The organism is Hydrogenophaga sp. L310 (genome assembly GCF_055703065.1).
The window spans coordinates 333,517-389,079 of the sequence record NZ_JBVPZA010000002.1 but is presented as its reverse complement, the minus strand read 5'-3'; the positions used below and the strand labels follow the sequence as shown (position 1 = coordinate 389,079).

Annotated in this window: 50 protein-coding genes and 1 riboswitch (1 of these 51 only partly in view); of the genes, 10 read left to right on the top strand and 40 right to left on the bottom strand. The window is 67.5% G+C overall.

All coding sequences use genetic code 11. The annotated features are described in order from the left end of the window. Nucleotides 1-37, bottom strand: a riboswitch (TPP riboswitch) (it extends 72 nt beyond the left edge of the window). A 156-nt stretch (nt 38-193) separates the two neighbouring features. The 3 genes from AC0GNO_RS05560 to AC0GNO_RS05550 form a co-directional block, all read right to left on the bottom strand. Beyond that, entirely contained in the window at nt 194-781 is a 588-nt protein-coding gene (locus AC0GNO_RS05560; protein ID WP_472903250.1) for a hypothetical protein, read from the bottom strand. 128 nt (nt 782-909) lie between these two features. Further along, on the bottom strand, nt 910-2,559 hold the full coding sequence (locus tag AC0GNO_RS05555) for a Tle-like phospholipase domain-containing protein (protein WP_472903249.1): 1,650 nt from the start codon (nt 2,557-2,559) through the stop codon (nt 910-912). A gap of 9 nt (nt 2,560-2,568) precedes the next feature. After that, nucleotides 2,569-3,228, bottom strand: coding sequence for a hypothetical protein (locus AC0GNO_RS05550; RefSeq protein ID WP_472903248.1), 660 nt, complete (start codon nt 3,226-3,228; stop codon nt 2,569-2,571). 228 nt (nt 3,229-3,456) lie between these two features. Here AC0GNO_RS05550 and AC0GNO_RS05545 point away from each other — a divergent pair, with 228 nt between their 5' ends. Continuing rightward, nucleotides 3,457-4,119, top strand: a complete 663-nt coding sequence (locus tag AC0GNO_RS05545) for a class I SAM-dependent methyltransferase (protein ID WP_472903247.1) — start codon at nt 3,457-3,459, stop codon at nt 4,117-4,119. A gap of 92 nt (nt 4,120-4,211) precedes the next feature. Here AC0GNO_RS05545 and AC0GNO_RS05540 read toward each other — a convergent pair whose 3' ends face one another. Together AC0GNO_RS05540 and AC0GNO_RS05535 are read right to left on the bottom strand one after the other, a co-directional pair. Further along, nucleotides 4,212-4,382, bottom strand: coding sequence for a hypothetical protein (locus tag AC0GNO_RS05540; protein WP_472889647.1), 171 nt, complete (start codon nt 4,380-4,382; stop codon nt 4,212-4,214). Between the two features lie 114 nt (nt 4,383-4,496). After that, nucleotides 4,497-5,378, bottom strand: a complete 882-nt coding sequence (locus AC0GNO_RS05535) for a transglutaminase-like domain-containing protein (RefSeq protein ID WP_472889646.1) — start codon at nt 5,376-5,378, stop codon at nt 4,497-4,499. Nucleotides 5,379-5,581: 203 nt separating this feature from the next. Between AC0GNO_RS05535 and AC0GNO_RS05530 the strand changes: the two genes are divergently transcribed. The 3 genes from AC0GNO_RS05530 (at nt 5,582) to AC0GNO_RS05520 (ending at nt 9,721) form a co-directional block, all read left to right on the top strand. After that, complete coding sequence (locus AC0GNO_RS05530; protein WP_472903246.1) at nt 5,582-8,161, top strand: FtsX-like permease family protein; 2,580 nt, start codon at nt 5,582-5,584, stop codon at nt 8,159-8,161. Beyond that, nucleotides 8,158-9,369, top strand: a complete 1,212-nt coding sequence (locus AC0GNO_RS05525; protein ID WP_472903245.1) for a lipocalin-like domain-containing protein — start codon at nt 8,158-8,160, stop codon at nt 9,367-9,369. The genes AC0GNO_RS05530 and AC0GNO_RS05525 overlap by 4 nt, the downstream gene beginning before the upstream one ends. 136 nt (nt 9,370-9,505) lie before the next feature. Then, a complete protein-coding gene (locus tag AC0GNO_RS05520) occupies nt 9,506-9,721 on the top strand; it encodes a CsbD family protein (RefSeq protein ID WP_177136489.1) in 216 nt (71 codons plus the stop codon). Nucleotides 9,722-9,785: 64 nt separating this feature from the next. Here AC0GNO_RS05520 and AC0GNO_RS05515 read toward each other — a convergent pair whose 3' ends face one another. Then, nucleotides 9,786-10,487: a Crp/Fnr family transcriptional regulator gene (locus AC0GNO_RS05515; RefSeq protein ID WP_472903244.1), complete on the bottom strand. Its 702-nt coding sequence runs from the start codon at nt 10,485-10,487 to the stop codon at nt 9,786-9,788. 258 nt (nt 10,488-10,745) lie between these two features. On the opposite strand from AC0GNO_RS05515, the gene AC0GNO_RS05510 reads away from it, so the two are divergent. Continuing rightward, complete coding sequence (locus AC0GNO_RS05510; RefSeq protein ID WP_472903243.1) at nt 10,746-11,879, top strand: OmpA family protein; 1,134 nt, start codon at nt 10,746-10,748, stop codon at nt 11,877-11,879. A gap of 67 nt (nt 11,880-11,946) precedes the next feature. Here the strand turns inward: AC0GNO_RS05510 and AC0GNO_RS05505 are convergent, their stop codons facing one another. The 5 genes from AC0GNO_RS05505 to AC0GNO_RS05485 all read right to left on the bottom strand — a co-directional run bounded on the left by AC0GNO_RS05505 (nt 11,947) and on the right by AC0GNO_RS05485 (nt 22,563). Beyond that, entirely contained in the window at nt 11,947-12,498 is a 552-nt protein-coding gene (locus tag AC0GNO_RS05505; protein ID WP_472889641.1) for a hemerythrin domain-containing protein, read from the bottom strand. A 25-nt stretch (nt 12,499-12,523) separates the two neighbouring features. Beyond that, complete coding sequence (locus AC0GNO_RS05500) at nt 12,524-12,718, bottom strand: hypothetical protein (protein ID WP_472903242.1); 195 nt, start codon at nt 12,716-12,718, stop codon at nt 12,524-12,526. A 111-nt stretch (nt 12,719-12,829) separates the two neighbouring features. Continuing rightward, the gene (locus AC0GNO_RS05495) at nt 12,830-13,549 is read right to left on the bottom strand and encodes a Crp/Fnr family transcriptional regulator (protein ID WP_472903241.1); all 720 of its coding nucleotides are present in this window, start codon (nt 13,547-13,549) and stop codon (nt 12,830-12,832) included. Between the two features lie 185 nt (nt 13,550-13,734). After that, nucleotides 13,735-22,263, bottom strand: a complete 8,529-nt coding sequence (locus AC0GNO_RS05490) for a glycoside hydrolase family 94 protein (RefSeq protein ID WP_472903240.1) — start codon at nt 22,261-22,263, stop codon at nt 13,735-13,737. A gap of 57 nt (nt 22,264-22,320) precedes the next feature. Then, nucleotides 22,321-22,563: a hypothetical protein gene (locus AC0GNO_RS05485; protein ID WP_472903239.1), complete on the bottom strand. Its 243-nt coding sequence runs from the start codon at nt 22,561-22,563 to the stop codon at nt 22,321-22,323. Between the two features lie 210 nt (nt 22,564-22,773). Here AC0GNO_RS05485 and AC0GNO_RS05480 point away from each other — a divergent pair, with 210 nt between their 5' ends. Further along, nucleotides 22,774-23,415 carry a glycine zipper 2TM domain-containing protein gene (locus AC0GNO_RS05480; protein WP_472903238.1) on the top strand — a complete coding sequence of 214 codons (642 nt, stop codon included), beginning with the start codon at nt 22,774-22,776 and terminating at the stop codon, nt 23,413-23,415. 214 nt (nt 23,416-23,629) lie between these two features. Here AC0GNO_RS05480 and AC0GNO_RS05475 read toward each other — a convergent pair whose 3' ends face one another. From AC0GNO_RS05475 to msrB, 15 genes are all read right to left on the bottom strand, one after another. Beyond that, nucleotides 23,630-24,466 (bottom strand): response regulator, encoded by an 837-nt coding sequence (locus tag AC0GNO_RS05475; RefSeq protein WP_472903237.1) that lies wholly within the window; start codon nt 24,464-24,466, stop codon nt 23,630-23,632. Beyond that, nucleotides 24,463-26,172, bottom strand: coding sequence for a hybrid sensor histidine kinase/response regulator (locus AC0GNO_RS05470; protein WP_472903236.1), 1,710 nt, complete (start codon nt 26,170-26,172; stop codon nt 24,463-24,465). The genes AC0GNO_RS05475 and AC0GNO_RS05470 overlap by 4 nt, the downstream gene beginning before the upstream one ends. A 111-nt stretch (nt 26,173-26,283) precedes the next feature. Continuing rightward, nucleotides 26,284-26,433 carry a lmo0937 family membrane protein gene (locus AC0GNO_RS05465; RefSeq protein ID WP_226492336.1) on the bottom strand — a complete coding sequence of 50 codons (150 nt, stop codon included), beginning with the start codon at nt 26,431-26,433 and terminating at the stop codon, nt 26,284-26,286. A gap of 26 nt (nt 26,434-26,459) precedes the next feature. After that, nucleotides 26,460-26,867: a hypothetical protein gene (locus AC0GNO_RS05460; protein WP_472903235.1), complete on the bottom strand. Its 408-nt coding sequence runs from the start codon at nt 26,865-26,867 to the stop codon at nt 26,460-26,462. After that, nucleotides 26,864-27,247, bottom strand: a complete 384-nt coding sequence (locus tag AC0GNO_RS05455) for a hypothetical protein (RefSeq protein ID WP_472903234.1) — start codon at nt 27,245-27,247, stop codon at nt 26,864-26,866. The genes AC0GNO_RS05460 and AC0GNO_RS05455 overlap by 4 nt, the downstream gene beginning before the upstream one ends. A 16-nt stretch (nt 27,248-27,263) precedes the next feature. Continuing rightward, a complete protein-coding gene (locus AC0GNO_RS05450) occupies nt 27,264-27,659 on the bottom strand; it encodes a hypothetical protein (protein WP_472903233.1) in 396 nt (131 codons plus the stop codon). 41 nt (nt 27,660-27,700) lie between these two features. Next, on the bottom strand, nt 27,701-27,967 hold the full coding sequence (locus AC0GNO_RS05445) for a glycine zipper 2TM domain-containing protein (protein WP_472889628.1): 267 nt from the start codon (nt 27,965-27,967) through the stop codon (nt 27,701-27,703). Nucleotides 27,968-27,989: 22 nt separating this feature from the next. Beyond that, nucleotides 27,990-28,307, bottom strand: a complete 318-nt coding sequence (locus AC0GNO_RS05440) for a BON domain-containing protein (RefSeq protein WP_472903232.1) — start codon at nt 28,305-28,307, stop codon at nt 27,990-27,992. 258 nt (nt 28,308-28,565) lie between these two features. Then, nucleotides 28,566-29,783, bottom strand: coding sequence for an efflux RND transporter periplasmic adaptor subunit (locus AC0GNO_RS05435; protein ID WP_472903231.1), 1,218 nt, complete (start codon nt 29,781-29,783; stop codon nt 28,566-28,568). Further along, nucleotides 29,780-32,149, bottom strand: a complete 2,370-nt coding sequence (locus AC0GNO_RS05430) for an ABC transporter permease (protein ID WP_472903230.1) — start codon at nt 32,147-32,149, stop codon at nt 29,780-29,782. The genes AC0GNO_RS05435 and AC0GNO_RS05430 overlap by 4 nt, the downstream gene beginning before the upstream one ends. 7 nt (nt 32,150-32,156) lie before the next feature. Next, nucleotides 32,157-32,897, bottom strand: coding sequence for an ABC transporter ATP-binding protein (locus AC0GNO_RS05425; RefSeq protein ID WP_472889624.1), 741 nt, complete (start codon nt 32,895-32,897; stop codon nt 32,157-32,159). A gap of 95 nt (nt 32,898-32,992) precedes the next feature. Further along, entirely contained in the window at nt 32,993-34,075 is a 1,083-nt protein-coding gene (locus AC0GNO_RS05420; protein WP_472903229.1) for a M48 family metallopeptidase, read from the bottom strand. 20 nt (nt 34,076-34,095) lie between these two features. Continuing rightward, nucleotides 34,096-35,328, bottom strand: a complete 1,233-nt coding sequence (locus AC0GNO_RS05415) for a YjgN family protein (RefSeq protein ID WP_472903228.1) — start codon at nt 35,326-35,328, stop codon at nt 34,096-34,098. 85 nt (nt 35,329-35,413) lie between these two features. Further along, complete coding sequence (gene msrA, locus AC0GNO_RS05410) at nt 35,414-35,998, bottom strand: peptide-methionine (S)-S-oxide reductase MsrA (protein WP_472903227.1); 585 nt, start codon at nt 35,996-35,998, stop codon at nt 35,414-35,416. A 20-nt stretch (nt 35,999-36,018) separates the two neighbouring features. Continuing rightward, a complete protein-coding gene (gene msrB, locus AC0GNO_RS05405; RefSeq protein ID WP_472903226.1) occupies nt 36,019-36,528 on the bottom strand; it encodes a peptide-methionine (R)-S-oxide reductase MsrB in 510 nt (169 codons plus the stop codon). 68 nt (nt 36,529-36,596) lie between these two features. Here msrB and AC0GNO_RS05400 point away from each other — a divergent pair, with 68 nt between their 5' ends. The 4 genes from AC0GNO_RS05400 to AC0GNO_RS05385 all read left to right on the top strand — a co-directional run bounded on the left by AC0GNO_RS05400 (nt 36,597) and on the right by AC0GNO_RS05385 (nt 41,082). Then, a complete protein-coding gene (locus tag AC0GNO_RS05400; protein ID WP_472903225.1) occupies nt 36,597-37,070 on the top strand; it encodes a hypothetical protein in 474 nt (157 codons plus the stop codon). Between the two features lie 357 nt (nt 37,071-37,427). Next, nucleotides 37,428-37,718 carry a hypothetical protein gene (locus tag AC0GNO_RS05395; protein ID WP_472903224.1) on the top strand — a complete coding sequence of 97 codons (291 nt, stop codon included), beginning with the start codon at nt 37,428-37,430 and terminating at the stop codon, nt 37,716-37,718. Between the two features lie 77 nt (nt 37,719-37,795). Next, nucleotides 37,796-39,583 (top strand): ABC transporter transmembrane domain-containing protein, encoded by a 1,788-nt coding sequence (locus AC0GNO_RS05390; protein WP_472903223.1) that lies wholly within the window; start codon nt 37,796-37,798, stop codon nt 39,581-39,583. A 170-nt stretch (nt 39,584-39,753) separates the two neighbouring features. Further along, complete coding sequence (locus AC0GNO_RS05385) at nt 39,754-41,082, top strand: Glu/Leu/Phe/Val family dehydrogenase (protein ID WP_472889606.1); 1,329 nt, start codon at nt 39,754-39,756, stop codon at nt 41,080-41,082. Between the two features lie 49 nt (nt 41,083-41,131). Here AC0GNO_RS05385 and AC0GNO_RS05380 read toward each other — a convergent pair whose 3' ends face one another. The 14 genes from AC0GNO_RS05380 to AC0GNO_RS05315 all read right to left on the bottom strand — a co-directional run bounded on the left by AC0GNO_RS05380 (nt 41,132) and on the right by AC0GNO_RS05315 (nt 55,563). Continuing rightward, on the bottom strand, nt 41,132-41,602 hold the full coding sequence (locus AC0GNO_RS05380; RefSeq protein ID WP_472903222.1) for a DUF1178 family protein: 471 nt from the start codon (nt 41,600-41,602) through the stop codon (nt 41,132-41,134). A gap of 8 nt (nt 41,603-41,610) precedes the next feature. Continuing rightward, complete coding sequence (locus AC0GNO_RS05375) at nt 41,611-42,210, bottom strand: NUDIX domain-containing protein (protein ID WP_472903221.1); 600 nt, start codon at nt 42,208-42,210, stop codon at nt 41,611-41,613. A gap of 23 nt (nt 42,211-42,233) precedes the next feature. Beyond that, a complete protein-coding gene (locus tag AC0GNO_RS05370; RefSeq protein WP_472889603.1) occupies nt 42,234-42,536 on the bottom strand; it encodes a DUF2818 family protein in 303 nt (100 codons plus the stop codon). 63 nt (nt 42,537-42,599) lie between these two features. After that, nucleotides 42,600-44,096 (bottom strand): NADH-quinone oxidoreductase subunit NuoN, encoded by a 1,497-nt coding sequence (gene nuoN / locus AC0GNO_RS05365; RefSeq protein WP_472903220.1) that lies wholly within the window; start codon nt 44,094-44,096, stop codon nt 42,600-42,602. 28 nt (nt 44,097-44,124) lie between these two features. Beyond that, nucleotides 44,125-45,600, bottom strand: coding sequence for an NADH-quinone oxidoreductase subunit M (locus AC0GNO_RS05360; RefSeq protein WP_472903219.1), 1,476 nt, complete (start codon nt 45,598-45,600; stop codon nt 44,125-44,127). 13 nt (nt 45,601-45,613) lie between these two features. Beyond that, nucleotides 45,614-47,647 (bottom strand): NADH-quinone oxidoreductase subunit L, encoded by a 2,034-nt coding sequence (nuoL, locus tag AC0GNO_RS05355; protein ID WP_472903218.1) that lies wholly within the window; start codon nt 47,645-47,647, stop codon nt 45,614-45,616. Between the two features lie 25 nt (nt 47,648-47,672). Further along, entirely contained in the window at nt 47,673-47,981 is a 309-nt protein-coding gene (gene nuoK, locus AC0GNO_RS05350; protein WP_177135809.1) for an NADH-quinone oxidoreductase subunit NuoK, read from the bottom strand. Then, nucleotides 47,978-48,616: an NADH-quinone oxidoreductase subunit J gene (locus AC0GNO_RS05345; protein ID WP_472889599.1), complete on the bottom strand. Its 639-nt coding sequence runs from the start codon at nt 48,614-48,616 to the stop codon at nt 47,978-47,980. The genes nuoK and AC0GNO_RS05345 overlap by 4 nt, the downstream gene beginning before the upstream one ends. Nucleotides 48,617-48,637: 21 nt before the next feature. Beyond that, on the bottom strand, nt 48,638-49,174 hold the full coding sequence (nuoI, locus tag AC0GNO_RS05340) for an NADH-quinone oxidoreductase subunit NuoI (protein ID WP_472889598.1): 537 nt from the start codon (nt 49,172-49,174) through the stop codon (nt 48,638-48,640). Nucleotides 49,175-49,189: 15 nt separating this feature from the next. Continuing rightward, nucleotides 49,190-50,272 carry an NADH-quinone oxidoreductase subunit NuoH gene (gene nuoH, locus AC0GNO_RS05335; RefSeq protein ID WP_472903217.1) on the bottom strand — a complete coding sequence of 361 codons (1,083 nt, stop codon included), beginning with the start codon at nt 50,270-50,272 and terminating at the stop codon, nt 49,190-49,192. Next, complete coding sequence (gene nuoG / locus AC0GNO_RS05330) at nt 50,269-52,392, bottom strand: NADH-quinone oxidoreductase subunit NuoG (protein ID WP_472903216.1); 2,124 nt, start codon at nt 52,390-52,392, stop codon at nt 50,269-50,271. The genes nuoH and nuoG overlap by 4 nt, the downstream gene beginning before the upstream one ends. Nucleotides 52,393-52,406: 14 nt before the next feature. Continuing rightward, a complete protein-coding gene (gene nuoF / locus AC0GNO_RS05325; RefSeq protein WP_472889595.1) occupies nt 52,407-53,780 on the bottom strand; it encodes an NADH-quinone oxidoreductase subunit NuoF in 1,374 nt (457 codons plus the stop codon). Further along, nucleotides 53,777-54,313 carry an NADH-quinone oxidoreductase subunit NuoE gene (nuoE, locus tag AC0GNO_RS05320; protein WP_472889594.1) on the bottom strand — a complete coding sequence of 179 codons (537 nt, stop codon included), beginning with the start codon at nt 54,311-54,313 and terminating at the stop codon, nt 53,777-53,779. Before nuoE ends, nuoF begins: the two co-directional genes overlap by 4 nt. Next, nucleotides 54,310-55,563, bottom strand: coding sequence for an NADH-quinone oxidoreductase subunit D (locus AC0GNO_RS05315; RefSeq protein ID WP_472889593.1), 1,254 nt, complete (start codon nt 55,561-55,563; stop codon nt 54,310-54,312). The genes nuoE and AC0GNO_RS05315 overlap by 4 nt, the downstream gene beginning before the upstream one ends.

Below are 55,563 nucleotides of genomic sequence, written 5' to 3'. Positions count from 1 at the left end.
CCGCGTCGCTGCGAGCCCGGCACCCCCGGTGAAGCTGCGGATTGTAGAGCGGGGCGGTGCGTGGCGGGGACCCGCTCCTCAGACCCGCACGGGCGCCGGGGTCTGCGGCGCGGACGCCTATCGCGTGCGAGCGCCGGGGCAAAGGGCATCTCGCTCAGGAAACGCCCCTCGTAAACGACACCCAGGCGCTGCCCTACTCAACGCAGTCCATGTACTCGTTGACCGCAGACGCCCAGGACTTGTGTGCATCTGGCAGGGCAATGAGGGCATCTTTCGTGTCGGCGGAGGTGAAGGCCTGCATCCCGTGGCCGAGCATGTATTGCGGGTAGTAGCTGGGCGGTGGAAGCCCCTTCAGCCTGCGGCAAAACGCCTGCCGGGCCTGCAAGTCATCGAACTTGCTCCTCATGTGGTCAGACAACCTGGCAGATGAAGCCTCCCCGACGTGCTTCGTGAAGATCACCCCCAGGAAGTTGGCCACCTGGTGTGCGGTGGTGTCGGCCACCCGTCGGGTATCGAACCGGCCCTCGCTCCCCGCCACCCCAAAGAGGAAGGCCGCGTCGTCCAGCCTGTCCTGGTCGATACATTGCGCCGCGCTCAGATACAACTCACCGGGTGAATGGCGCGTGAGCGTGGGTGCGGCGCTCAGGCACTGTGTGGTCGGGTCGACCGCGGCGGCGGCGGCCGGCTGCCCCTGGGTGTCGGGGCTGGACTTCAAGTTGCCACAGGCGCTGAGCACCGAACCCAGCGCGACGGCCCACAGGGTGGCCTGGATTTTCAACATGTACCCTCCTTTTGTGTCAGTGATCATTGAGAAAAATTCAGTCATTCAGGCAATGTCATCCAGTGCGAGCACCGCAGTTCCCGTCCCCGCAGAACCCGCTGCGTTCAAGCCGGCCGGAAACCCGCTCCTCAGACCCGCATGGGCGCCGGGGCCTGCTCGTTCACCGCCAGGTTGGTCTCGCGCTGCTGCGCCGCTTGCGCCAGATGCGCTTCGGTGCTGCGTGCGAGCGCCGGGGCGATGGGCATCTCGCTCAGGACGCGCCCCTCGTGCACGACCCCCAGGCGCTGCCCGTCCTTGCTCACCAGGAAGCGTTCGGGCTCACCTTGGTCCACGCGCGCGCAGTGCGCCACGGCCGCGGCGCAGACCTGCCCCACCTGGGCCGGGTTCAGGCCCAGGCGTTGCAGCGCTTCGCCGGCCTGCTGGTGGGCCCGCGCGTACTGCGCCTGCTGCGCCGGGCTCAGCACGGGCGCGGCATCCGGCGCCGGCTTCCGGGGTTCGGCTTGGGCCATTCGGGTCTGCTCATGCCCGCTGGGTGGTGCGCCCTCCCGCATGGCCACGGTGTCGGTCTTGATGGGCTTGCCCTCTGCATCGAATTCGGTGACCCGGGCCGGCTGTGCGCGGCGGCCGTTCATTTCGATCAAGGTGCGCTGGCCATTCTTGTCGTAGTGGTCGATTTCGATCTCGCCCGAACGGGGGTTGACCGCGATGTGCTCCTGGCTGCCGTCTTCGTGCCGGATGTGAAACCGGTCGAACGGCGAGACGTCGTCGCGGGTCGCCACGCAACTGGCCTTGATCACCGGCGATTTGCCGAGCCGGGCAAACAGCTGGCGCGCCTCGGGCGGCACCCGGGCGAAATCGGCATGGCCTTCGGGGATGCGGTAGCGGCCCTGGGCATTCACCGCCAGCCCTTGCTGGGCGTTGAACAGGGCCTGGTTGGCGTGATCCTGGCCCATGATCGCCCCGGCCACCAGCGTGCCACTGCCGCTGAGCACGAGCGCGGTCTTGAGGAAGTTCGGCATGGACGGGCCCGGCAGGACGGTGGGCGCCTGCCCCATGCGGCGACTGAGGTACTGGCCCTGCCACACGCCTTCGTAGTTGTAGGTGGCGATGTCGTTGGGTGTGCGCACATCGTGCACCTGCCGGCCCGAAGCCTGGTAGCGCGCCAGCGCCGCGTCATAACCCCCCACGTCCTTGTAGTAGTCGCCACGGATGGTTTCGCGCGCGATGGGCAGGCTGTTGTAGACGCAGGCGTCGATGTTGTTCCGCAGCGCGAAGCTCTGCGCCATCCCGCCACCCAGGCTGTGGCCGGTGGCAGCGAAGCGGTAGTCTTTGTAGTCTGGGTGTTGGCGCAGGTATTCGTAGGCGGCCTGGGCCTTGGCTTCGATCTTGGCGAACTCGCTGGCGCCCGCGTTGCCCAGGTCGGACTTCCAGTTGCTCCAGGCATCCGAGCCTTTGAAGTCGAAACTGATTTCATGCGTGTCGCGATTGATGGAAACCTTGAACTGGTTTTCCAGCTGGCCATCGGCGTTGTGCTGGGTATTCCAGCCTTCCGGGCTGCCGGGTAACAAACGGCCTTCGGCATCCTGTCGGGCAACAGCCCAACCGGCTGGGAGGTGAATGCCTGGTTTTGCGTGCTCCCATGCGTCCGGGTAGGTGGCGACCTTTTCCGCTTTCTGAATATCTTTGTGTTCGTAGGCCCAATAGGCTAGGCGCATGCCGATGGCAGCGTCGAGGGCGTTAACGGGTTGCGCGGCTTGGTTCGACGGTCTGTTGTCCATGAGAACGCCTCATTCGTACAGCCATTCGTTTTGCGGAATGGAGCAGCTTCGGTGAATGGATTCCCAAACCTTCTGCCGTGTGGGATCTTTCGGCACATACGGCACCCATTGACCCTGCTCGTTTTGCGTGTGTCGTCCATCTCTGAACGTTGGCCACACCTTGTAGGCAATCGAGTAGTAGCGCACGCGAGGCTTGCCCATATCGAGCACCAGCCGCCGGGCGCTGCATTGCTGCTGCAACAGCGGCAGCAACTGCGCCAAACCACGCTCCCACTGCGCCAGATCCCGCCCCGGCCCCTGGCCGTCGTCCAGTTGTCCAGGGATGAGCTCGTCCATCGCCACCTGCAGTGCCAGCAGGATCTTCGCGTCCATCGACCCCTTGGCCGCCGCCTTCTCGAACAGCGCCGTGATGGCCTTCGGGTCGGTGACGTCGTGGATCCAGCCGTCCGAATTCGCCAGCGCGTAGTAGTAGTCCCCCAGCGGATCGCCTCGGGCCTGCAGCGCCTGCATGTGCTGGCGCAGGATACCGGTCTGCTTGTCGAAGTCGCGCTGCTGGCTGCTGATGTGCACCGGGTCAACGGCTTTCGCCGCCGTCGAGCAGCCGGTCTGCACCAGCCCCGCCAGCAGGCACAGGCTCAAGGTGGTGATCCATCGATGTGGTCGTGTCATGTGTGTTCGCTCCCTGCAATATGCCGGTGGAATATACATCGAAAGATTTCATTACACGGCGCATCCACCCCCTGTGTTACCGTGGTCCGGGCCCGCAGCCATTGCGCGGCCCACCCGCGAGATTGCCTCCTCGGCCCGCATGCCCCTGCCCATGGTGCCCATGGAAGCGCTGTGCCCGTTCGACCAGAACCGTTTCACACCGCACACGCACCATGAAAAGAACCGCACATGCCCGGCTACGAGGTCCGTCAACAGACCGTCAACATCGGTGGACTGGACTACGACGTCCGCTCCCTGCTCGACAACCAGCAGTACGCTGACCCGTTAGGCAGCGCCGAAGACGCGGGCATGGGCGCCTCGGGCTGGCCGCTGTTTGGCCAGGTCTGGCCCTCGGCGCGCGTGCTCGCGCTGGCCATGCACAGCCACCCCATCGAAGGCAAACGCATCCTGGAAATCGGCGCCGGCCTGGCGCTGGCCAGCCTGGTGATCCACCGCCGGGCCGGCAATGTGACCGTGACCGACTGGCATCCGCTGACCGAGGCCTTCCTGCGGGAAAACCTGCTCGCCAACGGTCTGGGCCCACTGCCCTGCAAGCCCGGCAACTGGGCGCTGGACGACGCCAGCGGCGCCAGCGGCCTGGGCCGCTTCGACCTCATCATCGGCAGCGACTTGCTCTACGAACGCCAGCAGCCCGCCCAGCTCGCGCGCTTCATCGACCAGCACGCGACCCTGCACGCTGAAATCATCATCGTGGACCCGGACCGCAGCAACCGCAGCGCCTTCTGCCGCGAGATGGCGGCGCTGGGCTACCGCCTGACCATGCGCACGGCCGACAAGACACTGGAAGGCGGCGAGGCCTACAAGGGCCGCTTCCTCACGTTCCGGCGCTGAGAGCACGGAGCCCGAAAGCACTTCCGGAAAACAAAAAAGGTCCGCAACGGACCTTTTTCAGGCGCCGGCCCGAAGGCCGGCAGGACAGGCGATCAGCCGCCCTTGCCGGAGCGCTTGCCCGGGTTCTTCTTCGAGCGGGTGGCCACGCCACGCTCCAGGCTCACGCGCTGACCACGGCCCGGGCTGACCAGCGTCATGCCGGGGACGGGAGTGGGGCGGGGGGTGGCTTTGCGGTCGGCTTCGGTGACGATTTTGTTGCCCATGTCGGTTCCAGAGAGAGAAGTTGAAAACCCCTTATTAGGCCACAGGCGCGGCCCGGGCCTGGCGCCGGCGGACGGGCGGATCGGCTTAGCCGGCCCGCCAGCCCCCGGGAACGGTCAGAAGCCGGTGTGCCAGCCGCTGTCGGTGGACAGCGCCTCGGTGCGGTGCACCGGCATCTGCCAGCCGTTCTGCGGGTTCACCTGGGCCGAAATGTCGATGACCGGCGCCTGCGCCTGCACGCCGCCAAAGATGGTGGCGAACGAGGCATCGGCGGCATCGCGGCCGGTGCCGATGCGCACGAAGCCCATGGGAATGGCGGTGCCGGACGGATCGAACAGGTACCAGCGGTGGCCGAGGTAGACCTCGACGTAGGCGTGGAAGTCGGTCGGTCCCAGAGCCGGGTCGGCGCCGAAGTCGATCGCGGTGGTGAAACGCGCCGGGATGTTGAGCGCGCGGCACATCGTGATCATGAGGTGGGCGAAATCGCGGCAGACGCCCTTGTGGTCGTTCAGGGTGTCCAGCGCCGAGGTCATGGAGTTGCTGGTGTTGGACTGGAACGTGACCTGGCTCTGCACCCACTCCTGGATCGCCTTCACGCGGCCATAACCGTGCGGCATCTGCCCGAACAGCGAGTTGGCGAGCGCGGTCACGCAGTCCGACTGGCAGTAGCGGCTGGGGTAGATGTAGAGCAGCGCGTCGGTGGGCAACTGGGCCACCGGGGTTTCGAACACGGTTTCGGGCGCCGCTTCGTGGTGCCGGATGTCCAGCGTGGCGCGGTAGCGCACCCGCAGCGGGCCCACGCCGGCGGTCAGGCGCAGGGTGCGGTTGCGTGTGGCGGCGTCGGTGTGCATGACCAGCGGCACCGGCTGGCTGACCTGCAGCTCTTCCCAGACCACGATCTGCTGCGGCGAGAGCGCCGCCTGGATGTTGAAAATGAAGTCCGCCGAGGGCGGGTTGACCGTGTAGTTGAGGTCGATGGCGAGGTGGATGCGAACCATGGGGGTCACCGTAAAAAAGGGTTGAGCTGCTGGTGCAGCACGGGCAGCGCCGCTGTGCGCTGGCTGAACGGTGAACTCTCCTGTTGACAGGGAAAAGAATCTTACGCGCACGGCGCGCAGGCTTCGGTGCGTTGGCGCACCTTGGCAGTCTGCGCTTGCCCCTGCGGGTCTGCCCGTCGCACGGATGGGCTTAAGCTCAAACCATGCGTGCGCTGCTGACCACTTTTTCGATGCAAGAACTGCGCCACCATCCGTGGCGCACCGCCTCGGCCGTGGTGGCGGTGATGCTGGGTGTGGCGCTGGCGTTTGCGGTGCAGCTGATCAACGCCTCGGCACTGGCCGAGTTCTCCAGCGCGGTGAGCGCTGTCAATGGCCAGCCCGACCTGGAGCTGCGTGCGCGCCAGGGCGCGCTGGACGACGCGCTGCTGGAGCGTGTGGCGGCGCACCCCGATGTGGCGCTGGCCAGCTCGGTGCTGGAGTGGCCCACCGCCGTGCTGCTGCCCGGCGACCGCAAGCTGCCGGTGAAGATCGTCGGTGTGGACGCGCTGGTGGTGGCCCGGATTTCGCCCGCGCTCATGCCGGTGCTGGCGCGCCAGGACGACGGCGGTGCGGCCCGGCGGCTGGACCTCTTTGCTCCCGACGCGGTGTTCCTCAACCCCGCCGCCCGCGAAGCGCTGGCCCGGGACGGCGCGGCCCTTGACCGGCTGCAGGTACAGACCGGCCTGCGCCTGCAGACCGTGCGCGTGGCCGGCACGGTGAACGCCCCGGGTGCGGCGCTGCTGGTGATGGACGTGGCCGCCGCGCAGGCGCTGACGGACCGCGTGGGCACGCTCAGCCGCATCGACCTGCGCCTGACCCCGGGCGCCCGGCCCGACGCCGTGCTCGCCGCGCTGGACCTGCCGCCCAGCGTGATCGCGCAGCGCCCCGAGCAGGCGGGTGAACGCGCCAGCAACCTGTCGCGCGCCTACCGCGTCAACCTCACCGTGCTGGCGCTGGTGGCCCTGTTCACCGGCGCCTTTCTGGTGTTCTCCATGCTCTCGTTGTCGGTGGCGCGGCGCCAGCAGCAGTTCGCACTGCTGGGCGTGCTCGGCCTCTCGGCACCGGAGCGGCTGCGACTGGTGCTGGCCGAGTCGGCGCTGCTGGGCCTGATCGGCAGCGCACTCGGCATCGCGCTGGGCACGGCGCTGGCCGCGCTCGCGCTGCGCGTGCTCGGCGGCGATCTGGGCGGCGGCTATTTTTCGGGCGCCGCACCGCCACTGCAGTGGAGCGCCGCGGCCGCGGGGCTGTACGGCGCGCTGGGCGTGGCCGCCGCGCTGGCGGGCGGCTGGTGGCCCGCGCGCGCCACGGCCGCCCTGGCCCCGGCGCTGGCGCTCAAGGGGCTGGGCGGCGGGCGCAGCGCAACGCGGCACCACGGCTGGGCGCTGGCGCTCATGGCGCTGGCCGCCGCGCTGGCCTGGGCGCCGCCGGTGGGCGGCATCCCGCTGGCGGCCTATGTCTCGGTCGGGCTGCTGCTGGTCGGCGGCATCGCCGCGCTGCCGCTGGCCGTCGGCGCGCTGCTGCACTTCCTGGCGCCGCTGGTGGCGCGCCACGCCCTGCCGTTGCTGGCGGTCGAGCGCTCGCGCCGCCTGCGCGAGACCGCCGCCGTGGCCACCAGCGGCGTGGTCGCGAGCCTGGCGCTGTCGGTCGCGCTCACGGTGATGGTGGCGAGCTTTCGCGACTCGGTCACGCAGTGGCTCGACGGCGTGTTGCCAGCGCAGCTCTACGTGCGCTCCGGCGGCAGCGGCCCGGGCGACGGCAACAGCCTGCCGCCCGACTTCGTCATGGCCGTGACCGCCCTGCCGGGCGTGGCGCGGGTGGACCCGTTGCGCGCCACCTCGCTGCAGCTCAAGCCCACCCTGCCCGCCGTGACCCTGCTCGCGCGTCCGCTGGCCCTGGGCAGCGACGCACCCGCCGGCCAGAAGCTGCCCCTGGTGGGCCTGCCGGTGCCGCTGCCGCCGGCCGCGGCGGGCGAACGCGTGGTGGCGGTGTACGTGAGCGAAGCCATGCTGGACCTGCACGGCGCGGTGCCCGGCGGCTGGCTGCCGGCGCTGGCGTTGGCCTTTCCGGCGGGCGACAACACGCGCTTCTTCGTCGCCGGCGTCTGGCGCGATTACGCGCGCCAGCACGGCAGCGTGGTGATGGACCGCGCCGACTACGTGCGCCTCTCCGGCGACGCGCGCGTGAACGACCTGGCCCTGCACCTCGCGCCCGGCGCCGACGAAGACGCGGTGCGCGAATCCATCCGGGCGCTGGCCGGGCGCCAGGGCGCCGCGGGCCTGATCGAGTTCGCTTCGGCCGGGCAGATCCGCGCCACCTCGCTGCGCATTTTTGACCGCAGTTTCGCCGTCACCTACTGGCTGCAGGCGGTGGCCATAGCCATCGGCCTGTTCGGTGTGGCGGCCAGCTTCAGCGCGCAGGTGCTGGCGCGGCGCAAGGAATTTGGCCTGCTGGCGCACCTGGGCCTGACGCGGCGGCAAATCCTTGGCGTGGTCGCGCTCGAAGGCCTGGCCTGGACGGTGCTCGGCGCGCTCGCCGGGCTGGCGCTCGGCCTGGGCGTGAGCCTGGTGCTGGTGCACGTGGTCAACCCGCAGAGCTTTCACTGGACCATGGACCTCGTGCTGCCCTGGGCGCGGCTGCTGGCGCTGTGTGTGGCCGTGGTGATCGCCGGCACCGCCACCGCCTGGCTGGCCGGGCGCGCCGCCGCCAGCCGCGATGCCGTGCAGGCCGTAAAGGAAGACTGGTGAAACCCGTACCCAACCCGCAACGCCGCTCGCTGCTGCTCGGCACCGCCGCCAGCCTCGCCCTGCCCCGCGTGCAGGCGCAGGCCACCGAGTCGCCTGGCGCGCTCATGCCGCGCGAGCTGGTGTTTCCGCGCGACCACGGCACGCACAACGACGCCCGCACCGAGTGGTGGTACCTCACCGGCCACGCGCAGGATGCGCAGGGCCGCGCCTTCGGTTTCCAGGTCACGTTCTTCCGCAGCCGCGTCGATGGCACGCAGACCCTCAAGAGCCGGCTGGCGGCCAGGCAGCTCGTGTTTGCCCACGCCGCCATCACCGACGTGATGGGCCAGCGGCTCTGGCACAGCGACCGCATCGCGCGCTGGAACGGCGAGCCGCCCGCCGCCACCGGGCGCGGCGTGTACGCGCTGGAAGCCGACACCCACGTGGCGCTGGGCGACTGGTTCATCCGGCGCCGGCCCGACGGCGGCTACACCACCCGTGTGCACAGCGAAGACCTGCGCATCGAGATCGACGCGGCGCCCACCCAGGCCATCCTGCTGCAGGGCGAGCGGGGCTTTTCGCGCAAGGGGCCCGACCCGGCGCAGTCCAGCTTTTACGTCAGCCATCCCCAGCTGGATGTGCGCGGCACGCTGGCGTTCCAGGGCCAGGCTTTCGCATTCACACGGGGCAAGGCCTGGCTCGACCACGAGTGGAGCGAGGCCCTGCTGCACCCTGAGGCCGTGGGCTGGGACTGGATCGGCATGAACCTGTTCGACGGCCACTGCGTCACCGCCTTCCAGCTGCGCCGCAAAGACGGCAGCAAGGTCTGGGCCGGCGGCTCGTTCCGCGCAGCGGGCAGCGCGCAAAGCCCCACCGACATCTACCGCTTCCGGCCCGGCGAGGTGGAATGGGTGGCCCAGCGCTACTGGACCAGCCCGCGCACCCGCGCGCGCTATCCCGTCGAATGGATGATCCGCATGCCGGCCCAGGCCACCGCCGGGCCGCCCCAAGGTGGACTGCACCCCCTCGGGGGGCCTGGCGCAGCCAGGGTTGGGGGCCAGGTGCTCTACACCGTGAAAGCCGTCATCGATCCGCAGGAACTCGACAGCCGCGCCAGCACCGGCACGGTCTACTGGGAAGGCCTGTCCGACCTGTTCGACAGCAATGGCAACCACGTCGGCCGCGGTTATCTGGAAATGACGGGCTACGCGCAGCGGCTGGTGTTGTGAGCCCCTGCCCCGGTCTGCGAGGCTCTGCGCTGGCGTATCCAGAACCGTTCGCCAGCGCACAGACGCCGACCCCTGTCCGACCTAAAAAGAGAGTTGTGGTGGACGTTCCTGTTCACCCACAAACGGAGGACACCGCATGAACTGGGACACCATTCAAGGCAACTGGAAACAACTCACCGGCAAGGCCCAGCAGCAATGGGGCAAGCTGACCGACGACGACCTGCAGGTCGTGGCCGGTCACCGCGACCAGCTGGCTGGCAAGATCCAGGAGCGTTACGGCATTGCCAAGGACGAGGCCGAAAAACAGCTCAAGGACTGGGAAGACCGGGCTGACGACAGCTGGTTGAAATAACCCGCTCGACACGCTGCCCGCCTGCGGCAGACCACCGGCCCGGGCAGCAGCCCGGTGCCGTGGTTCACGGCTTTCGTCCTGTCAGTTCCACATGGAACTGTTTGTCGGCGGCGTAGCAGCTGCAGGCCTCGGCCTCCAGCCCCGCCCGGTTGAGCACCTGCAGCTCGCCGCGGTGGTAGGCGATGAAGCCACTCTGCTGGAACGACCCGGCCGCCTCCGTCACCCCGACGCGCCGCACACCCAGCATCAGCGCCATGAACTCCTGCGTGACGTGAAAAGTGTCGGCCTGCGCGCGGTCCTGGCTCATCAGCAGCCAGCGCGCCAGGCGTGGCCCGATCTCGTGAAAACGCTCGCAGGCCGATGCCAGGGTCTGCTGGTGCAGCCGCACCAGCAGGCTGGACTGCATCACCTCCTGCAGCGGCAGGCTGCTCGCGATCTCCGCGCGCAAGGCCTCGGCGCCGATGCGCCAGCTCTTGCCCTCCCCCTGCACCAGGGCCCGCCAGGGCGTCTTCGCCAGCCCCAGCACCAGCTCCGAACCGAGCATGGACTCACGCCCCACCATGCCCACTTCGAGCGCCGGGTAGTCGTCCACATCGATCACCAGCGAGATGAAGCCCGAGATCGGAAAGTGCGCGTGGCTCAAGGGCTCGCCGCGCACGCTGAGTTCGGACGACAACTGCAGGTCAAAAGGTTCGCACTGATCCAGCAGATGCCGTCGGTCGGCTTTCGGCAGTTGCTGGAGCAGGAGGTTGTCGGCGTGGGCCATGGGCTTGGGGTGTTCCTGGTGGCTCAGCACCACCCGGGAGAGGCGGTGTCATGAAAGGCGCGGTGTGTCCTCGGCGCATTGAAAAACAGTGTGCGAGCCCATGGGGCTGTTGACTGTCTGGCAGCGCACACAAGGGGAAAAGAACCGGCGGTGTGGCGCTCCTGCACATGTTCGTCAGCGTACCGACGCTGTTCGTGCGGACCCCTAAAAACAGGGGGTGCAATCCGCGCAATGCGTCTCTGGCGCAAGAAAGAACCCATGAAAAAACTGACTGTTATCCACCTGCTCGGCGTCGCCGGCATGGCCACCTTCCTGGCGTCTTCTGCGTACGCGCAGAGCACCAGCCACTTCTACGGTGGCGGCTCGGTCGGCCAGTCCCGCACCGAGATGGATCCCGCACACACCACCGGTGTGCTGCTGCCCGGCGTCAACACCACCGGTGTCGCCACCGACAACACAGGCAATGCCTTCAAGATCTTCGGTGGCTACCAGATCAACCGCAACATCGCCCTCGAAGCGGGCTTCTTCGATCTGGGCAAGAACCGCTTCAGCGCCTCCACCTCGCCCTCGGGCACGCTGTCCGGCGAGACCCGGGTCCAGGGCCTCAACTTCGATCTGGTCGGCACCCTGCCGCTGACCGAACGCTTCTCCGCGCTGGCCCGTGTGGGCGCGCAGCACGCCTGGTCCAAGGACCGCTTCAGCGGCACCGGCGCCGGTGCCGGCATCCCGTCGAGCAGCAAGCACAACGACTCCAACTACAAGGTCGGCCTGGGCGTGCAATACGAGATGACGCCCGCGTTCTGGATCCGCGGCGATGTGGAGCGCTACCGCATCAAGGACGCCGTTGGCCGCCGTGCCAACGTGGACGTGGCCTCGGTCAGCCTGGTGTTCCCGTTCGGCCGTGCGCCCGAGCGCGTGGCCGCGGCGCCGGTCTATGTGACACCCACCCCGATGCCGGCGCCCGTCGCCGTGGCACCGATGCCCGCACCGGTGGTGATGGCGCCCGTGCCCCAGCGCGTGAGCTTCTCCGCCGACACGCTGTTCGGCTTTGACAAGTCCACCGTGCGCCCTGAAGGCCGGGTCGAACTCGACAAGTTCAGCAACCAGCTGAGTGGCACCAACTACCAGTCGATCCGCGTCGAAGGCCACACCGACCGCCTGGGTTCCACGGCCTACAACCAGGCGCTGTCCGAAGAGCGCGCCGAATCCGTCAAGAACTACCTCGTGACCAACGGCAACATCGACCCGACCCGCATCAGCGCCGTCGGCAAGAGCGAAACCCAGCCCGTGACCGCGGCGGGTGATTGTCCGGACAGCCAGGCGCGCAGCGCGCTGATCAGCTGCCTGCAGCCCGATCGCCGCGTCGAGGTGGAAGTCACCGGCACCCGCTGAGCCCTGTTCCAGGCGAACAAAAGCCCGCCACCGTGGCAACACGGCTGGCGGGTTTTTTGTGTGGGGTTCAGGCCAGCGTCAGATGGCAGTCCGCCGGCCAGCCGGACACCGGCAACTTCCGCGGTGGCGGCAAGCCCACCAGGGTGACATCCTGTTGCTGTGCGCGGCGCCAGCGGGCCATCTGTTCGCCCAGCAAGGCGGTGTCCACCCCCACCCCGCGCACCGCCACAAACAGGATCGCCCGCACCTCGTCCATGCGCGGCAGCACACAGTCGCCGATGTCGTTGACCATGGCGTCGTAGCCGGGATCGGCGGGGTCCATTTCGTCGAGCCGCGCGATCAGGCCGCGCAGCGCCGTGCGGTCCCACAAGACCGCCTGGGCGCGGGCGTCGCAGTCCAGCACCGGGCGCACCCCCGGGTAAAAGACTTCTTCCTCGATCTGCGCATTCAGGCTCAGCGCCTCGCACAGCCGGTCCACGATCTCGGCTTTTTGCTCGGGGCCGCAGCCCTCGACCAGACGCACGCTGTCGTACTCGCGCAGCAGCTTGCGGATCACCTCGTGATCCAGCCGCAACTGTTCCAGTGCATCGCGCGTGCGCAAGCGGGCTTTGTGTTGCATCGGTGCGCTCTCCGGCTGCTGCGTTTCAGCGGCGCCGTGTCACAGGCGTGCCCGGGGCGGCCTGCGGCAGGCTCCAGGTGGGTCGCACCGGCGCTGGCGGTTGCGATGGACGCTTCGCCCCCTCTGGGGGTGCGCCTTCGCTGGTCGTGGCGTCTTGCTGCGGCTCCAGCGTGAGGGGCTTCGGCGCCGGAGGCTTGGCTTTGTTCGCGAGTTCGATCATGGCAGGTGCCCTGGTGCAGGATCCGCGCAAAACGCGCCCATCCGTCTGGCTTTGTAACGGCAGGTACCCGGCGGCGTCTGTGCGATACCGCACCCAGATCGAGCGCCCTGCTCAGTCCGCGAGGCGCAGGGGCAGCAGGCGGTCGTATTCTTTTTTCACCACGGCATAACACTCGCAGACGCGACCTTCCAGCCCGTCGCGGTCCATCACGGTGATGTGACCCCGCGCGTAGCGGATGAGGCCCATCTTCTGCAGATTGAGCGCGGCCTCGGTGACACCCTCGCGGCGCACGCCGAGCATGTTGGCGATGAGTTCCTGCGTCATCACCAGCTCGTTGCCGTCCAGGCGGTCCAGGCTCAACAGCAGCCAGCGGCAGAGCTGCTGGTCCAGCGAATGGTGGCGGTTGCACACCGCCGTCTGCGCCATCTGGGTGATGAGCGCCTGGGTGTAGCGCAGCAGCAGGTGCAGCACCGGCCCGGAGCGGTTGAACTCGGTCTTGATGTCGGCCGCGCGCAGGCGGTAGCCTTTGCCGGCGCTCTGCACCACGGCGCGGCTCGGTGTGGTCTCGCCGCCCATGAAGAGCGCAATGCCGACCAACCCCTCGCGGCCCACCACGGCGATCTCGGCCGAGGCACCGTTTTCCATCACGTAGAGCAGCGAGACGATGGCGTTGATCGGGAAGTAGACGTGGCTCATCTTGCTGCCGGACTCGTAGAGCACCTGCCCCAGCGGCAGTTCCACCGCCTCCAGCAGCGGACCCATGCGTTGCCATTCGGATGCGGGCAACGAAGCCAGCAATTGGTTGGCGGACTGGTCCGGCTCAATATCCATCGTTCATATCCCTCTTGTGGATGCTCTTTCGGCCGCGGTACGGGCCGTTGTGAAAGCTTGCGCGGAACGTCAACCCGGCAACTGGGTGTGTGCGATAGCGTACACCCTGAAAGGGGCTGTGTCCGTTCGCTGACGCACAAAAGCCGGTCCTGTCACGGACAGGACCCGATCACCCGGCTCGCCGGTCAGGCGGCGGGCAGCAGCGGCACGACAAAACAGCTGTTTTGCGGCAGATCGGTCCAGCGCAGGGACTCACCCACGTGCAGCAACTGGGCATGGGTGTCGGCGCAGCTGGACAGTGCCGCCAGCGGTTCGCCACGCACCAGCACGAAACGCATGCTGTGCCCGTTGCGCACCAGTGTCAACTCGGCGCGGGGCCAGTGCGTGGGCAGGCAAGGGGTGAAGCACAGGTCTTCGGCGCCCATCTGCAGACCCAGGATGGAGCCCAGCGCGGCGCGGTGCAGCCAGCCCGCGGCGCCTGTGTACCAGCTCCAGCCGCCGCGGCCTTCAAAGGGCGGCGCGCTGTAGACATCGGCCGCCATCACATAGGGCTCCACACCATAAGACGCGCCCCACTGCGGGTGCGCCGCGCGGTGCGCCGGGCTCAGGTAGGTGAAGTAGCGGTAGGGTGTGTTGCGGGCGTCGATGTTGCCCGGCTCCCGCAGCGCCAGCTTCGCCGCGGCCATCAGGGCCCAGACGCCGGCATGGGCGTACTGCCCGCCGTTTTCGCGCACCCCGGGCGGGTAGGCCTGGATGTAACCGGCGCTGGGGCTGGCGTGTTGCAGCGGCGGATCGAGCAGGCGGATCAGGCCATGCACCGGGTCCACCAGATGGGCCTCCACCGCGTCCATCGCCAGGCGCAGGCGCTCGGGCGAGGTCTGGTCCGAGAGCACGCTCCAGGCCTGCGCGATCAGGTCGATGCGGGCCTCGGCCTGCGTGGCCGAACCCAGCGCGCTGCCGTCGTCAAAGAAGGCGCGCTTGAACCAGGCGCCGTCCCAGGCTTCGCTGCCCAGCGCAACGCGCCAGCCGGTCAGCGCGGCTTCCCAGGCGCGCGCCCGGTCGCGTTCGCCGCGAGCCCGCGCCAGCGGCAGCCAGTCGCTCACGATGACGCAGAGGAACCACGCCAGCCAGACCGACTCGCCGCGCCCTTCGCTGCCGACGCGGTTCATGCCGTCGTTCCAGTCGCCGGTGCCCATCAGCGGCAGGCCGTGGGCGCCCACCGGCAGGCTGCGGTCGATGGCACGCGCGCCGTGTTCGTAGACGCTGGCGGCCTCGTTGCTGATGCCGGGCGTGTCGTAGCGGTCTTCCGCGCCCTCGGGCACCGGCGGGCCATCGAGAAAGTGCACAGGCTCTTCCAGCAGGGCCTTGTCGCCGGTGGCCTGCAGGTAGTGCGTGGTGGCGTAGGGCAGCCACAGCAGATCGTCGGAGAAATGCGTGCGCACGCCAGCGCCGCCCGGTGCGTGCCACCAGTGCTGCACGTCGCCGGCCTCGAACTGGCGCGAGGCACAGAGCACGATCTGCGCGCGCAGGATCGCGGGGTCGGCCCCCACCAGCGCCATCGCGTCCTGCAGCTGGTCGCGGTAGCCGGTGGCGCCGCCGGCCTGGTAGAAACCGGCCTTGGCCCACAGGCGCGATGACACAGTCTGGTAGAGCAGCCAGCGGTTGATCAGCGCGTCAAAGAGCGGGTCGGGCGTCTTCACCTGGGTGCTGCCCAGCAGCGTGTCCCAGCGCGCCAGGGTGCGGCGTTCGCGCTCTCGGGCGTTGCTGGCGGTGGCCTGGCGCATGAGCGCACGCGCCGCCTCCGGGCTGGGCGCGTAGCCGAGCAGGAAGACCTGGTCGAGCGCCGCGCGGGGGCGCAGCGTGACCGGCCGGGAGATCGCGGCACACGGGTCCAGCCCGTGACCGCTGCGCTGCCCCAGGCGCTTCGGCAGCACCAGCTGGCCCTGCCGGTCAAAGAAGGCGCGGCGGTCGCAGGTCCAGTCCAGGCCTTCGGGGTCGTGCACGCCCTCTTGCGACTCGCAGAAGAAGGCGGTGCCCTCGCCAAAACCACCCGCGGTCTCGGTCTGGGTGCAGAGCAGCCCGATCAGGCCGGCGCCGGGCGGGCTCTCGAAATCCGGCTGGCACAGCAGGCTGGCGCGGTCGCTGCGCTTCTCGCCCATCATCCACTCCACCAGGCCGGTGATGCGCAGGTGGGCCTTGCCGCTGCCGTGGTTCACCAGCCGGATGCGCACCTGCTTGACCGCGGTGTCGGCATCGACGCACCAGCTCACCGACACGGCCAGCGAGCCGTGCCGGTGGCTGATGGTGGTAACGCCCTGGCCATGCACCACCTGGTAGCTGATGCCCTGGGCGGCCCAGGCCGACGGGGTCAGGCTCCAGACCTCGCGCGTGCGGCGGTCCTGCAGCAGGAAACATTCGGGCGGCGGATCGCCCACGGGGTCGTTGGCCCAGGCGGTGAGCTGGTTCAGGCGGCTGTTGCCCGCCCAGGTGTTGCCACCGCCGCTCTCGGACACCAGCGCACCGAAGCCGGGGTTGGCCAGCACGTTGCACCAGGGCCGCTGCGGCGTCTGCGCGGCGCCCGCCTCAAAGGCGAACGCGCCGCTGTCGTCCGAAAACACGCCTTCGGCCGGCGCGGCCGCGGTCTCGCCCAGGCGCAGCGGCACCGGGTCGGACAGCGCCCGCGCGCTGCCCCACTGCCCCGCCACCGGCGTTTCGTGGCGGTCGCACCAGCCGCGCACCTGGTGCAGCAGGGCCTGGCCGTCCGCCTGCAGCTGCACGCGCGCCAGCTGCCGCAGCGTGGTGACCTGTCCGGGCGTCAGCTCGTCGGCCCGCAACAGGTGCAGGCCGGTCACGGCGGGCCCGGGGTGGGCCTGCAGGTCGGCCGCGTGCTGCTCGATCAGCAGGGTGAGCTCGCGCTGCAGCGGCATGTGGTACGAGTGCGCCTCGTGGCTGAGCACCACCACATCGCAGGCCACGCCGGCGCGCAACCACTCGCGCAACACCAGCGCCAGCACGCGCAGCAGACCCAGGCCCTGTGACGCCCCGGCGTGCACCAGCAGCAGCGGGCGGTCGCCCGAGATCGCCAGCGGCCAGAGCAGGCGCCGGTCGCTGCGGTGCGATGATGGGTTCGTGGGGCCGGCCGGCGGCATGTCCGGCCTGGGCAGCGTCAGCACCAGGGCGGTGGTCAGGGCGTGCAGCGCGGGCAGGTAGTCGGTGCGCGGGCGGTGCGGCACCGCCGAAATGCCGGCCAGCGTGGCCGACATCACCGAGGAACGCGCCACATAGCTGGGCTGGCGGTACTTGTCGATCACGGCCCGCAGCGTGTCCGCATCGTCGCTGGCGGCGGTGGCGAAGGTGACCGTGGCCTGCCCGCCCGGCGCGATCAGCAGGCGCACGCCGAGCGCGGCCACCGGGTCCAGCCCGGTGGCCAGCGGGCCGGCCTCCAGCGGCACCGGGTCCATCTGCGCCAGCGGCTGGGCCGGCGTGTGGTGGCGGCCGAGCCAGCGCAGGCGGTCGGTCTGGCAGCGCAGCCCCAGCACCTCGCCCTCGGTGTCGGCGACAAAATGTGCCGCCTGCATCGATTTTTCGGTCTGCAGGCGCGGCGCGCGCACGCAGCGCAGCGCCTGCTGCTCGGGCAGCCAGTCGGTCTTGACGAACAGGTTGGAGAACGCCGGGTGCGCCTCGTCGGCGGCGTGGCTGGCCAGGGTCACATCGAAGGCCGAGATCAGCTCCAGCTCGATGGGCTGATCACTCAGGTTGAACAGCACCACCTTGCGCAGCTCGACATCGTCTTCCGGGCTGACCCAGACCGTGGTGTTGATCCGCAGTTCGCTCCAGACCGCATCGAAACACACGCGGTCGGTGTGGAAGCGGCAACTGTAGGTTGCGTGGGGGTCGGGCGCGGGGTGGCGGGTGACCGACACCGGTGGGTCGGACTGATCCAGGCGCAGGTAGACGAAGCTGCCGCAGGCATCGCGCAGCGCGTCGTCGCGCCAGCGCGTGATGCCGGTCTGGCCCCAGCGGCTCCAGCCGGCGCCGTTGGCGCGCAGCGTGACGCTGTAGCGCCCGTTGCCCAGCAGGTGTGTGGGCTCCAGCGCCTGCGCGCCGGGGGTGAGCGTGCGGATGTGGTCCGGCGCGCGGCGTTGCCAGGCCTGCAGCGGCAGCCGCAGCGGCGCCTGCAAGGTGGGCAGTTCGCGCGGCGCGCGCTCGTGCAGCAGCGAAGCCACCGCCTCCATGCGCGGATGCGCCATGCCCCAGCGCTGCGCCACGCCACCGCGCAGCACGTTGGCCAGCGCCACCAGGCTCATGCCCTGGTGGTGCGCCATGAAGGTGTGGACCACGGTGCAGCGCCCGCCGTGGGTCTGCCGCGCGGGGGTGTAGTCCAGCGCCTCGAAGAAACCGTAGCGCCCGCGCGCCGACAGCGCGCCGAGGCGCCGCAGGTTGTCGCAGGCCAGACCCGGGTCCACCTGGGTCGCGAGCACGGTGGCGTAGGGCGCGATCACGCGTTCGTCCAACGGCGTGCGGCGCAGGGCCAGGCGCGGCACGCCCTGGGGCGCGTACTGGTAGGCCAGGGTGTGGTCCTGACCGGCGTAGGCGCTTTCGGAGATGCCCCAGGGCATGGCCGTGCCGTGCACGAAGGCCATCTGCTCCTGCAGGGCCGAGCGCCCGGCTTCGCGCAGGGCACTGCCGCGCGGCTCGGCGGCCACCAGCGAGGGCATCAGGTACTCGAACATCGAGCCCGACCAGGAACGCAGCACGGCGCGCCTTCCGCTGGCGAAAAACGGCCGGCCCAGCGCCGCCCAGTGGCGCACCGGCAGGTCGCCCTTGGCGATGGCGAGCAGGCTGGTGCTGCGCGACTCGGAAGCCAGCAGGTCGTAGAAGCTGGTATCGAGCTGCTGCTCTTCAAGGCGGTAACCGATGTGCAGCAGGTGGCGTTTGGGGTTGTAGAGAAAGCGGAAGTCCGGCGCCCAGGCCAGCGCCTCCAGCGCAGCGGCGAGGTCCAGCAGGCGCCCCGTGGCGCGCCCACAACTGCCCGCGCCCACCACGGCAGCGTCCTGGCAGGTGGAGTGCAGCGTGGCGAGGTGGTCGCCCAGCATCCAGACCAGTTCGTCCTGCGGTGTGGTGACATGGCTGACGATGGCCGGGTGGCGCGCCTGGGTCAGGCCACCCAGTTCGCGGCGGGCCTCCTGCAGCAGGGTGTGAAAGGCGGCGCAGGCCACAGGCTCGCAGGGTTCGGGTGCGGCGGTCTCCAGCAGCCGGCCAATGGCGGTCTGCGACAGGGGCCGGTGCAGCAGGGTCTGCAGCAGGTCCAAGCGCGGCTGCAGCCGCTGGCGCGACCGGCGCAGTGCGTCGGCACCTGCCAGCGCGGCGTGTGGATCGCGGGCCAGCTCGGTGCAGGCCTGGGCCACGGCGAGCAGGTGCGCACAGAGGTTGCCGCTGTCCACCGTGGACACGTAACGCGGCGGCAGCGGCTGCAGTGTCCGGGTGTCGTACCAGTTCAGGAAATGGCCGCGGTGGCGCTCCATCTGCTGCAGGGTGGCGAGCGTGGCTTCCAGCCGCGTCAGCAGGTCCTGCGTGCCGATCCAGCCGAACTGGCGCGCGCAGGCGGTGCTCAGCAGATACAGGCCGATGTTGGTGGGCGAGGTGCGGTGCGCCACCATCTCGTAGGGCGCGGTCTGCAGGTTGTCGGGCGGCAGGTGGTGGTTGTCGGCGTCCACGCAGCGCTCGAAGAGTCGCCAGGTGTCGCGCGCCACACCTTCAAGCAGTTCGCGGTCGGCCGCCACCAGCGCAGCGCGGCGGCGCTGCCAGGGGGTGTTGCCCAGCCACACCAGCAGCGGCGCCAGCGCCCACAGCCCGAGCACGGTGAGTGCCAGTGCGCCGGGGGCCGGCGTGAGCAGCCACAGGCCACCCGCCAGGACCAGCGCGACCAGCGGCGCGGCGCGGTGGCGCCACAGCGTGGCTGGCAGGCCGGTGCCCAGGCCCGCCTGAGCCGCTTCGGCGGTGGTCCATTCGAGCAGGTGGCGGCGGCTCACCAGCAGCCGGTGCAGGGTGCGCAGCACGGCGTCGAGCGCGAGCAGCGCCTGCTGCGGCAGCAGCGCCAGGTGCCAGAGCCCGCCACCCAGCGCGCGCAGCAGATCCTTCGCCGAGGCCACCGCATAACGCTGGCCCAGCAGGCGCCAGTGGCGCGGCACACAGCCCGCCAGCGCGCCCATGAGCGGGCCGGCGGCGTGCGCGGCCAGCGTGAGCGCCAGCGCCGCGGGCAGCGACAGGCCCAGCCCCGCCATGGCCAGGCCGATGAGCAGCAGGCAGGCCGGTGCCACCAGCGAGCGGCGCAGGTTGTCGAAGAGCTTCCAGCGGTTGATGGCGCCCAGTGGCCACGACCGCGACCGCAGCAGGAAGGGCAGCAGTTGCCAGTCGCCGCGCGCCCATCGGTGCCCGCGCGAGGCGGCGGCGTCGGCGTGGTCGGGGTCGGGCTCGATCAGGGTCACGTCGGTCACCACGGCGCAGCGCACCAGGGCGCCTTCGAGCAGGTCGTGGCTGAGCACCTGGTCGGTCGGCAGGCGATCGCCCAGCACGGCGTGCAGCGTGGCCACGTGCAGCAGGCCCTTGCCGGTGAAGCTGCCTTCGCCAAACAGGTCCTGGTAGACGTCGGTGCTCATGGCGCTGTAGGGGTCGATGCCGGCCTGGCCGTCGAACAGCCACTGCCAGGCGGTGCGCCTGCCCTCCCCCGCCAGCGGCGGCACCACGCGCGGCTGCAGGATGCCGTAGCCCTGCAGCACGCGCCGCCCGGTCTCGTCCAGCCGGGGCTGGTTGTCCGGGTGTTCGGCCACGCCCACCAGGTTGCGCAGGCGCCCGGGCGGCAGCTGGGTGTCGCTGTCGAGCGTGAAGAGGTAGCGCGTGTGCGGCGCCATGCGCGAGAGCGGACCCAGTTCCAGAAACGGTCCCGCTGTGCCGGTGGCCAGCGCGGCGACGAGCTGCTCCAGCTTGCCGCGCTTGCGCTCCCAGCCCAGCCACTGGTCCTGCGTGGTGCTCGGGCTGCGCTCGCGGTGCAGCAGCAGGAAACGCGGCGGGCTGCCCGGCGCCACCGGGTAACGCGCGTTGAGCGCCGTCAGGAGGCTCTGGGCGTGGGACAGCAGGGCCTGGTCTTCGGGTCGGTGTTCGGTGTCGGCATCGGACCAGTCGCTGAGCAGGGCGAACTGGGCGTGGGCTTCGGGGTTGGCGAGGTGGTGCAGGTGCAGCCGGTGCACCGTCTGCGCGATACCGGCCGGGTGGTTCAGCAGGGCCGGCACCACCACCATCACCCGCGCCTGCGGCGGAATGCCGTCGGCCAGCAGCAGGCGCGGCAGGTGCGCGGGTTTCACCGACTCGCCGATCAGGCGGTTGACCACCGCCACCACGGCTTCGGACGCGGGCAGCAGCATCACCAGACCCACCAGCACGCTGCCGAGCTGGACCGGCCAGCCCGCGGCCAGCCAGTCGGGCCGGTGCAGCAGCACCGCCACCAGCAGCAGCGTGCCGGCCAGCATGGCGCCGAGGTAAGCGGGCGTGCGCGAGAACCCGGCGAACGAGCGCCACAGACCCGCCACGCGGTGTTTCAGGCCGAGCGCCTGCTCCAGCGTGGCGCGGCCTTCGCCGCGCAGCCAGTGGCCGGCCAGCGCGGCGGGGCCGCTGGCGCCGTCCATCAGCGCCAGCAGCACCTGGGCCACGGCGGCCTCACCCTGCCCGCTCTGGGTGGACAGGCGCTCGATGCCGTGCAGCGTGGTGTCGCGCGTGGCGTCGTCTTCGGCTTCGAACACCGGCGAACGCAGCATCACGCGGACCACACGGCTGGTGCGCGCCACGATGCCGGGCCAGTCGGCCGCGCCAATCAGGCGCAGCGCGGTCACGGCGTTGCCCACGCTCAGGTGATCGGCGGCCTGGGCCGCGTGGTGCTGGGCCTGCAGCACGGCCAGGTCGGGCACCACGCCCAGCAACCACCGGCGCACCTGCGCCACGGGCGAGTCGCCAGCGGTGGTGTGTCCCACCAGGCTTTGCGCCAGGTGCGACAGGAAGACATCGCCCACCCCGCGCTGCTCCATGAGCCCGTGCATCGACGTGACCGCGTCCAGCGACAGTTCTTCGATGCGGCTGGCACACAGGCTGGCGAAGTCGTGCGCGGCCTTGTGGCTGGCGATGCGGTCGGCCAGGCGGCGCAGGTTTTCCACCAGCACCACGCGCAGCGTGGTGGGCAATGCCCACAGTTCGCCCTGGCTGAGTTCGCGCGCGTCCTGGTAGGCGTCGAGAAAGTGGACCAGCAGGCTTTCGTCAAAGGCGCTGTCGGTGTGCGCGACATAGGCCCAGGCCACGCCGTAGATGCGCGGCAACCCCACCAGCGGCGGCTCCTGCAGCACCGGCAGCGAACGGTAATAACGCGCCGGCAGGCCTTCGCGGATTTCCCGCAGCTGGCTTTCGATCAGGTGGAAGTTGTCAAACAGCCATTCGGCCGCGGGGCTGATGTCGTGGCCATCGTGGGCCTCGACCGCGATGTACTGGTAGGCCGCCCGCAGGCTGCGGATGTTGCTCTGCAGGCGCGGGTAGAACGTGGCCTGGCCAAAGCCCGCGCGCCCGGCCCGGTGCGACACGCCCAGGCTGCGACCGTGTTGTTCAAAACGTGCAACACCAAAAAGCTCCGAGCGGATCGGTTCGAGCGCGACGCCGCGGGCGGCGTCCAGCATGCGCTCGATTTTCTGCGGTACCCAGGCCCATTGCGCTTGCAGGCTCGCTGCGGCCACTTACAGCATGAGCCAGGAGCCGCCGAACAGCAGGGTGAGCACCACCGCCGAAGTGATCACGCGCCCGGCCAGCAGGCCCTGGAGTTCGTCGGCGCCGTTGCGCAAGGTCTGCAAGGGCCCATGCTGGGCGCCGCAATGGGCCAGGTGATCGCCCAGCGCCGAGCGCTCCCGCAACGAAATGTCCGCCGGGTGGCCAAACGAAGAGGTATCCCAGCTGGGGGACATGGAAGGAATCTTGGACATGGTCTTCTCCGTGAGCGGGTGAGGGGAAGCCTTGCTGCGGCTTCCGGGTCAACCTTTGTAAGCGCAGGCGGCTCGCCGGTCTGTACGGAGCCGAACAGATCGATCCTTTGCACGGTCATCCGGGTGTTCGTCAGCGCACAGACCGGGCGCTTTTCGGGGATTACCGTGAATGGCGATCCGCGACGCTTCCCTTCACACAAAGGACTCCCCATGACACACCCTTCACACCGTTTCTCCCTCCGGCAGACAGCCTTTTCGCTGGCCGCCGTCGCCACACTGGGCCTGGCCGGCTGCGCCGTGCCCTACCCGGTTTACGAACAGCAGCCGATGACCCAGGCCCCGGTGCAGGTTCAGCCCTACCCGAGCCAGCGCGAGATGACCCGTGAAGAGCGCCGCGAGGAACGACGCGACTTCCGCCGCCGCCAGAACGAGCCCCTGTTTGAGGCCGAGGTGCTGTCGGTCCGCGCCGTGATGGGCCAGTCCCAGCAGCGTTGCTGGATCGAACGCGAACAGGTGCAGCAGCGCCAGGCACCGAATGTCGGTGGTGCGCTCGTGGGCGCCGTCATCGGCGGCGTGATCGGTCACCAGATCGGTGGCGGCAGTGGTCGCGACATCGCCACGGCGGGTGGTGTGGTGGCCGGTGCGGCGATCGGGTCCCAGGTGGGCCGCGACCGCTACGGCAACCAGGTGAGCACGCAGGACGTGCAACGCTGCACCAACAACAATGTCAGCAGCGAGCCCGCCTACTATGACGTGACCTACCGCTTCCGCGGCAACACGCACCGCGCCCAGATGCTCTCGCCTCCCGGCCGCAGTATCACTGTGAACCGCGACGGCGAGCCGCGCGAATAGAGGTTTCCCCCCCCGCAGCGCTTCGCGCTACCCCCCAGGGGGCGGCACTGGCCGTCCGGCAAAGCCGGCCCGGCGGTGCCCTGGGTTGGGGCGCTCCGTCATCCTGAGAACCTGGATTTTCGACCGGAGTCGTTGCAACGCGCCGACCACCCCGGATGAGCCCCCACCGGGCAGCGCCTGCCGCAGCCGCGAGGAGTTGCCCCAAGGGCATCCCTCAGCGCAGCGAAGACCCCAGAACCTCAACGCCAAACCCGCGGTAGCCGATCAGCGTGCAGCTGGCATCGAACATCGGCGTGCCGCTCACGCGGTACTGGCGGGTCACACCGCCGGGCATCACACGGCTCAGCACCATGTCGAGGAACGGGCTGCGCGCCGCGATGCGGGCTCGCAGCGCCTCGCGTTCAACCGGGTTCCATCCACTGTCGATGAGGTCCCCGCTGCTCTCGGCGTTCAGGGCATCCACCTGCAGACCCAGCATCTCCAGCACCGGGCCCGAGACTTTGGTGAAACGGCCCTCGCCGTCCTGCTCCCAGTACCAGTCGGTGGCCAGTTCGGTCAGGGCACGGTAGCGCGCCTCGCTCTCGCGCAGCTCAGCGGTGCGCTCCTGCACCAGCTGTTCCAGGAAGTGGTTGTGGCGCTCCAGTTGCCGGTGCAGCAGGCGCACCTCGATCAGGTTGTGGATGCGCGCCTTGACCTCGACCAGGTCAAACGGTTTGCTGACAAAGTCCTTCGCGCCCGCCTGCAGCGCGCGCAGTTTGTGGCCTGGCTGGGCGGTGATCACCAGCACCGGCAGGTAGTCGTCGTCGGCGGTGCTGGCCTTGAGGCCTTCCATGACCTGGAAGCCGTCCATGCCCGGCATCTGCAGGTCGAGCAGGATGAGATCGAACGGCGCCCTGCGGTGCATCGCGCAGACCTTGTCGGGCTCCGTGGTGCTGGACACCCGGGTGTAGCCGGCATCTTGCAGCATGGCTTCCAGCAGGGCCACGTTGGCCGGCTGGTCGTCCACGATCAGGATGCGGGCATTGAGCCGTTCTTGCTGGGTGAGGTTCATGCGGGCTCCTGGTGCGCGGCGGGACCGCTGGTGGTTTCAGCGACCTGCAGGGCCGCGTCGAGCGCGTCCATGAGCTGGGCGACCTTGATGGGTTTGGTGAGGTAGTTGAAGAAACCCGCGTCCAGCCCTTTCTGGATGTCGCGCGGCACGGCGTTGGCGCTCAGCGCGATGACGGGGATGTGGGCGGTGTCCGGGTCGGCGCGCAGGATCTTCAGCGCTTCGATGCCGCTGATACCGGGCAGGTTGATGTCCATCAGGATCACCTCGGGCTGGTACACGCGGGCGAACTCGATGCCCAGGCTGGCATCGGCCGCGCCCAGCAGGCGCATGCCCTCGCGGCGCTCGATGATCTGCTCGACCAGCTCCAGGTTGGCCGGGTTGTCTTCCACGTACAGCACGGTGTGTTGTGGCGTCCCTGGCGCCGCTTCGGGATGCGATGGGCCAATGGGCAGTGCGTCCAGCTCGGCCTGCTGCGGCGCAGCGGTCAGCGCCATCTCGACCCAGAACACGCTGCCCACGCCGGGCGTGCTGTCGACACCGATCTGGCCACCCATCAGGTGCACCAGCCGCTGCGTCACCACCAGACCGATGCCGGTGCCCTCTTCGGTGCCGGACTCCTGACCCAGCCGGTTGAAGGGCTGGAACAGCTGGGCCAGCTGGGCGGGTACCAGGCCAGGACCGGTGTCGCGCACGCTGATGCGGACCGCATCGGGCGGGCTCAGCGTGCAGACCACCGTCACATGGCCCCCACTCTGGTTGTATTTGATGGCGTTGAACAGCAGGTTGATCAGCACCTGCTTGAGCCGGGTGCGGTCGGCCTTCACGTAACGCGGCGACTCCAGCTGCGCAAACACCATGCCGATGCCACGCTGCTGCGCCTGCGGCTCGACCATGGCGCGGCACTCGGCGAGCACCTCGGTGAGCGAGACCGGCTCCCCCGAGAGCGAGAGCTTGCCCGACTCGATCAGCGCGAGGTCCAGGATCTCGTTGATCAGCTCCAGCAGGTACCAGCCGGCTTTCAGGATCTGCCCGATGCTGCGCTGCTGCGTCGGCGTGGGCGCAGGCGTACCCGATTCGACCAGCTGCGCAAAGCCCAGGATGGCGTTGAGCGGCGTGCGCAGCTCGTGGCTCATGCTGGAGATGAAATCGGTCTTGGCCAGGTTGGCTTTTTCGGCCGCGTCCACGGCCTCGTTGAGCTGCTGCTCCACCCGCTTGCGCACCGAGTTGTCGGTGCCGATCAGCAGGTAGCCGATGATGTCGCCGTAGTCGTCGCGCAGCGCGGTGATCGACACGATGGCCGGGAACCAGCTGCCGTCCTTGCAGATGTAGGTGAGCTCGTAGATGTCTTCGATGCCGCGCGAGGCCTTGAAGGCCAGGGCTTCGAAGCCCGGTGCAATCGGTGTGTCGAGCTCCAGGCTTAAGGCCGTGGCGCGCGCATGCACCTCGTGCGGGTCGTGCATGTCGCTCGGGCGCACGCGGTTGACCACCTCGTCGGCGCGGTAGCCCAGCATGCGCTCGGCACCCACGTTGAAGAGCTGGATGATGCCTTTTTCGTCGGTCGCAATGATCGAGAAGTTGGCGCTGTTCAGGATGGCGTTCTGCAGCGCACCGGCCTTGAGCAGGGCGCTGCGCCGGCTGGATTCGGTCGGTTCACCCGGCTTGCCCGGCAGTTCAGGGGCGTCATGGCGGGGATTTTTCTCGGACATCAGGATCTCGGGTGGGTGCCGCCCGTGGCGACATGGACGGACACTAGCCCCCCCCCCCCGGGGTGCGTCTGTGCGCTGGCCCACACAGCCAGCACAACGGGGGGTGCCGATTCAGAGCGGACTGCGTCCGCTGATCACGCGCAGCAGCACCATGACGATGGCGACCACCAGCAGGATATGGATGAAACCGCCCATCGTGGTGGCGGTGACGAGCCCCAGCAACCAGAGGATGAGCAGGACGACGGCGATGGTGTAAAGCATGGTGGTTCCTTGGGTGGGGGTTGGTATCAGGGAGGGCTGCTGCGGCGCCAACCGCTCCACAGCAGGGCAGCGCCAGCGAGGGCCACGACGGCCAGGCTGGTCTTGGGATGGCGGCGCACCACGGCCAGTGCCGCGCCCAGCGCCTGGGTTTTCAGCGGCGGGCCGGGGAGCGTGGCGGGTGAATCCCGCATCCAGCCCTGGGCCAGCGCGCCGAGCGCCAGCGAAGCCACGGGGTGCGTGCCCAGGCTTTTGAGCACGGGCAGCGCCGCGGCCGCCACCCAGCCATACGAAGCATGGGCACGACGATCCTGTTCCAGCCAGCCGGACAAGCGCTGGCGGTTGCTTTCCAGCCGGGCGCTGGCCGAGCTGGTGTGCGCGTGCCCGGCCGCTGTGGGTGGGGAGGCTGGTGGCAAAGGTGCAGGGGTGTCGTTCATGGGGTGCCCGGGTTGCGCAACAGGGCAGCGTCCTCGGCCAGTTGAAGGCGGAGGCTGGCAAACGGTTCGACAGCCTCACGGTCCTGCGCCTGCCACAGCGCCCACAGGCCGAACACCGCCGGCAACACCGGCGTGAGCACAAACAGCCAGGGGAAACGCCAGCCGGCCGAGGGCAGCGAAGCCCACAGGAGCAGGGCCACGCCCAGCAGGATGGTGGCCACCACCAGGCAGGCAGCGCCCGCCAGCTGGAACGCCAGGCGCCGCTTCAGGCGCGCGCTGCCGATCACCAGCTCTTCACCGAGCAGGCTCGCATAAGCCGCCGCGTGCTCCGCGAGCAACAGGGGCTGGGAAGCCGCCAGGCGGAACACGGGGTGGATCATGACAAGCGCTCCGGGTTCAACGACCGTTGTGACCGCTGTGATGGCGGCTGAACAGGGCCACCAGGCCCATGAGCGCTGCGCCCACGGCAGCGGCCATCAGCATCGACTTGACCGGCTCATGCTGGATGAAGCTGGCGGTGGCGTCTTTCACATGCAGCGATTTTTCGCGCAGCTGGCCGGCGCCGTCGCGCACGGCGTCCATGCCGCGGTGCGCCAGCGCTTCGGTGTCGCTCACCAGATGATGGAGCGCGTTGCTGGTCTGGCTGCGCGCGCCGTCCAGGTTGCTGGCGAGCTGGTTGATGCCCTGCTGGGCCGCGCGCTGGGTGTTCCGTATGGCGTGCTCGGTGGAGTTGGCGACCGAGCTGGCCAGGGAAGAGGCGTCATCGCCCAAAGTGCTGATGGGATTGCTCATGGATTTCTTTCGGTGGGTTGAAGTGAAGGGCAACAGGCCATTCATCTGCGGTAGCGGCGGTCACGGCGATAGCGGTCGTCGTCGGTTTCGATCTGGTTGCCGATGACACCGCCGATGGCAGCGCCACCCAGGGTGCCCAGCGCGCTGCCGTCGGTGAGCACGGCGCCGCCCACGGCACCGACGCCCGCTCCGATGGCGGTGTTCTGATCCTGGCGCGACATGCCGGCGCAGGCACTCAGGCCCGCGACCAGGGTCAGCGAAGCGGCCAGCGTCAGCCAGCGGGACTCAAAAGGAATGTGTGTGTTCATGGGGTGACCTCAAACCTTTCGGTCATTTCTTCATGCGCATGTCGTTCTTGATCGACTTGACGCCGGGCACGCTCTGCGTGACCTGAACGGCGCGGTTGATATCGGCCTGGGAATTCACAAAGCCGCTGAGCTGGACGGCGCCCTTGAAGGTCTCGACGTTGATCTCAGCCGACTTCAGGGTTTCTTCCTTGAAGATGGCGGCCTTCACGCGGGTGGTGATGACGGTGTCGTCGACGTACTGGCCGGTGCTCTCTTGTTTGCCGGTCGCAGCGCAACCCACCATGGTGGTGAAGGCCGCAGCAGCCAGAAGAAGAACGGAGAAGCGTTGTTTGGTGATCATGGGGTACTTTCTGTGCAGAGGTTGAACGGGCTGCGCAACCGGAGGCTGCACCGCATGGCAGACCGGGTTCATGTCCAGTGCCATTGACGACACGGTAAAGCCGGGCCCGCGGCACGTCTGTGCGCTGCCGCACCCTTGGTGCTGGTGAGCTGAACGGACGTCCGCTGGCCACCTGCCGATGCGCGAACGGACCCAGCCCAGGGCACCGCCGGGCCGGGTTGCCGGACGGCCAGTGCCGCCCCTTGGGGGCTGCGGGGGTTACCGCTCCTTCACCGGCTGTCCGTCGGTGACGATGCTGCCCGGGTAGAGCAGCACGGTCTCGCCCTCGCGCAGACCGTCCTTGATCCAGGCCATGTCGGCGTTGCGGTCGTTGAACACCACCGCCCGCGCGCGCGCTTTGCCGGCGTCGACAACGTACACGCGCCAATGCTCGCCATCGCGCACCAGCGCCGCGCTGGGCACGAGCACGGCATCGGCCTGCGACGACACGGTGATGCGCGCGTCCACGCGGAAACCGTCGCCCAGGCGCGCGGCGTCCGTGGGCAGCGCCGCCAGCCCCACGACCACGTTCACGCGCTGCTCTTCGATGCCGAGCGCCGAGACCTTGGTGAAGGCCACCGGCTCGACCCGCGTGACCGTGCCGGGCAGCGGGGGTGCGCCGCTGCCGGTGGAGAGTTGCACCGGCGCACCGGGCAACACCTGCCGCACCTCGCCCGAAAGCACATCGATCACCGCTTCCATGGACGCAATGTCGCCGATCTCCAGCAACGGCAGGCCTGCGGTGACGGGGGCTGCGCTGTCCAGGTGCAGCTTGAGCACCTGGCCGTTCACCGGGCTCCTGATCTCCCACAGGCCGGTGGACCGTTCGCCCGCGGCGGGATCGGCCTGGCTGAGCGCGGCGCGGGCTTCGGCCACCGCGAAGCTGGCCATGGCCTGCTCGGCCTGGGCCGCGGCCAGGGCCTGCTGCGCCGAACGCCGGGCCAGATCGGCCTGGTCGCGGGCCGAGGGGGCGATGAAGCCCTGCTGGGCCAGCTGTTCGGCCCGGCCCGCTTCCAGCGAGGCCTGCGCCAGCGCGGTCTGCGCCCGCTGCACCTGCGCCGCGGCCGCGCGGCGGGCCGCGTCAGCACTGCCCACGCGCTGCTGCAGCACGGTGCGCGTGCGTGCGTCGATCAACTGGGGCGCTGTGGGCGCGAGCCGGGCCACCACGTCGCCCGCGCGCACCGGATCGCCCACCTTGAGCGTGGGCCGCTGCAACTGGGCCAGGGTGGGCGCAGTGATCACGTAGCGGTTTTTCAGGCGCAACTGGCCGTCCTCCTCGATCACCTGTTCGAAGCTGCCGGTGGTCACCGTGGCCACCTCCACGGTGATCGGCCGGGGCCGGTAGACCGCATAGACCATCGCGGCCGCGGCCAGCAGCGCCAGCCCGACGATGGCCCAGCGCCGGGGTGTTTTCCAGGGGCTTTTTTGTTGATTCATTCGCGTACCTTCAAGACAGAAACCAGGTCCAGCCGGTCGATCTGCCGGCGCACCAGCAGCGCGCTGACAATGCCCGCCGCCAGCACGATCAGCGCGGCCGAAGCGTAGGTGGACGGCTCGATCACCACCGGGAAATCGATGCTGTCCGACGCCATCAGCCGCATCATCAGCGAGGCCAGCCCCCAGCCGGTGAGCGCCCCGATGGGCAGGGCCACCAGCAGCTCGGCGCCGAGCTCGGCCAGCAGCAGCACCGAGACCTCGGCCCGCGTCATGCCCAGCACGCGCAGGCTGGCGAGCTCCCAGGCGCGCTCGGAGAGCGCGATGCGCGCCGCGTTGTAGATGATGCCCACGGCCATGGCGACCGCAAACAGCGTGAGGATGCCGCTGAACACGCCCATGTTGCGCGAGGTGGTCTTGTTGAAGGCGGCCATGGTGCCGGCCTTGTCGAACACCGAGCTGATCACCGGCGCGGCCTTCACCGCGCCCCAGAACGCGTCCATCGCCATCGGATCGACCTGCAGCGCCGCGTCGGCCACGCCGTTGCCGTCGCGCGCCAGCGCGTTCATCGCGTCCAGGTTCATGTAAAGCAGCTGGCCGAACATGGTGTGCACGATGTCCACCACCGGCACCTCGACCCGCTGCTGGTTCCAGAGCCGGAACTCCAGCTCGATGCGGTCGCCCACGCGTGCATCGAGCGCGCGCGCCAGCAGCGAGGACAGCACCACGCCGTGCGCCGGCATGGCCACCGCGCCGCGCGTTTCATCCACCACGCGCATCAGCTGCGCGTCGCTGCGGTAGCCGGTGAGCGCCGTGTCTTCGCTGCGCCCGCGCAGGCGCACGCGGACCGGCTCGGTGCGGTAGGGCTCGGCGTCGATCACGCCGGGCAGGCGCTTGAGGTCCTGCACCACGCTCACGGGCACCGGGCGGTGGAAGTTGACCAGCACATCGCCCTGCTGCACCTGGCGGAACTGCACGTCGACGATGTGCGCGATCGCGTCGATCCAGAAGGCACCGGAAATCTGCAACGCCACCGCGAGTGCGATCCCGGTCACGGTGAAGGCCGCGCGCATCGGGCGGCGTTCGAAATTGCGGATCACCATCATCGCGCCGGTGCTGACAAAACGGCGCAGCCCCAGCCGCTCCACCAGCGTGGGCTGGTAGGCCGGCGGCGCGGGCGGCTGCATGGCCTGCGCGGGCTTGAGCCGCACCACGGCGCGGATCGCGTTCCAGGTGCCCGCCGCCGCAGCGGCCGCGGCGAGCAGCGCCGACACCACCACCAGCCAGGCACTGGTCTCGTAGGTGAGTCCGTTGAAGCGGAACACCTCGTCGTACAGCCCGAGCATGCCGCGGCCAATGAGCTGGCTCAGGCCCAGCCCCACCGCCACGCCGAGTCCGGCGATGGCCAGCGCGAGCTGGATGTAGTGCCACGCGATGGCGCCGTCGCTGTAGCCCAGCGCCTTGAGCGCCGCGATCTGGCTGCGCTGCGTGGCCACCTGGCGGCTCAGCACCACGTTGAGGATGAACATCGCCACCGCCAGGAAGATGGCGGGCAGCACCGTGCCCATGACCTGGAGCTGGTCCAGCTCATCGCCCACGATCTTGGCCGAGAGCTGCTTGTCGCGCCCGACCGCGCCGAAAGCGCCGTAGGGCTCCAGCAAGCGGTCCACCTGCACCAGCACCGGCGCCGTGGCCTGGCCCGCGTCGAGCCGCAGCGACACCTGGTTGAACGCGCCCTGCATGTCGAAGGCCTGGGTCATGCGTGCGCCGTCGATCCACCAGATACCGAAGGACTGGTCGTCGGGCGCGCCGCCCTGCGAGGCGAACACGTACTCGGGCGACGCGGCGGTGCCCACCAGGTGCACGCGCTCGCGCTTGCCGTTCAGGATCGCGTGCACCGTGTCGCCAGGGTTCAGCCCGCGCGCGGCGGCAAAGCGGTCGCTCACCAGCGCTTCCAGCGCGCCCTCGCGCTCGGGCCAGCGCCCGCGCTTGAGCGTGAGGGTGTTGATGCCCTGGCGGCCGGCGTGGGCGCGCGCCAGGTCCAGGCCGATGAAGCGCCCGGTGACCGGCGGCAGCACGCCCGGCAGGTCGATCTGCGCGTCGAACAGCACGTCGAGCTTGACCTCGGCGACACCGGGCAGCGCGGCGAGGCGCTCGCGCAGATGCACCGGCGCGCGCTTCACGTTGGCAAACACATCGGCCAGCCGGTTGTCGCGGTAGAAGTCATCTCGCGAACCCTGGAGCGACTGATGCACCGAGAACATGCCCACAAACCCGGCCACACCGATGGCCACCACCATGGCGATGGTGGCCACCTGCGCGCGCAGGCGCTTCAGGTCGCGCCAGAGCTTGATGTGGATCGCCTTCATGCGCTGTTCACCAGCTCAGCGTGGACGCCGGCACCTTGTGCGGGTTGACGCGGGTCTCGACGATGCGACCGTCGGCCAGGCGCAGCACGCGGTCGGCCATCTCGGCGATCGGCGCGTTGTGCGTGATGACGACGGTGGTGGTGCCGAGTTCGCGGTTCACGTGTTCGATCGCCTGCAGCACCATCACGCCGGTGGCGCAATCGAGCGCGCCGGTCGGCTCATCGCACAGCAGCACCTCGGGATTCTTGGCGATGGCGCGCGCAATCGCCACGCGCTGCTGCTCACCACCCGAGAGCTGCGACACGAAGTGGTCCAGGCGCCCGCCCAGGCCCACCAGCGCGAGTGCGTCCTCGGGCTTCATGGGGTCTTCGGCCAGGTCGGTCACCAGCGCCACGTTTTCGCGCGCGGTCAGGCTGGGGATCAGGTTGTAGAACTGGAACACGAAGCCCACGTGTTCGCGCCGGTAGCGCGTGAGTTCGGCGTCGCCCGCGCCGATGAGTTCGTGCGTTTCGCCCGCGTGCGTCCAGCGCGCCGAGCCGGCGGTGGCCGTGTCCAGCCCGCCCAGGATGTTGAGCAAGGTGGACTTGCCGCTGCCCGAGGCGCCCAGCAGCACCACGAACTCACCACGCACGATGTTCAGGTCCACACCGCGCAAGGCATGGACGGCCGTGTCGCCTTCGCCGTAGACCTTGGTCAGGCCACGGGCGGTGAAAACGGGTTCGGCAGAGGGCTGGGTCAAGGCGTCCATGGGGTGCAGAAAACAAGTTGAGCTCAGCATACGCCCGACGACACACACCCGCTGTGCGGTCACCGCAACAGGCGCTGCGGCCCGGGGGAAAAATCTCAACGCGGGCCGGGCGCCTGCCATTCGCGGAAGAAGCGGATGCGCTCGACATGGTCCGGATGGCTGGAGATGGCGATGGGCAGCGACACGCCCGCTCCGGTCTCGTCATCGCGCGCATCCACCGGCTGACCCGAAACCTTGTCCGGGCCATTGGCCTCCATCAGCATGCGCTCGAAGAAGATCGCCATCACCGCCGGATGAATGCCGCTCGCGTGCAGCATCTGTGCCGCGTGGGCGTCGGCTTCGCGCTCGGCATCGCGCGAATACGACTGCGTGGCCAGGGTGGCGGGCACGGTGGCGAGGAAGCCGCTGGCGTCGCCCAGCACCACACCCACCAGTGCGCTGACCAGGCTGGCGCGCACCATCAGGTCCAGCCCGTGGCGGTGCTGCACGTGGCCCAGCTCGTGCGCGAGCACGCCCACGAGCGCATCGGGCTGGTCGTCCAGCAATTCCACCAGCTCGTCGGTCAGGACGATGCTGCCACCGGGCAGGGCAAAGGCGTTGGCGCCCAGGACCCCGCTCTGGTGAAAGGCGAGTTGCCAGGCCGGTGCATCGCCCTCGGGATGGGCGGTTTCAACCACCCGGGCAAAGCGCTGGCGCAGCGCTTCCTGCCGCGCGGCCGGCAGTTGGCTGGGTTCGAGGAACAGGCGGTCGAGCTGCGCCAGGCTCTGCTCGCCGATCTGGTTCTCCAGCGACTGCGGCACCAGCCGGGCCAGCGTGGTGCTGAGCCAGGGCACGCCCCAGACCCAGGCCGCGGCGAGAAACACCACCGTGCCGGCCATGGCGGCGAAGGTGGCGCGCCAGCTCTGCATCCAGCCCACCACGGCGCCCTCGCGCAGACCGCTGGCCTGGAACCAGGCATCCCACTCGGCGGCGCTGGCGTGCTGGATCAGGCCACCATCGGGCAGCCCGGTCTGGCGCTGGCCGTGGCTGCGGCGCTCGGGCCAGCGCACGCCGCTCAGCGGGTAGTGGTGTTCGACGAGGCCATCGTGCGTGCGCAGCAGCAGCTCGTCGCCCTGCACCCGCAGGGTCACCGAGCGCCCACGCGGGCTGCGCCCGTCAAACCACTGGGTCCGGATCACCCCGGATGCGCCCGCCTCCATCACAGCCCCATGTCGACGCCGAAGAAGTCGCCCGCCGCATCGCCCAGCACACCCCTGCCCGCCGGCTGCGCATCGGCCACCCATTCGTCCACATCACCCTGCACCACCAGCGCCATCGCTTCGAGCTTGACGCGCGCCAGGCGCACCTTGGCAAACGGCCAGTAGAGGCCGAGGGTGAGCGCGATCAGCAGCCAGTTGACCAGGCCGACGCGAAACAGCGGGCCCAGGCGCAGGTCGCTCCGGAACTGGATCTTCGGGCTGCGGGTGTGGGACCAGAGCAGGTTTTGCAGGCGCGAGGTCGTGTACGAGCCCACGGTCAGCGGCATCAGCACATAGGCCATCAACACGATGACGCCAAAAACCACCGCGGCCAGCAGGCCGGCGACCGCCCCGCCCCCTCTGCCCAGCTCGGCCCAGTTGGTCATGCCCATGAGCATCATCACCCCGAAGGCCGCACCCATGACGCTGCCCACCACCAGCATCACCACCAGCGCCACGCCCAGGATCTTGAAGAACAGGCCGTAGAACCGGCCCACGCCGACGGTGAGCTCGGTCCGCTCCTGGGCGAAGGTGTAGCCCCCGTGCTGGTAGCGCTTGATGCGTGCCCAGAGCCAGGGCAGCAACAACACAAACACCAGCACCACGGCCCCCACCACGGCAGCGGCGTAGCGCGCGCTCTCTTCTGCGACCGCCTCGCCCTCGACGGGTTCGGGCAGGAGCACGACAAAGGCCAGCGCGGGCAGGAACATCGGCAGCATGCTCAGGTAGGCCGATGGGATGTCGCCCACGAAACTCAGGCGCACACCGCGCCAGCTGGTGTTTCGCAGGCGGAACTGCAGTGAAGACCGCCACAGCAGCGGCCACAGCCCCATGAACACCACCAGCGCAACCCAGGAAAACGCCGGCATGAAGTTCGACACCGCCCAGTAGCCCAGGCCGAGCACGAGCACCAGCAGGTAGCCGCGGAACATCTTCCAGGGATCGGCATGGAAACCCAGCGGGTCGCCACCGACGAGCGTGTTGTTCTGGAAATAGGCCATGCGCCGCGCGCGGGCGAAGGGCAGGTAGAGCGTGAGCGTGACGAGGGTCAGCAGCAGGTTGACGATCCAGATCCGGAAGTATTCGCTGCCCGAGCCGGTGAAACGGATGTCCAGCGTCTGCGGCCGGTGCGGCGGCGCCGGTGGCTGGGCGTCCATCATCACCGTTTCGGCGAAATTGTCCGAATCCCTCATTCCCCGCCCCTTGTAGTGAAAAGTAGCAGGAATGCTACCACCGGGTCCGGGCCATTCCGGGCGTTCGGGAGGCCCCCAGACGGGGCTACTGCCAGAGCGATTTCACGCGCGCATCGCGACCGCAGCTGTAGCGGTAGTAGTTGTAGCGCACCGTGTTCTTCTTGTAATAGTCCTGGTGGTAGTCCTCGGCCAGGTAGAAGGTGCTGGCGGGCGCGAGCTCGGTGTGGATGGCCTTGAACCGGCCGCTCTTGAGCAGGGCGTCACGGCTGGCTTCCACCACCTGGCGCTCGGCCGGGTTGCCCCAGTAGATGCCGCTGCGGTACTGGCTGCCGATGTCGCAGAACTGGCGGTCTTTCACGGTGGGGTCGATGTGACGCCAGAAATACTCGACCAGCTCGGCGTAGCTCACCTTCGCCGGGTCGTAGATGACGCGCACCGCCTCGGTGTGGCCCGTGTGACCATTGCTCACCTGCTCGTAGGTCGGGTTGGCGGTCTTCCCCGCGGTGTAGCCCGACTCCACCCCGGTCACGCCGGCGAGCTTCTCGAAGTCCGCCTCGATGCACCAGAAGCAGCCGCCGGCGAAGACCGCCGTGGCGGTGGCCGCCTGGGCCGTCGCGGCCAGGGCGCCCAGACCGACAGCGAGGGCCAGCGCACGGATAGTTTTGTTCATGATGGGGTTCTCCGGAAGGTTCAGCTGCGCAGCGCCGGCAGCGCGGCGCCCTGGGGCACAAAAGCCAGCGCCACGCCGTTGTTGCAATAACGTTTGCCGGTGGGCTTGGGGCCGTCGTTGAAGACATGGCCCTGGTGTCCGCCGCAGCGGCTGCAGTGGTATTCGGTGCGCGGGTAGATGAGCTTGAAGTCGGTGGAGGTGCCGAGCGCGCCGGGCAGCGGTTGCCAGAAGCTCGGCCAGCCGGTGCCGCTCTCGTACTTGTGGGCGGCGTCGAACAACGGCAGGTTGCAGGCGGCGCAGACATAACGACCCGGACGCTTCTCGGCGTTGAGCGGGCTGCTGCCGGCGCGTTCGGTGCCGTGTTTGAACAGCACGTCGTAGGCCGCTGGCGACACGATCGCCTTCCACTCGGGGGCGGTTTTCTTCAACGGAAATGGGGGTTCGGCGGCGTGCGGGGTTGCGGCCGGCAAGCCGACCGCGGCCAGCACGGCGCCCAGTTGCTTCAGCAAGGTTCTGCGTTCCTTCTTCATCTCGATGTCCTCGGGTTGGGTAGGGATGAGTCGGGGGGAGGAACAGAACCTTACAGGAAGGCGCTCAAATGCCGCGGCGCCGCCGCGGAGACCCTGACAGCCGTGGATGTGATGAAGGTCCGTCGTGGCGCAGCGCAGAGCCGGTTCAGATCGCGAACGACATGGCCATGCGCTGCGGCATGGTCGAGACGCTGGGCCACGTGGCCCGCGAACCCCAGCGCCCGGCGTTTCTGGACGTTCCCGGCCGGGCGCAGAACGGCTGGCAGCCAGGACCCGAGACCCGGCAGCGCATCGATGAAGCGGTGCGAAACACCGTGATGCAGGCCTTTGAACAGGCCACCCACCTGCTGCAGGACCGGCGTGAGGTGCTGGAACGTTGCGCCCGTGCGCTGCTGCAGCAGGAAACGCCCGATGCAGACGCACTGCGCACTTTGATCAGCCCACCCGTCGCCAGGTTGCCGACACCCGAAGTTCAGGCATCCCGAGTACGGGTCGGCGGTTGGTCGCACCCGCTTCCAGCCCCGGTTCTGAAGAAACGGTGAGGCGCTTGGTGGTGGAGGTGGCCTTCTTGGGCAAGGTCAGTTCGAGCACACCGTTTTCGTGCCTGGCCTGGGACTTGGCCTGGTCCACCGGCTGATCCAGCCAGAGGCTGCGGCTGGCATAACCGTGTTGCCGCTGTGAGCTTGTGGTCACCGTTGCTTTCGACCCGCTCGACCTTGATGTCCGGTGCCGTCTCGCCACCACGGGACACCCAGGGGCGCAGGAAATTGCGGAATTGGGCGCGAGGGACCTTGATTGTCCGCCAACGGCCCCGCAGGCCCGGCCGCGGGTGCTGAATACCCATCAACCGACGAATGGACCAGCAAGCTTGCACAAACAGGGATATGCTGCAGTGCAACATGAACGCTTCCACCGCGCCCATCCAGCACAGTCTTGAGGATCTGCTTGGCGACCTGCAACACGCTCGCCGCAGTGGCGACCTGAGCCGCCTGGCTTTGCTGGCCTATTGTGAAGTGCGGCGCTGGGCCCGTCAGGCCGGGGAGCAGGCGCTGGCCGAACGATCCACCGAACTGATCACCCAGAGCCCGCCTGCCAGCCGAGCAGCCTTCATGGCGCAGGTGGACGTGCTGATCTCCGACCTGGAGCAGGTGCACTCGCGCGTCGTGAGTCAGCAGTCCCCCCTGCACTGAACACCGCTCTCCGGCCATGCGGCAGACGCATGCCGATGCACCAACGCCCCCGTTGAAAACCCGGCACACTCATCGCCATGAGTGCACCCTCCCCCACCGAACGCCCCAGATCCACCACCCCCACCGCGCTCGGCGGCCTGCGGCCGTTCATGCGGCCGTACCGGTTGCAGATCGGGCTGGCGGTCCTGTTCCTGATCGGGGCCGCAGCGGCGACGCTGCTGTTCCCGGTGGCACTGCGCCACCTCATTGATGGTGGTCTGGTGTTGGGCGACCGCGGTGCGCAGGCGGTGGCGCTGCGCGGCCATTTCCTGCAACTCTTTGGCGTGGCGGTGGCGCTGGGTTTGTTTTCGGCGGCCCGCTTCTACCTGGTGAGCTGGCTGGGCGAACGCATCACCGCCGACCTGCGCAACGCGGTGTACAGCCACGTGCTGCGCCAGAGTCCGCAGTTTTTTGAAACCACGCAGACCGGCGAGGTGCTGAGCCGCCTGACGACCGACACCACGCTGGTGCAGACCGTGGTGGGCTCGTCGCTCTCCATGGGCCTGCGCAACGCCTTCATGGGCGTGGGCGCGGTGGTGATGCTGGTCTGGACCAACCCGTATGTGATGCTGCAGGTGTCGCTGATCATCGTGCTGGTGGTGCTGCCGAGCATGTGGTTCGGCCGGCGCGTGCGCAAACTGTCGCGCGCCAGCCAAGACCGCGTGGCCGACTCCAGCGCGATCGCCGCCGAGGTGCTGAACGCGATCCCCATCGTTCAGAGCTACACCGCCGAAGACCGCGAGGCGCAACGCTTCTCGGACTCGACCGAACAGGCCTTTGGCACCGCGGTCAAGCGCAGCCGGGCGCGCGCCGGGCTGGTGGCGTTCATCATCATCAGCACGGCGGCCCTGCTGCTGTGGGGCCTGTACCAAGGCACACAGGCCGTCATTGCCGGCGAGATCACGGCCGGCCACCTGGGGCAGACGGTCGTATACATCATCATCCTCGCCGGTGCGGTGGCGGTGCTGGGCGAGGTCTACGGCGACCTGCTGCGCGCCGCCGGCGCGAGCGAGCGACTCATGGAGTTGCTGAAGCTGGAGTCACCGGTGCAGTCGCCCGCCGTTCCGGTGGCCGCGGTCACCCCGCAGGGTGGCAGTGCGCTTCGGTTTGAAGACATCACCTTCTACTACCCTTCCCGACCCGCGCAAGCCGCTCTCTCCGGTTTCAGCCTGACGGTGAAACCCGGCCAGACGGTGGCGCTGGTCGGGCCGAGCGGTGCGGGCAAGAGCACGGTGTTTGGTCTGCTGCTGCGCTACTACGACCCGGCTTCGGGCTCGATCGCACTGGACGGCGTGCCGATCCACCAGCTGAGCCTGCACGAGTTGCGCAGCCGCATCGGCATCGTGCCGCAGGACCCGGTGATCTTCTCGTCCAGTGCCATGGAAAACATCCGCTACGGCAAGCCCGGCGCCAGCGATGACGCGGTGCGCGCTGCGGCCCAGGCCGCTTTTGCCGACGAGTTCATCACCCAGCTGCCCGAGGGCTACCACACCTTTCTGGGCGAACGCGGTGTGCGCCTCTCCGGCGGACAGCGCCAGCGCATCGCCATCGCGCGCGCCATGCTGAAAAACCCGCCACTCCTGTTGCTGGACGAAGCCACCAGCGCGCTGGACGCGCAGAGCGAGCGCATGGTGCAGGCCGCGCTGGAATCGGCCATGAAAGACCGCACCACGCTGGTCATCGCCCACCGCTTGGCCACCGTGCAGCAGGCCGACCACATCGTGGTGCTGGACCACGGGCGCCTGGTGGAGCAAGGCACTCACACGGAGCTGGTGGCGCATGGCGGCGTGTACGCGGGCTTGGCGGCGCTTCAATTCAACGCCTGACGGTAACCGTCAGAGCACCCCGTGGGATCGAATCGATGCCATCAGGCCTGTTATGCGTTTAATGCATAACCACCAGCCAACCTGGCGTTGGACAGGAGCTTGTGCTCTCCGTAAGCTGGCGAACCGTTGACTCCACAAAGGACAACGCCAACCAACAGGAGACTTTCAGCATGTCACAAGCACCGCATTCCACAGGCGCCGCGGCCAACAGCCCGGCCGCCTTCACCAGCGCCCTGCCTTCCTACCTCGACCCCACCAACCTCGGCCCCTGGGGCATCTACCTGCAGCAGGTGGACCGCGTGGCACCCTACCTGGGCAACCTGGCCCGCTGGGTGGACACCCTCAAGCGGCCCAAGCGCTCGCTGATCGTGGACGTGCCGATCCACCTGGACGACGGCACCATCGCCCACTTCGAGGGCTACCGCGTGCAACACAACACCAGCCGTGGGCCGGGCAAGGGCGGCGTGCGCTTCCACCAGAACGTGACGCTGTCCGAAGTGATGGCGCTGTCGGCCTGGATGTCGATCAAGAACGCCGCGGTGAACGTGCCCTACGGCGGTGCCAAAGGCGGCATCCGCGTCGATCCGCGCCAACTGTCGATCGGTGAGCTGGAGCGCATCACACGCCGCTACACCAGCGAGATCGGCATCATCATCGGCCCGACCAAGGACATCCCCGCGCCCGACGTGAACACCAACGAGCAGGTGATGGCCTGGATGATGGACACGTATTCGATGAACGAAGGCTCCACCGCCACCGGTGTGGTCACCGGCAAGCCGGTGGATCTCGGCGGATCACTCGGCCGCCGCGAAGCGACCGGCCGCGGCGTGTTCACCGTGGGTGCTGAAGCGGCCAAACACACGGGCATGGACATCAGCACCGCGCGCGTGGCGGTGCAGGGTTTCGGCAACGTCGGTGGCGTGGCCGGCAAGCTGTTTTCGGAAGCGGGCGCGAAGGTGGTGGCGGTGCAGGACCACGGCGGCACCATCTACCGCGAAGCGGGCCTGGACGTGCCCTCGCTGCTGGCGCATGTGTCGCGCGTGGGCTCGGTGGCGGGCTTCCCTCAGGCCGAAATCATCAGCAACGACGCCTTCTGGGATGTGCCCTGTGACATCCTGATTCCGGCCGCGCTGGAACAACAGATCACCGAAGCCAACGCCGGTCGCATCCAGGCGAAGATGGTCATCGAAGGCGCCAACGGTCCGACCACGCCGCAGGCCGATGACATCCTGCACGACCGCGGTGTGCTGGTGGTGCCCGACGTGATCGCCAACGCCGGCGGCGTGACGGTAAGCTACTTCGAGTGGGTGCAGGACTTCTCCAGCTTCTTCTGGAGCGAGGACGAAATCAACGAGCGGCTGGTGAAAATCATGAAAGGTGCGTTTGCCGCCGTGTGGCAGGTGGCCGAAGAGAACAAGGTCAGCCTGCGCACCGCGACCTTCATCGTCGCCTGCAAGCGCATCCTGCACGCGCGCGACCTGCGCGGACTTTATCCTTGACCCACCTCCGCGCCGCCTGCGGCCTGCAAGGCACGCCGCAGGGAGCCAACTACTGCAGGGTTTCCTTGAGCGCGGGCAGCGACGGGAGTGGCATCACCTCGATGCCTTCTTCGATCAACTCCAGGGCCACCTCGGGGCTGGTGCGGCCGCGGATGTTGCGCTGGTCCATCTCGCCGTGGTGCATGGCCCGGGCCTGATCGGCAAAACGCTCACCCACGTCTTCGGTATGGGCCAGCACCTGGCGCATGGCCTTGAGCAGCTGGGCATGCGGTGCAGAGCCAGACGCCGGAAGGCCCAGTTCCACACCGCCGCCGGCTTCTGTCGGTGCAGCGGGCGCCTTGTCTTCGCGCCCCGTGCGCAGGTTCAGGCGCGGGGCCGAGAGCATTTTCTGGATCTGCGTATCGCCGCACAGCGGACAGCTCACCAGGCCACGCCCGAGCTGGCTGGTGAAGTCGTCTTCGGAACCGAACCAGCCTTCAAATTCGTGCTGGTGGGCGCATTGCAGGTTGAGGACCTTCATGCAGTGGATTATCTGGCAATGCCCGCGGGCACGCGACCCGACCAGTCAAGCACCCATTCACCGCACTGGACGTTCTGCAACCAGAGCATGCCGACCAGGGTCTTGGAGTCGAACACCTCGCCACTGTGGCACCAGGCCCGCAACTCGGTGGGCGTGGCCGTGAACACATCCAGAAACTCGCCTTCATCCAGACGGCGCTCGCCCAGGGAGAGCCCGCGCGCAAACCAGATGTCGATGATCTCGTCCGAATAGGCGATGGTCGGCGCCAGCCGGCCGGCAAAGGCCCATTCACGGGCGCTGTAGCCGGTTTCCTCGCGCAGTTCGCGTTGCGCGCAAGTCAGGCTGCCCTCACCCGCATCGAGCTTGCCCGCCGGGAATTCGATCACCACGGCCTGCATCGGATGCCGGAACTGGCGCTCCAGCACCACCCGGCCATCGTCGAGCAGACCAATGACCATGACGGCCCCGGGGTGCAACACATATTCCCGCGTGGCCTCACCGCCGCTGGGCAGCCGAACGGTGTCGCGCACCACGTGCAGGAAATGTCCTTTGAGCAGCTCGGTACGCGAGACCGGCGTCTCGCGCAAATGGCCATCAGCGGTGGGCATCTGAGCCGGCAGATGGGCCACCGTCAGCCTCGACGGTGGAACAGATAGCGGTACACAAAACCTGGAAAGGCCAGCGTGAGGAACAGCGCCGCCGTCGTGGCGTAGAACTCCCAGCCCTGCGGGTAGATCTGCCCGGCCGACTGCTCAAGGGCCAGCCCCAGCGCCCCGACCAGCAGGTAACACACCACCAGCTCTCCGACGCGCATCCCCAGGGTCTTGGGCTGTTTGCGCGGAATGACAGCCAGCCAGCGGTTGTTGAGAAACGGCAGGTTGGCACCCACCAGGGCGGCCAGCAAAACCAGCCAGACAGACATTGAATGGGTCATAAGGTGCAATTGGACCCGATGGGGGGCGGCCGGTTCAACGACCCGCCACCCGCATCAGGCGGTTCAGGCCAGCAAGGCGGTAATGGCCTGGGCACACAGGGTCATGAGTCCACCGGGCACGATGCCCAGGACCAGCACCAGCGCGCCGTTAAGAGAAAGCACCGAACGGGCGTCTGCCCCGGCCTCGATGTCAGCGGTCTGTGTCGGTGCGTCAAAGTACATCACCTTGACCAGGCGCAGGTAGTAGAAGGCACCCACCAGCGACATCATCACCGCAAACACGGCCAGGCCGATGTAGAGCGGATGGGACGAGGCGAGCAAGGCCTGCAGCACCGAGAGCTTGGCATAGAAGCCCACCAGCGGCGGCACGCCGGCCAATGAGAACATGCACACCGCCATGACACCGGCGTACAGCGGGCTGCGCTGGTTCAGGCCGGCCAGGTCGCTGATGTTTTCCGATTCGAAGCCATTGCGCGAGAGCAGCAGGATCACACCGAAGGTGCCCAGTGTGGTCAGCACATAGGTGATGACGTAGAACATCGACGAGCTGTAGGCGTTGGCCATGTTGCCGCTGTCACCCGCCACCACACCCGCGAGCAGACCCAGCAGCATGAAGCCCATCTGCGAGATGGTGGAAAACGCCAGCATGCGCTTGAGGTTGGTCTGTGCGATGGCGGCGAGGTTGCCGACCAGCAGCGAGACCACCGACAACACCGCCAGCATCTGTTGCCAGTCCACCGCCAGCGGCAGCAGGCCCTCGACCAGCAGACGGATCACGATGGCAAACGCCGCCAGCTTGGGCGCGCCACCGATCATCAGCGTGATGGCCGTCGGAGCGCCGTGGTACACGTCGGGCACCCACATGTGGAACGGCACGACGCCCAACTTGAACGCGAGACCGGCCACCACGAACACCAGACCCAGCACCAGCACCTGGGCCGAGCCCTTGAGCGTGGCTTCTCCACCGGCGATGGCCTTGAGCACTTCGGCCAGGTCGAGCGAACCGGTGGCCCCGTAGACCATGGACATGCCGTAAAGCAGGAAACCGCTGGCCAGCGCGCCGAGCACAAAGTACTTCATGGCGGCTTCGATGGCCTGTGCATCATCGCGGCGCAGCGCCACCAGCGCGTAGCTGGAGAGCGTGAGCAGTTCCAGGCCGAGGTAGATCACCAGGAAGTTGTGGCCGGAGATCATGACGAACATGCCCAGCAGCGCGAACAGCGCCAGGGTGAACATCTCGCCACCGCGCAGCATGTCGCGCGCACCGGCATAGGCGCGCCCGTACACCAGGGTGACCATCATCGCCAGGGCAGCAAAACACTTGAGCCAGTTGCCCATGGGGTCGCTCACCACCATGCCGCCAAAGGCCATGATGGTTTCCCCCGAACTGGCGTACACCGCCTGCATCAGGGCCACACCCGCCAGGGTCAGCAGGGTCAGCACATAGGTGAGGCCGCGCAGCGGGGCCTTGACGCCAAGATCCACCAGCGCGATCACGCAGGCCATCACCAGCAACAGCATTTCGGGGTAGGCCGCGACCCAGCTGAGGTTGTCAATCATGTAAACGCTCTCTTGTTTTTTGGCTGACTCAGTTCAGCTTGGAGATGGCCACGTGGCGCAGCAGTTCGGCCACCGAAGCGTCCATCACGTCGGTGAAGGGCTTGGGGTGCACGCCCATGTAAAGCACGGCGATGCCCAGCACGGCCATGACGAGGAATTCACGGGAACCGATATCGGTCAGCGCCTTGACGTGGTGGTTGCCCGGCGCGCCCAGGTAGACACGCTTGAACATCCACAGCGAATAGGCGGCACCGAAGATCAGGGCGGTGGCGGCAGCAGCGCCGATCCAGAAGTTGGCCTTGACGGCGGCCAGGATCACCATCCACTCACCCACAAAACCCGCGGTGCCCGGCAGGCCGCAGTTGGCCATGGTGAACAGCAGCGCGAAGGCGGCGAAGTTGGGCATGGTGTTGACCACGCCGCCATAGGCGGAAATTTCACGCGAGTGCACGCGGTCGTAGAGCACACCGATGGACAGGAACATGGCGGCCGAAACAAAACCGTGGGCGATCATCTGCACGATGCCGCCGGCCACACCCATGTCGCTGAAGAGGAAGAAGCCGAGGGTGACGAAGCCCATGTGGGCCACCGACGAATAGGCCACCAGCTTCTTCATGTCCTGCTGGACCATGGCCACCAGACCGACATAGACCACGGCCACCAGGGACAGCGTGATCATGAGCCAGGCCCATTCGTGCGAAGCGTCGGGCAGGATCGGCAACGAGAAGCGCAGGAAACCGTAGGCACCCAGTTTCAGCATGATGGCGGCCAGCACGGCCGAGCCACCGGTGGGCGCTTCCACGTGCACGTCGGGCAACCAGGTGTGCACCGGCCACATCGGCACCTTCACCGCGAAGGCGGCAAAGAAGGCGAAGAACAGCAGCGTCTGCGCCGTGCCGCCCAGCGGCAGCTTGTGCCAGGTGGCCAGATCGAAACTGCCACCCGACTGGGTGTACAGGTAGATCAGGGCCACCAGCATGAGCAGCGAGCCCAGGAGCGTGTAGAGGAAGAACTTGAACGCGGCGTAGATCTTGTTCGGGCCGCCCCAGATACCGATGATCAGGTACATCGGGATCAGCGTGGCTTCGAAGAAGACGTAGAACAGCATCGCGTCCAGCGCGGAAAAAACGCCAATCATCAGACCCGAGAGGATCAGGAAGGCACCCATGTACTGGTTGACACGGCTGGTGATCGATTCCCAGCTGGCAATCACCACCACGACGGTGATGAAGGCGGTCAGCAGCACCAGCCAGAGCGAGATGCCGTCCACACCGAGGTGGTAGTTGACGTTGAATCGTTCGATCCAGACGCCCTGTTCCACGAACTGCATCGCAGCCGTGCCGAGTTCGAACCCGGTGTAGAGCGGCACAGTGATCGCGAGGGACACCAGCGCGCCCAGCAGCGCTATCCAGCGCACCGCGTTGGCGTGTTCGTCCCGGCCCAAGGCCAGCAGCACGACGCCAAAAAGAATCGGCGTCCAGATCGCAAGGCTCAGCAAACCCATCTTGTTCTTCCTCTTATTTCGCGAGCCAGACGAAGTACGTCATGAACAGCAGGATGCCCACGATCATCATCAGCGCATAGTGGTACAGGTAACCGGTCTGCATGCGGCGCACCACGGCAGACACGCCACCCACCAGCTTCCAGCTGGCGTTGACCACGCCGGTTTCGATGACGCCCTGGTCGCCACCCTTCCAGAGTCCGGTACCCAGCATGCGCGCCCCACGGGCGAGCACGTTTTCGTTGAACCAGTCCATGTAGTACTTGTTCTCCAGGAGGGTCACGATCGGCTTGAACGTGCGGCCAATGGCGGCCGGCAGCGCCGGGTTGACCATGTACATGTACCAGGCGGTCACGGCACCACCGAGTGCCAGGTAGAACGGCGCGGTCGAGAAGGCGTGCATCGCCATGGCCAGCGGACCGTGGAAGATTTCGGCGAAACGGGCCATGGCCGGATGGGCCCCGGCGTTGATCGTGATGGCGTCTTTGAGGAAATCGCCAAACAGCATCGGCTGGATCGTCATGAAGCCGATCACAACGGACGGGATCGCCAGCAGCAGCAGCGGCACGGTCACCACCCAGGGGGTTTCGTGGGGCTTGTGGTCGTCGTGGCCGTTCCCATGGTCGTCGTGGTGATCGTCATGGCCGTGGTGGGCGTCCGGGTTCTGGTCGTAGCGCTCCTTGCCGTGGAACACCAGGAAGTAGAGCCGGAACGAGTAGAAGGCCGTGACAAAGACGCCCGCCAGCACCGCGAAATAGGCGAAACCCGAAGCCGGCAGGTTGCTGAAATGCACCGCTTCGATGATGCTGTCCTTGGAGTAGAAGCCGGCAAACAGCGGTGTGCCGATCAGGGCCAGCGTGCCCAGCAGCGAGGTGATCCAGGTGATGGGCATGTACTTGCGCACGCCACCCATCCAGCGGATGTCCTGGTTGTGGTGCATGCCGATGATCACGGAACCGGCCGCGAGGAACAGCAGAGCCTTGAAGAAGGCGTGGGTCATGAGGTGGAACACCGCGACGCTGTAGGCCGAGGCACCGAGCGCCACCGTCATGTAGCCCAGCTGCGAGAGCGTGGAATAGGCGACGACGCGCTTGATGTCGTTCTGGATGATGCCCAGGAAGCCCATGAACAGCGCCGTGATGGCACCGATCACCATGATGAAGTTGAGCGCAGTGTCCGACAGCTCGAACAGCGGCGACATGCGCGCGACCATGAAGATGCCGGCCGTCACCATGGTGGCGGCGTGGATCAGCGCGGAGATCGGGGTCGGACCTTCCATGGAGTCGGGCAGCCAGACGTGCAACGGGAACTGGGCCGACTTGCCCATGGCACCGATGAACAGGCAGATGCAGATCACGGTGATCAGCAGCCAGTCGGTGCCGGGGAAGCCCAGCGTGCCGAGCTCGGGCGCCTTGGCGAACACCTCGGTGTAGTTCAGCGTGCCGGTGTAGGCCACGATCAGGCCGATGCCCAGGATGAAGCCGAAGTCGCCCACGCGGTTGACCAGGAAGGCCTTCATGTTGGCGAAGATCGCCGTGGGCTTGTTGAACCAGAACCCGATCAGCAGGTAGGACACCAGGCCGACCGCTTCCCAGCCGAAGAACAGCTGCAGCAGGTTGTTGCTCATCACCAGCATGAGCATGGAGAACGTGAACAGCGAGATGTAGGCGAAGAAGCGGTTGTAGCCGGCGTCTTCTTCCATGTAGCCGATGGTGTAGATGTGCACCATCAGCGAGACGAAGGTGACCACGCACATCATCATGGCGGTCAGGCCATCGACCATGAAGCCGATTTCCATCTTCATGCCGCCGATCACCATCCATTCGTAGAGGGTTTCATTGAATCGGGCGCCGTCCACGGCCACGCTCTTGAGCGTCATGGCCGAGAGGACGAAGGCGATCAGCACGCCCAGGATGGTCAGTGTGTGCGAGGTGCGGCGCCCGATGACGTTGCCGCCAAAGGTGGTGCCCAGGATGCCGGCCAGCGCCGCGCCCACCAGGGGCGCCAGCGGAACCGCCAGGAGTGTGCTTGCAGAAAGGGTGGTGCTCATTTTTGTGCCTGTTCTTTCCCTGGCTTCAACCCTTGAGGGTGTTGAGTTCTTCGACGCCGATGGACGACTTGGCGCGGAACAGCAGCACCAGGATGGCCAGACCGATGGCCGATTCGGCCGCCGCCACCGTCAGGATGAAGAACACAAACACCTGGCCGTGCATGTCACCCAGGAAATGGGAGAACGCCACAAAGTTCATGTTGACCGCCAGCAGCATCAGCTCGATGGCCATGAGCAGCACGATCAGGTTCTTGCGGTTGAGGAAGATGCCGATGACCGACAGGGCAAACAGGATGGCCCCGACGGAAAGAAAATGTCCCAGTGTGAGGCTCATGCCTTGCCCTCCTCGTGGATCGGTGCCGCTGGAGCAGCCTTCTGTGTGGCGGCCATGGGCAGCACGACCAGGCGATCGGATGCACGCACCTTGACCTGCAGACCGGGGTTGATCGCCTTGCTGTCCTTGCGCTGGCGCAACGTGAGCGCGATCGCGGCGATCATCGCCACCAGCAGGATCACGGCAGCCACTTCAATGGGATAGAGGTACTCGGTGTACAGCAGCTTGCCCAGTTCCTTGGTGTTCGAGTAGTTGTCCGGCACGGCGGCAATGCCCGCGCCCGTGACGGTCGGGAAACCCACCCACAGCACGGCAATGATCTCGGCCGCCACCAGGGTGCCCAGAGCAGCTGCCAGCGGGAAGTTCTGCCAGAAACCCCAGCGGTCATCGTCGAGCTTGATGTCGAGCATCATCACCACGAACAGGAACAGCACCATCACCGCACCGAGGTACACCAGCACCAGGGTCAGACCCAGGAACTCGGCCTTGAGCAGCAACCACAGGGCCGCCGCCTGCGAGAACGAGAGCATCAGGTACAACACCGCGTGCACGGGGTTGTGCGCGGTCACCACGCGGTAGGCTGCAAACAGCAGCACGGCCGCGAACAGGTAGAAAAAGCCGGTCTGGTAATCCATGGTTCTTGTCTTTCGCCAGCTTCAGCGGTACTTCGCGTCGGCCGCCTTGGCGGCTGCGATCTCGGGTTCGTAGCGGTCACCCACGGCCAGCAGCATCTCTTTGGTGAAATACAGATCGCCGCGCTTCTCGCCGTGGTATTCGAGGATGTGGGTTTCGACAATCGCGTCCACCGGGCAGGCTTCTTCACAGAAGCCGCAGAAGATGCACTTGGTCAGGTCGATGTCGTAACGGGTGGTGCGGCGCGAGCCGTCGTCGGCGCGTTCACCGGCCTCGATGGTGATGGCCAGGGCCGGGCACACCGCCTCGCACAGCTTGCAGGCGATGCAGCGCTCTTCGCCGTTTTCATAACGGCGCTGGGCGTGCAGACCGCGGAAGCGCGGCGACAGCGGCGTCTTCTCTTCCGGGAACTGCACCGTCACCTTGCGGCGGAAGGCGTAGCGACCAGTCAGGGCCATGCCCTTGACCAGCTCGACCAGCAGGAAGCTCTTGAAAAAGTCGCCGATGGAGAACGGCGCGACAACCGAAGGCGATGCGGAAGGGGATACGGTGGTGGACATGGTCGTTCGCCCTGCTTATTTCCAGATGTTCCACGAGGTCTGCATCAGACCGCCCACGAGCAGCAGCCAGATCAGCGTCACGGGAATGAAAATCTTCCAGCCCAGACGCATGATCTGGTCGTAGCGGAAGCGCGGGAAAGTGGCGCGGATCCAGATGAACATGGACACCACGACAAAGGTCTTGATACCGAGCCAGATCCAGCCCGGGATCCAGTTGAAGAGCGCGCTGTCGATGGGAGACAGCCAGCCACCCAGGAACATCAGCACCGCCACGATGGACACCAGCCACATGCTGGCGTATTCGGCCAGGAAGAAGATCGCAAAGCCCATGCCCGAGTACTCGACCATGTGACCGGCCACGATCTCGGCCTCGCCTTCCACGACGTCGAACGGGTGGCGGTTGGTTTCGGCCACGCCGGAGATCAGGTAGACCATGAAGATCGGGAACAGGGGCAACCAGTTCCAGGACAGGAAGCTCAGGCCCATGTCAGCACCCATGCCGCGCGACTGTGAAGCCACGATCTCACCCAGGTTCAGGCTGCCGGCGGTCATGACGACCACCAGGAAACAGAAACCGATGGCAATTTCGTAGCTCACCATCTGGGCCGATGCGCGCATCGCACCGAGGAAGGCGTACTTCGAGTTGGAGGCCCAGCCCGCGATGATCACGCCATAGACCTCGATCGAGGTGATCGCCAGGATCACCAGCAAGCCGGCGTTGACATTGGCAATGACCGCTTCCGGACCAAAAGGCACAGCCACCCAGGCCGCCAGGGCCGGCATGATGGCCATGATGGGGCCGAGGCGGAACAGGCCACCGGCCGCCGCACTGGGGCTGATGATTTCCTTGGTCAGCAGCTTGACGGCGTCGGCAATCGGCTGCAGCAGCCCGAACGGGCCCACACGGTTCGGGCCCATGCGCACCTGCATGAAGCCCAGCAGCTTGCGCTCCCACAGCGTGAGGTAGGCCACCGCGCCCATCAGGGGTGCCAGCACGACCACGATCTTGATCAGACCCCAGATCACCGGCCAGGCGGCCGTGGTCCACCACGGTGCAGCGATCAGGCCCAGGCCACCGTTGTACATCGCGTCGATCATGCGTGTGCTCCTTCTGCTGCACGGGCATCGGCCGTGAGCTGCAGCGAGCTGGCGCGCCGCACCAGCGAATCCAGTTGGTAGATGGACGCCACGCAGGGCTGGCCGACGGCAGGGTTCATGTCAATGAAGGCCGCACCGGTGTTGGACAGGCGCGAAGCATCCACCACGCTGCCGGCCGTCACACCCGGCAAAGCCGCTGCGAGCACGGCCTGCGACGAATCGGCGTCAAAGCCCGGCAGGCCCAGCAGGTTGCCCAGCACGCGCAACACCTTCCAGGCCGGACGGGTATCGCCCAATGGGCGCACCACGGCGTGGAAACTCTGCAGCCGGCCTTCGGCGTTGACGAAGGACCCCGAGGTCTCGGTGAACGGAGCGATGGGCAGCAGCACGTCGCTGATGTCCAGATTGGCCTTGAACGGGCTGAGCGTGACCACCATGCCGGCGTTGGCCAGACCCTGGCTCCCCACCGCACTGTCAAAGGCCGGTTCGTTGTTCAGCAGCAGCGCCGCCTTGAGCCCGCCACCGAGCATCTGACCGGCGTTCAAGCCGCCCTGCCCCGGCATGGCGTTCACCAGCTGGGCGCCCACGGTGTTGGCGGCTTCGCTGAGGTAGCCCACCGCGGCACCGGTCTGCTGGGCGATCCAGTTGGCCAGCGACAGCAGGCTGGAAGCCTGCACATGGTGCGCGGCCGCGTTGCCCAGCAGGATGGCCTTGTGTTCACCACCGAGCAGCGACTTGGCGATGGCGCGAGCCGCATCGTTCACCTCGGCGGCCACCGGTGCCAGCACGCCCGTTTCGGCGCCCACAGCGTTGGCGATGCCGGCCAGGGCCGACACCCAGTTCGCACTGTCGGCCAGCACGGTGTTCTTGACCGGCATGGCCCAGTCCTGCGACTGGGCATTGAGCGCGTTCACCTGCCCCCCCTTGCGAGCCGCCTGGCGGATGCGCTGGGCGAACAGCGGATGGTCCTTGCGCAGATTCGATCCGACCACCAGCACGCGCTGCAGACCCGACAGGGCAGCGATCGGCATGCCCAGCCAGCGGGCCGCGTTGGGCGATGCCGCATTGAAGAAGTCGGCATGGCGCAGACGCGTGTCGATGTTCTCGCTGCCGAGACCGCGCACCAGCGCACCGGCCAGGGCCAGCTCTTCCAGCGTGCTGTGCGGGCTGGCCAGCACACCGATGGCGCCAGCGCCATGATCCGCCTTGACCTGCTTCAGGCCATTGGCCACGTATTCCAGCGCGGTCTGCCAGTCGACCGTTTTCCACTCGCCGCCCTGCTTGAGCATGGGCGCGGTCAGGCGGTCTTCGCTGTTGACGGCTTCGTAGCTGAAGCGGTCGCGGTCGGCAATCCAGCACTCGTTGACGGCATCGTTTTCCAGCGGCACGACGCGCATGACCTTGTGGTTCTTCACCTGAACGATCAGGTTGGCACCGGTCGAGTCGTGCGGGCTCACGCTCTTGCGACGCGAGAGTTCCCAGGTGCGGGCGCTGTAGCGGAACGGCTTGCTCGTGAGCGCGCCCACCGGGCAGATGTCGATCATGTTGCCCGACAGCTCGGAATCCACCGACTGCCCGACAAAGGTTTCGATTTCGGCGTGTTCACCGCGGTGCGACATGCCCAGTTCCATCACGCCGGCTACTTCCTGGCCAAAGCGCACGCAGCGGGTGCAGTGGATGCAACGGCTCATTTCCTCCATGGAAATCAGCGGACCAACGTCCTTGTGAAACACCACGCGCTTCTCTTCTTCGTAGCGCGAGGCACCACCGCCGTAGCCCACGGCCAGATCCTGCAGCTGGCATTCACCGCCCTGATCACAGATCGGGCAGTCCAGCGGGTGGTTGATGAGCAGGAACTCCATCACCGACTGCTGGGCCTTGATCGCCTTGTCGGACTTGGTGCGCACGATCATGCCCATGGTCACGGGCGTGGCGCAGGCGGGCATGGGCTTGGGGGCCTTTTCCACTTCCACCAGGCACATGCGGCAGCTCGCCGCGATGGACAGTTTCTTGTGGTAGCAGAAATGGGGAATGTAGGTGCCTGCCTTTTCGGCCGCATGCATGATCATGCTGCCCGGTGGCACTTCGACCTTCTGGCCGTCGAGTTCGATTTCAACCATGGTGATGTGTCGGGTCAGACGGTGTGTGTAGCGGCCGCGTCGGCCTTGATCATGGCCGCGAACTCGGGCCGGAAATGCTTGAGCATGGCGCGCACCGGCATGGCGGCTGCATCACCCAGGGCGCAGATGGTGCGGCCCATGATGTTCTCGGCCACGTTGTCCAGCAGTGCCATGTCCGTGGGTTTCGCTTCGCCGCGGTGGATCTTGTCCACCAGGCGCCAGAGCCAGCCCGTGCCTTCACGGCAGGGTGTGCATTGGCCGCAGGACTCGTGCATGTAGAAGTACGACAGGCGCTTGAGCGATTCGACCATGCAACGCGAGTCGTCCATCACGATCACGGCACCCGAACCCAGCATCGAGCCGGCCTTGGCGATCGAGTCGTAGTCCATGGTGCAGTCCATGATGATGGACGCGGGCAACACGGGCGAAGACGACCCACCAGGGATCACGGCCTTGAGCTGGCGTCCTGTGCGCACACCGCCGGCGAGCTCCAGCAGCTTGGCGAACGGCGTGCCCATGGGCACTTCGTAGTTGCCGGGCAGGTTGACGTCGCCGCTGACCGAGAAGATCTTGGTGCCGCCGTTGTTGGGCTTGCCGCATTCCAGGTAGGCCGAGCCTCCGTTGCGGATGATCCAGGGCACCGCAGCGAAGGTCTCGGTGTTGTTGATCGTGGTCGGCTTGCCGTACAGGCCGAAGCTGGCCGGGAACGGCGGCTTGAAGCGCGGCTGGCCCTTCTTGCCCTCCAGCGATTCGAGCAGTGCGGTTTCTTCACCGCAGATGTAGGCACCAAAACCGTGGAAAGCGTGCAGCTGGAAGCTGAAGTTGCTGCCCATGATGTTGTTGCCCAGGTAGCCGGCAGCGCGGGCCTCTTCCAGTGCGGCTTCGAAGCGTTCGTAGACTTCGAAGATTTCGCCGTGGATGTAGTTGTAGCCGACGCTGATGCCCATGGCGTACGCCGCGATCGCCATGCCTTCGATGACGATGTGCGGGTTGAACATCAGGATGTCGCGGTCCTTGCAGGTGCCCGGCTCACCTTCGTCCGAGTTGCAGACCAGGTACTTCTGGCCCGGGAACTGGCGGGGCATGAAACTCCACTTCAAGCCGCTCGGAAAACCCGCGCCACCACGCCCGCGCAGGGCCGATTCCTTGACGGTGGCGATCACCTGATCCTGCGTCATGCCGGCCACGCCGGTTTCGGGGTTCGGTGCCGAACCATCCTGACCCAGGATCTTGCGCAGGGCCTGGTAGCCACCGCGCGCTTCGTAGTCCTTCAGTGACCAGTTGCTGCCGTTCAGATCCTTGTAGATCTGCGGTTCGATGTGACGGCCATGGAAACAGGTCTGCACGCCGGTGGCGCTGAACTGCGAAATCACCTGTTCTGCGTTCATGCTTTGCCCTCTGCGGCCTTCAGGCCGTCGACCAGCTGATCGAGCTTCTCATTGCTCATGAAGCTGCACATGTGGCGGTCATTCACCAGCATCACCGGTGAATCGGCACACGCGCCCAGGCATTCGCTCTGCTGCAGGGTGAAGAGGCCATCGGCCGTCGTTCCACCCATTTGCACGCCGAGCTTGTGCTCCAGATGCGCCAGCGCCTTGCCGCCGTCGCGCAACAGGCAGGGCAGGTTGGTGCAGACGTTGAGCTTGAACTTGCCCACCGGCCGCTGGTTGTACATGTTGTAGAAGGTCGTGACCTCGTGCACGGCCATGACCGGCATGCCGAGGTAGTCGGCAATCGCCTTCTCGGCTTCGAGGGCGACATGACCCTGCTCTTGCTGCACGATGGACAGACAGGCCATCACGGCCGACTGCGCCTGCTCGGCCGGGTACTTGGCCACTTCGCGGGCGAAACGCGCCAGCGTGGCTTCGGACAGCTTCATCGCCTGGACGGCGCCGCTGGGGGTCTTGTGCTCAGAGATCATCGGTCAATCTCTCCAAAAACGATGTCCATGGTGCCGATGATGGCGACCGCGTCGGCCAGCATGTGGCCCTTGGCCATCTCGTCCATGGTGGACAGGTGGGCGAAACCCGGGGCACGGATCTTCAGGCGGTAGGGCTTGTTGGCGCCGTCGCTCACGAGGTAGATGCCGAACTCACCCTTGGGGTGCTCTACGGCGGCATAGGCCTCGCCTTCGGGCACATGGAAGCCTTCGGTGAAGAGCTTGAAGTGGTGGATCAGCTCCTCCATGCTCGACTTCATGGCCTCGCGCGAGGGCGGTGCCACCTTGTGGTTGTCGGTGATCACCGGACCCGGGTTGGCACGCAGCCAGTCCACGCACTGCTTGATGATGCGGTTGGACTGCTTCATTTCCTCCATGCGGACGAGGTAGCGGTCGTAGGTGTCGCCCGTCTTACCCACAGGAATGTCGAAGTCCATGCGGTCGTAGACCTCGTACGGCTGCTTCTTGCGCAGGTCCCAGGCGATGCCGGAGCCGCGCAGCATGGGGCCGGTCATGCCCAGGTTGAGCGCCCGCTCGGGCGTCACCACGCCGATGCCGACGGTGCGCTGTTTCCAGATGCGGTTGTCGGTCAGCAACGTGTGGTACTCGGCCAGGTAGGTCGGGAAACGCTGGGTGAAGTCGTCAATGAAGTCGAGCAAGGAACCCTGGCGGTTCGTGTTCAGCTCGGCCATCGCCTTGGCGTTGCGGATCTTGCTGTGCCGGTACTGCGGCATCGTGTCCGGCAGGTCGCGGTAGACACCGCCCGGACGGAAGTAGGCCGCGTGCATGCGAGCACCCGAAACCGCCTCGTACATGTCGAACAGGTCTTCGCGCTCGCGGAACGCGTAGATCAGGATGGTCGAGCTGCCGCAGTCGTTGCCGTGCGAGCCCAGCCACATCAGGTGGTTGAGCAGTCGGGTGATCTCGCTGAACATCACACGGATGTACTGCGCACGGATCGGCACCTCGATGCCCAGCAGCTTCTCGATGGCCAGGCAGTAGGCATGCTCGTTGCACATCATCGACACGTAGTCCAGCCGGTCCATGTAGGGCAGCGACTGGATGAAGGTCTTGTGCTCGGCGAGCTTTTCGGTGGCGCGGTGCAGCAGGCCGATGTGCGGGTCGGCGCGTTGCACGACTTCGCCATCGAGTTCCAGCACCAGGCGCAGCACGCCATGCGCAGCAGGGTGCTGCGGCCCGAGGTTCAGGGTGTAGTTCTTGATTTCGGCCAT

What these genes read in the sequence shown, in the direction of transcription:
- AC0GNO_RS05560 (WP_472903250.1), bottom strand. Translation starts at nt 781, where the DNA reads ATGTTGAAAATCCAGGCCACCCTGTGGGCCGTCGCGCTGGGTTCGGTG.
- AC0GNO_RS05555 (WP_472903249.1), bottom strand. Translation starts at nt 2,559, where the DNA reads ATGGACAACAGACCGTCGAACCAAGCCGCGCAACCCGTTAACGCCCTC.
- AC0GNO_RS05550 (WP_472903248.1), bottom strand. Translation starts at nt 3,228, where the DNA reads ATGACACGACCACATCGATGGATCACCACCTTGAGCCTGTGCCTGCTG.
- AC0GNO_RS05545 (WP_472903247.1), top strand. Translation starts at nt 3,457, where the DNA reads ATGCCCGGCTACGAGGTCCGTCAACAGACCGTCAACATCGGTGGACTG.
- AC0GNO_RS05540 (WP_472889647.1), bottom strand. Translation starts at nt 4,382, where the DNA reads ATGGGCAACAAAATCGTCACCGAAGCCGACCGCAAAGCCACCCCCCGC.
- AC0GNO_RS05535 (WP_472889646.1), bottom strand. Translation starts at nt 5,378, where the DNA reads ATGGTTCGCATCCACCTCGCCATCGACCTCAACTACACGGTCAACCCG.
- AC0GNO_RS05530 (WP_472903246.1), top strand. Translation starts at nt 5,582, where the DNA reads ATGCGTGCGCTGCTGACCACTTTTTCGATGCAAGAACTGCGCCACCAT.
- AC0GNO_RS05520 (WP_177136489.1), top strand. Translation starts at nt 9,506, where the DNA reads ATGAACTGGGACACCATTCAAGGCAACTGGAAACAACTCACCGGCAAG.
- AC0GNO_RS05515 (WP_472903244.1), bottom strand. Translation starts at nt 10,487, where the DNA reads ATGGCCCACGCCGACAACCTCCTGCTCCAGCAACTGCCGAAAGCCGAC.
- AC0GNO_RS05510 (WP_472903243.1), top strand. Translation starts at nt 10,746, where the DNA reads ATGAAAAAACTGACTGTTATCCACCTGCTCGGCGTCGCCGGCATGGCC.
- AC0GNO_RS05505 (WP_472889641.1), bottom strand. Translation starts at nt 12,498, where the DNA reads ATGCAACACAAAGCCCGCTTGCGCACGCGCGATGCACTGGAACAGTTG.
- AC0GNO_RS05500 (WP_472903242.1), bottom strand. Translation starts at nt 12,718, where the DNA reads ATGATCGAACTCGCGAACAAAGCCAAGCCTCCGGCGCCGAAGCCCCTC.
- AC0GNO_RS05495 (WP_472903241.1), bottom strand. Translation starts at nt 13,549, where the DNA reads ATGGATATTGAGCCGGACCAGTCCGCCAACCAATTGCTGGCTTCGTTG.
- AC0GNO_RS05490 (WP_472903240.1), bottom strand. Translation starts at nt 22,263, where the DNA reads ATGCTGGACGCCGCCCGCGGCGTCGCGCTCGAACCGATCCGCTCGGAG.
- AC0GNO_RS05485 (WP_472903239.1), bottom strand. Translation starts at nt 22,563, where the DNA reads ATGTCCAAGATTCCTTCCATGTCCCCCAGCTGGGATACCTCTTCGTTT.
- AC0GNO_RS05480 (WP_472903238.1), top strand. Translation starts at nt 22,774, where the DNA reads ATGACACACCCTTCACACCGTTTCTCCCTCCGGCAGACAGCCTTTTCG.
- AC0GNO_RS05475 (WP_472903237.1), bottom strand. Translation starts at nt 24,466, where the DNA reads ATGAACCTCACCCAGCAAGAACGGCTCAATGCCCGCATCCTGATCGTG.
- AC0GNO_RS05470 (WP_472903236.1), bottom strand. Translation starts at nt 26,172, where the DNA reads ATGTCCGAGAAAAATCCCCGCCATGACGCCCCTGAACTGCCGGGCAAG.
- AC0GNO_RS05465 (WP_226492336.1), bottom strand. Translation starts at nt 26,433, where the DNA reads ATGCTTTACACCATCGCCGTCGTCCTGCTCATCCTCTGGTTGCTGGGG.
- AC0GNO_RS05460 (WP_472903235.1), bottom strand. Translation starts at nt 26,867, where the DNA reads ATGAACGACACCCCTGCACCTTTGCCACCAGCCTCCCCACCCACAGCG.
- AC0GNO_RS05455 (WP_472903234.1), bottom strand. Translation starts at nt 27,247, where the DNA reads ATGATCCACCCCGTGTTCCGCCTGGCGGCTTCCCAGCCCCTGTTGCTC.
- AC0GNO_RS05450 (WP_472903233.1), bottom strand. Translation starts at nt 27,659, where the DNA reads ATGAGCAATCCCATCAGCACTTTGGGCGATGACGCCTCTTCCCTGGCC.
- AC0GNO_RS05445 (WP_472889628.1), bottom strand. Translation starts at nt 27,967, where the DNA reads ATGAACACACACATTCCTTTTGAGTCCCGCTGGCTGACGCTGGCCGCT.
- AC0GNO_RS05440 (WP_472903232.1), bottom strand. Translation starts at nt 28,307, where the DNA reads ATGATCACCAAACAACGCTTCTCCGTTCTTCTTCTGGCTGCTGCGGCC.
- AC0GNO_RS05435 (WP_472903231.1), bottom strand. Translation starts at nt 29,783, where the DNA reads ATGAATCAACAAAAAAGCCCCTGGAAAACACCCCGGCGCTGGGCCATC.
- AC0GNO_RS05430 (WP_472903230.1), bottom strand. Translation starts at nt 32,149, where the DNA reads ATGAAGGCGATCCACATCAAGCTCTGGCGCGACCTGAAGCGCCTGCGC.
- AC0GNO_RS05425 (WP_472889624.1), bottom strand. Translation starts at nt 32,897, where the DNA reads ATGGACGCCTTGACCCAGCCCTCTGCCGAACCCGTTTTCACCGCCCGT.
- AC0GNO_RS05415 (WP_472903228.1), bottom strand. Translation starts at nt 35,328, where the DNA reads ATGAGGGATTCGGACAATTTCGCCGAAACGGTGATGATGGACGCCCAG.
- msrA (WP_472903227.1), bottom strand. Translation starts at nt 35,998, where the DNA reads ATGAACAAAACTATCCGTGCGCTGGCCCTCGCTGTCGGTCTGGGCGCC.
- msrB (WP_472903226.1), bottom strand. Translation starts at nt 36,528, where the DNA reads ATGAAGAAGGAACGCAGAACCTTGCTGAAGCAACTGGGCGCCGTGCTG.
- AC0GNO_RS05400 (WP_472903225.1), top strand. Translation starts at nt 36,597, where the DNA reads ATGCCGCGGCGCCGCCGCGGAGACCCTGACAGCCGTGGATGTGATGAA.
- AC0GNO_RS05395 (WP_472903224.1), top strand. Translation starts at nt 37,428, where the DNA reads ATGAACGCTTCCACCGCGCCCATCCAGCACAGTCTTGAGGATCTGCTT.
- AC0GNO_RS05390 (WP_472903223.1), top strand. Translation starts at nt 37,796, where the DNA reads ATGAGTGCACCCTCCCCCACCGAACGCCCCAGATCCACCACCCCCACC.
- AC0GNO_RS05385 (WP_472889606.1), top strand. Translation starts at nt 39,754, where the DNA reads ATGTCACAAGCACCGCATTCCACAGGCGCCGCGGCCAACAGCCCGGCC.
- AC0GNO_RS05380 (WP_472903222.1), bottom strand. Translation starts at nt 41,602, where the DNA reads ATGAAGGTCCTCAACCTGCAATGCGCCCACCAGCACGAATTTGAAGGC.
- AC0GNO_RS05375 (WP_472903221.1), bottom strand. Translation starts at nt 42,210, where the DNA reads ATGCCCACCGCTGATGGCCATTTGCGCGAGACGCCGGTCTCGCGTACC.
- AC0GNO_RS05370 (WP_472889603.1), bottom strand. Translation starts at nt 42,536, where the DNA reads ATGACCCATTCAATGTCTGTCTGGCTGGTTTTGCTGGCCGCCCTGGTG.
- nuoN (WP_472903220.1), bottom strand. Translation starts at nt 44,096, where the DNA reads ATGATTGACAACCTCAGCTGGGTCGCGGCCTACCCCGAAATGCTGTTG.
- AC0GNO_RS05360 (WP_472903219.1), bottom strand. Translation starts at nt 45,600, where the DNA reads ATGGGTTTGCTGAGCCTTGCGATCTGGACGCCGATTCTTTTTGGCGTC.
- nuoL (WP_472903218.1), bottom strand. Translation starts at nt 47,647, where the DNA reads ATGAGCACCACCCTTTCTGCAAGCACACTCCTGGCGGTTCCGCTGGCG.
- nuoK (WP_177135809.1), bottom strand. Translation starts at nt 47,981, where the DNA reads ATGAGCCTCACACTGGGACATTTTCTTTCCGTCGGGGCCATCCTGTTT.
- AC0GNO_RS05345 (WP_472889599.1), bottom strand. Translation starts at nt 48,616, where the DNA reads ATGGATTACCAGACCGGCTTTTTCTACCTGTTCGCGGCCGTGCTGCTG.
- nuoI (WP_472889598.1), bottom strand. Translation starts at nt 49,174, where the DNA reads ATGTCCACCACCGTATCCCCTTCCGCATCGCCTTCGGTTGTCGCGCCG.
- nuoH (WP_472903217.1), bottom strand. Translation starts at nt 50,272, where the DNA reads ATGATCGACGCGATGTACAACGGTGGCCTGGGCCTGATCGCTGCACCG.
- nuoG (WP_472903216.1), bottom strand. Translation starts at nt 52,392, where the DNA reads ATGGTTGAAATCGAACTCGACGGCCAGAAGGTCGAAGTGCCACCGGGC.
- nuoF (WP_472889595.1), bottom strand. Translation starts at nt 53,780, where the DNA reads ATGAACGCAGAACAGGTGATTTCGCAGTTCAGCGCCACCGGCGTGCAG.
- nuoE (WP_472889594.1), bottom strand. Translation starts at nt 54,313, where the DNA reads ATGATCTCTGAGCACAAGACCCCCAGCGGCGCCGTCCAGGCGATGAAG.
- AC0GNO_RS05315 (WP_472889593.1), bottom strand. Translation starts at nt 55,563, where the DNA reads ATGGCCGAAATCAAGAACTACACCCTGAACCTCGGGCCGCAGCACCCT.